Source organism: Bacillus sp. JHAA (assembly GCF_036961585.1).
GTDB classification, from domain to species: Bacteria; Bacillota; Bacilli; order Bacillales; family Bacillaceae; genus Bacillus; species Bacillus velezensis.
Map to the genome: position 1 here is coordinate 626,321 of NZ_JBAMDE010000002.1, position 52,678 is coordinate 678,998.

The window sequence follows — 52,678 nt, forward strand, 5'->3', positions numbered from 1 at the left end:
ACAAAATCAGAACCGCTGATGCCGCCGGAAAATGGAAAGATGCTTTTAAAGGTGTCAGAATTCCGCTTTTGTCAGATGTGCTGCGTTTTGCGGAACGTGCTGATTTTCTGATAAACATTGAGCTGAAAAACAGTGTATTCCGTTACGAAGGAATGGAAGAAGAAGTGATTAAAAAAGTCAGATATTACGGACTGGAAAAGCGCGTTATTTTTTCTTCATTTAATCATGAGAGTCTCGCGGTTTGCTATGCCCTGGCGCCTGAAATTGAGCGGGCGGTGCTGACAATGGATGTGCTGTACCGGCCTGAACGGTATCTTGCCGCCATTCCCGCTTCGGGTTATCATCCGAAGCTCGGTACGCCGGCGGTGAGCGCTGAAGTGATCAAACATCTTGCAAAACACCAAGCGGCGCTCCGTCCGTTCACCGTCAATCGTCCTGAGGATATGAAGCAGCTGATGAAAGCGGGAGCAGACGCAATTTTTACCGATTATCCAAAGCTGGCTGTTTCTATAAAAGAAGAATGCCGCAGCTGAGAAGACTGTTCAGACAGTCTTCTTTTTTTATGGGCGGGAAAAAGGCGGTGCACTCATAACTCGGTCAGCCGGTTCATATATTGTAACAGTTTTGTGTAAGCGTTATCTTTTATCTTATTGAAAGTGAGGCAAAATTGTGGGAAAAACGGTTATCGTCAGTGCGGCAAGAACGCCGTTCGGAAAATTTGGCGGCACATTAAAAGAGGTAAAGGCGGCCGAGCTTGGCGGCATCGCCATAAAAGAAGCAATCAAGCGCGCCGCTATCAGTGAAAGCGAAGCGGAAGGAACGGTGATGGGAATGGTCGTCCAGGCGGGTGCCGGGCAGATTCCGGCACGGCAGGCTGCAAGATATGCCGGGCTTCCGTGGTCCGTTCCGGCTGAAACCATTAATAAGGTCTGTGCATCAGGGCTCAGGGCCGTTACCATCTGTGATCAAATGATCCGGGCGAAAGATGCGGACGTGCTGATTGCAGGCGGAATGGAAAGCATGAGCAACATTCCGTACGCCATTCCGGCCGGCCGCTGGGGTGTGAGGATGGGGGACGGGGTGTTTCAGGATTTAATGGTTCATGACGGGCTGACCTGTGCGTTCGACCAGGTGCATATGGCTGTCCACGGAAGCACTGCGGCCAAAAAGTACGGCATTTCCCGGGATGAACAGGATCATTACGCTCTTTTGAGTCAGAAACGCGCGGCTGAGGCGGCCGAGGCGGGCAAATTGCGTGAAGAAATTGTCCCCGTCACCTGGACCGGCAAAAAGGGCAAACAGCATACCGTTGAAGCGGATGAGGGGCTGCGCCCTGATACGAGCCTTGAGCAGCTTGCAGCGCTCAAGCCAATTTTTACAGCCGACGGAACGGTTACAGCCGGAAACGCTCCCGGTGTAAATGACGGGGCAGGAGCATTTGTGCTGATGTCAGAGGAAAAAGCCGCGAAGCAGCATGTCAGGCCGCTCGCAGCGATACTTGGCTTTGCGTCAGTCGGACTGGAAGCGTCCGAGCTGGCCAGCGCGCCGGGAGAGGCCATCAGCCGGCTCTTGACAAAAACCGGACTGTCCGTTGACGATATTGATTTGTTTGAGGTAAATGAGGCATTTGCGTCTGTCGTGCTGGTGAGTGAAAAAATAGCCGGGTTCAGCCGGGAAAAAGTGAATGTAAACGGAGGGGCAATCGCGTTCGGCCACCCGATCGGCGCAAGCGGAGCGAGAATCATCATGAGTTTAATATACGAATTAAAGCGTCGCGGAGGAGGTTTAGGCATAGCGGCTATATGCAGCGGAGCGGCTCAAGGAGATGCCGTCCTGCTTGAGGTGTACTGATCAAAGGAGGGAGCGCCGGATGAAGATGAAAACAATCATGGTCGCAGGTGCGGGTCAGATGGGAGCAGGCATCGCGCAGACGGCTGCAGAAGCCGGGTTTGCCGTCAAGTTATACGATTGGGAGCCGGAAACGGTAACAAAAGGTCTTCACCGCATAAAGACAAACCTGGAGAAAGAGCAGGCAAAAGGACGGAAGACACAGCAGGAGACAGATGCCGTTTTCAGCCGTATTTCCCCGGCAGAGCTCACAGAAGCGGGAGATGCTGATTTTGTAATTGAAGCCATTGCAGAAAACAAAAAAGCAAAAGCAGAATTGTTTGACACACTAGATAAAATCTGTCCCCCTCATGCCGTATTGGCAAGCAATACGTCTTCTCTTCCCATTACGGAGCTTGCCGCGGCCACAAAAAGGCCTGAAAAAGTAATCGGCATGCATTTTATGAATCCGGTTCCTGTCATGGAGCTTGTCGAAGTCATCAGAGGACTCGCCACATCGGAAGAAACGGCGGAAACAGTAAAGAAGCTTGCCGTCCGGATGAATAAAACCCCTGTCGAAGTCAATGACTTCCCGGGCTTTATATCTAATCGCATATTAATGCCGATGATTAACGAAGCCGTTTATTGCCTTTACGAAGGAGCAGCTTCAAAGGAAGCCATTGATGAGGTGATGAAGCTCGGCATGCGGCATCCGATGGGTCCTTTAACATTAGCTGACTTCATCGGGCTGGATACGTGCCTTTCCATTATGGAGGTTCTCTATGCGGGGCTCGGAGATTCGAAATACCGCCCATGCCCTCTGCTCAGAAAATATGTCAGCGCCGGCTGGCTCGGCAAAAAAAGCGGGCGCGGTTTTTATGAGTACGGCAGATGACGTAAAGATCATGAGGGGAGACGGCAGCCATGCATTTTACAGAAGAGCACATCATGATGAGAAAAATGGTGCGTGATTTTGCCCGCAAGGAAATCGCGCCGGTGGTTGAGCTCATGGAATCAACAGATGAATTTCCGGAGCGGCTGATTAAAAAAATGGGCGAAGCGGGATTGATGGGTATTCCCGTCCCGGAAACTTACGGCGGGGCGGGTGCTGATACAACATCTTACATTTTAGCGATTCATGAAATATCAAAAGTCAGCGCGGCCGTCGGCGTTATTTTGTCCGTCCACACATCGGTAGGGACAATCCCGATTTTGCATTTCGGGACAGAAGCCCAAAAACAAACGTATATTCCGAAGCTGGCAGCGGGCGAATATATTGGGGCTTTTGCGCTTACTGAGCCTCAATCCGGATCTGATGCGGGAAGCCTGAAAACAACGGCTGTGCGAAAAGGCGGTTCATATATTCTGAACGGTTCAAAAATCTTTATTACAAACGGCGGAGCGGCAGATCTGTATCTGACATTCGCCATAACCGATCCAGGTAAGGGAAGAAAGGGAATTTCCGCGTTTATCGTTGAAAAAAACACACCCGGTTTTTCTGTCGGAAAAAAAGAAAAAAAGCTCGGACTGTTAGGTTCCAATACTGTCGAATTGCAGTTTGACCAAGCGGAAATTCCGATTGAAAACCGGCTCGGCGAAGAGGGCGAGGGCTTTTCAATCGCCATGAAAAACCTTGACGTCGGACGGATCGGCATAGCGGCTCAGGCGCTCGGGATTATCGAAGCGGCGCTCGGCTGCTCGGTGGAGTACGCCAAAACCCGCAGCCAGTTCGGCAGACCCATCGCTTCGAATCAGGCCGTTTCATTTAAATTATCTGACATGGCGACGAATGCGGAAGCTGCCAAATTATTGGTCTATCATGCTGCTGATCTGTATCAGCGAGGGCTTCCGTGCGGAAAAGAAGCATCTATGGCGAAGCAATTCGCGTCCGATGCGGCGATGAAAGCGGCGGTGGAGGCTGTGCAGATTCACGGCGGCTACGGCTATATGAAAGAGTATCCCGCGGAGCGTTTATTTCGGGATGCGAAAGTCACGCAAATTTATGAAGGAACCAATGAGATTCAAAGGCTGATTATTTCTAAGTATCTTCTTCAATAAAAAGTGCGCAAAGGAGCGAAACCATGGAATCTTATTCTCCCGGTTTAGATGGCGTCATTGCGGTGGAAACGGGGATTTCTTTCCTGGATACACAGCAGGGCAGTATTTTAATCAAAGGCCACGATCTGATTGAGCTTTCTAAAACGGCCGGCTATATGGACATTGTTCATCTCTTATTGGAAGACAGACTTCCTGATGCGAAAGAGAAGGCGGCGCTTGAAGAAGACGTTCGGCGCGGCGGGCACCTTCCCGAGGAAATCTTGCACATATGCCGTCTGCTGCCCGAACATACTCACCCGATGGACGGACTGAGGACGGGTTTGTCCGCGCTTGGAGGCTTTGACAAGGACATCGATGACCGTTCATCTTCCGTAAATCAGCACCGCGTACGCGGACTGATAGGCAAAATGCCGAATCTGACGGTCAACAGCTATCGAGTCATCAACGGGCTGGAGCCTTTGGCGCCGGTTGGAACCTTATCATACAGCGCAAACTTTTTATATATGATTACCGGAAAAACGCCGTCATCTTTGGAAGAAGAAATCTTCGACAGGTCGCTTCTTTTATACAGTGAGCATGAATTGCCGAACTCAACGTTTACGGCCCGTGTCATCGCTTCGACGCAATCGGATATTTACGGCGCGCTGACCGGAGCCGTCGCCTCGCTTAAGGGAAATCTTCACGGCGGAGCGAACGAAGCGGTTATGTACATGCTTGAGGAAGCGAAGGATACAGACGGGTTTACACAATTATTAACTCAAAAACTCGCAAACAAAGAAAAAATCATGGGCTTCGGCCACCGTGTCTACATGAAAAAAATGGACCCGAGGGCGCTTATGATGAAAGAAGCGTTAAAAAAGCTGTCTGATCTTTCAGGTGATTTCCGTCTTTATCATATGTGTGAAGCCGGCGAAACCGTCATGAGGGAGAAAAAAGGCCTTTATCCGAACTTAGATTACTACGCAGCGCCGGTCTATTACATGCTCGGCATCCCGATACCGCTGTACACGCCTATATTCTTCAGCGCACGGACGGTCGGACTGTGCGCCCACGTCATTGAACAGCACAGCCGAAACCGGCTTTTCCGCCCGCGTGTCCGCTATACCGGAGCGCGCCTGTAAACAGATGAGAAAGGAAGATGAAAACATGACAGAACCCCGCCGAATGGACGCTGTAATCGAAGAGATTTCTGACTACGTGCTCCATCAGGAGATTGACAGTTCAGAAGCTTTTACTACGGCAGGACATGTGCTTCTTGATACGATAGGCTGCGGAATTTTGGCGCTCAGCTATCCCGAATGTACAAAGCTGCTCGGCCCGATTGTCCCGGGAACCTCCGTCCCCAACGGCAGCAGAGTCCCGGGCACGCCTTTTGTTTTAGACCCGGTCACGGCAGCTTTTAATATCGGCTGTATCAACAGGTGGCTCGATTATAATGATACGTGGCTTGCGGCGGAATGGGGTCATCCGTCTGACAATCTCGGAGGCATATTGGCTTGTGCGGATTATATATCCAGAGTGCGGATTTCAGAAGGGAAAGAACCGCTTACCGTGCGCGATGTGCTTTGCGCAATGATCAAAGCGCACGAAATTCAAGGAATTCTCGCTTTGGAAAACAGCTTAAACAGAGTGGGGCTTGACCATGTGCTGTTTGTGAAAGTGGCGACTGCGGCTGTTTGCGCACAAATGCTGGGCGGCTCAAGAGAGGAAATCAATAACGCCGTATCTCACGCTTGGATTGATAATTCAAGCCTCAGAACGTATCGTCATGCGCCGAACACCGGATCACGCAAATCATGGGCGGCCGGCGACGCGACGAGCAGAGGCGTATATTTGGCCCTTATGGCGCAAAAAGGTGAAATGGGGTACCCGACGGCTCTGACCGCATCTGGGTGGGGATTTCAAGACGTATTGTTTAACCGGCAGGAAATGAAGCTTGCCCGCCCGCTTGGGTCCTATGTGATGGAGAATGTTTTGTTTAAAGTATCCTACCCGGCTGAATTTCACGCCCAGACAGCGGCGGAATGCGCGGTCCGGCTTCATCCTGAGGTGAAAGACCGCATCGAAGACATTGACAGGATCACGATTATGACCCATGAGTCGGCTATCCGGATTATCGATAAAAAAGGGCCGCTTCACAATCCGGCTGACCGGGATCACTGCCTCCAGTATATTACGGCAATCGGGCTGCTTTTCGGAGATATCACGGCGGATCATTATGAAGAGGAAACGGCGTCTGACCCGCGAATTGATACATTGCGGAGCAAAATGGAGGTGACGGAACACAAAGCGTACTCAAAAGATTACTTAGACCCGAATAAGCGATCCATATCAAATGCCGTACAGGTGCATTTTACAGACGGCACGGCTACGGGACGGATTGAATGTGAATACCCGCTCGGGCACCGGTTCCGCAGAAAAGAAGCCGTTCCGAAGATTCTTGCCAAGTTTTCAGCAAACATCAGCACTCATTTTTCATTGAAGCAGCAGCGTAAAATCAAAGAGGCCTGCGAACATAGCGGCCGAATGCAGAAGCTCAGCGTCAGTGAATTTATGGACTTATTTCTCGTATAAAATAGGAGGGTGACAAACATGACGTGGATCGTCAGCAAGCAGTCGTCTCAAGAGGAGCTTGCAGAGCGGTTCCGTACGCTGATGACAGCGCCGGATCTATTGCAGATCCCCGGCGCTCACGATGCGATGGCCGCTCTTATCGCCAAGAAAACGGGGTTTTCGGCTCTTTATTTATCAGGCGCGGCTTACACGGCGAGCAGAGGGCTTCCCGATTTAGGGATCATCACGTCGGCGGAAATGGCTGAACGGGTTAAAGATCTGGTCCGCTCGTCTGATCTGCCCGTCCTTGTCGATATTGACACGGGTTTCGGAGGAGTGCTGAATGCCGCCCGGACGGCGAAAGAAATGTATGAAGCGCGCGCGGCCGCCGTCCAGATGGAGGATCAGCGCCTGCCGAAAAAATGCGGACATCTGAATGGGAAGCAGCTCGTGCCGATTGAAGAAATGGCGCAAAAAATCCAAGCGGTCAAGCGGGCCGCGCCGACTCTTCTTGTTGTTGCGAGAACAGACGCCAGACAGCAGGAAGGATTGGAGGGGGCATTAAAAAGGGCGTCCGCTTATATAAAAGCGGGTGCTGACGCTGTTTTTCCGGAAGCGCTCCAATCCGAAAGTGAATTCAGAGCGTTTTCCAAACAAATCAGTGTGCCGATTCTCGCAAACATGACTGAATTCGGAAAAACGCCGTATTACAGTGCTGATGAATTTTCCGATATGGGCTGTCAGATGGTCATTTACCCGGTCACGTCACTCAGAACGGCGGCCAAGGCTTTTGAGCGCATTTTCCGCCTTCTGAAAGAAGAAGGCTCGCAAAAAGAGGGGCTTTCGGATATGCAGACGAGAAAAGAATTATATGAAACGATCGCTTACGATGACTATGAAGAACTGGATCAATCCATTGCCAAAACGATACTGCCGGACGACTGAAAAAGCCCTTTTTTTGCAAGGGCTTTTTTTACAGCTTTTTTTTCCTGAACCGCGGACTGACTTGATTGCGTTTCCGATCTCTGTACAGAATAAACCCGGCCAGAACATAAAGGCCGAACAAAAAAAACGCCAATCCGGCCGCCCCCTGAAGAAAAAGGGACGGAAACGGGGAAAACGCATGCCCGAATAATGCATCTCTCATCAGCTTAATGCCGAGCGCCGCGACAGCGCCGGGGAGGACCAGAATCAAAAGCGCAACAAGCCGGCTCATATTCAGAAAACCCCTTTACGATATGTTTTCCTTTATTGTCCAATCGAAAAAATATTTTGTCAAGAGATCAAAACGTGGTAACATAGGGGTTGTGCAAATTATTGCAACGGGAAATACAGGTGTGCAAATTTTTTCATATAAAGGGGTATCGGGATGCAGAAGGTGCTGATTATAGGTGCTGGTAAAGGAGGCACGGCGCTCCTACAGATTTTGATGAAAACAAAGCTGATCCGGATTATTGCGGTGGTTGATCAAGATCCGGAGGCGCAAGGGCTGCAAGAAGCCCGGAAATATGGAATTGCAACCTCATCAGATTGGAAACCCTACATAACTGAAGATATAGATATTATCATCCATACAACAGGCGATAAAGCGGTCATGGATGAGCTGCTCCATGAGAAAAAAGAACAAACCATCGTCATGCCGGGAAAATTGGCGTACATGGTGTTTCAGCTGATGGAGGAAAAACAGCAGCTTATCCAAATGCTGAAGTCGCAGACGTATAAGCATGACCGGATTTTTAATTCAACGCACGACGGCATGATTTTTATAGACGTCAACGAAACGATCATTTTATTTAATCAGATGGCAGAAAAAATGGTCGGCCAAAAACGGGAGGATGTCATCGGCCGCCAAATTAAAGATGTAGTGCCGAACACAAAGCTGCCGCGGATTCTGGAAACGAGAGAGCCGGAATATAACCAGAAGCAGCTTCTCGGAAAGCACCTGCAGATTGTCACGACAAGACTGCCGATCATTGATGAAGGCGGAAAACTTCTTGGCGCGTTATGCGTGTTTAAAGATATCACCGACGCAGTTGAACTGGCGGAAGAGGTCACGAACTTAAAACAAATCCGCACCATGCTTGAAGCGATTATACAATCATCCGACGAGGCCATTTCTGTCGTTGATGAAAACGGCATCGGAATGTTAATCAACAAAGCGTATACAAAAATGACCGGGCTGTCAGAAAGCGAAGTCATCGGAAAACCCGCTTCCACCGATATCTCAGAAGGGGAGAGCATGCACCTGAAAGTATTGGGGACAAGGCGGCCCGTGCGGGGTGTGAGAATGAAGGTCGGCCCCAATAAAAAGGATGTTATCGTAAATGTTGCCCCCGTTATTGTGGACGGTATTTTAAAAGGCAGCGTCGGCGTCATCCACGACGTGTCAGAAATTAAAACGCTGACTGCTGAGCTGAATCGGGCGCGCCAGATCATCCGCACGCTTGAAGCGAAATACACGTTTGACGACATTATCGGCACGAGTGAGCAAATGCTGGTCGCCCTTGAACAGGCGAAGCTCGGGGCGAAAACGCCGGCGACGATTCTGCTGCGGGGAGAATCCGGCACAGGAAAAGAACTTTTCGCCCACGCCATCCATAATGAAAGCGACCGAAAATACAATAAGTTCATTCGGGTCAATTGTGCGGCCTTGTCTGAATCACTGCTAGAATCCGAGCTTTTCGGCTATGAGGAAGGCGCGTTTACGGGCGCGAGGCGCGGGGGCAAAAAAGGACTATTTGAGGAAGCGAATAACGGCAGCATTTTCTTAGATGAAATCGGAGAGCTGACCCAAAGCACCCAGGCAAAGCTGCTCAGAGTTCTGCAGGAAAAAGAAATTATCAGAGTCGGCGGCGCTAAAGCGATTTCTGTCAATGTCAGAATTATCGCAGCGACAAACGTCAACATCGAAAAGGCCATGGCGGAAGGCGCGTTCCGTGAAGACCTGTATTACCGGATTAACCGCTATCCGATCTCAATCCCGCCGCTTCGGCAGCGCAAAGAAGATATTGAAGCGCTGAGCATTCGGCTCATTGAAAAAATCAATCAGGATTACGGCCGCAATGTAAAGGGGCTCACGCCGAACGCGCTGCGAGCTTTATCAGCCTACAGCTGGCCGGGAAACGTCCGGGAGCTTGAAAATGTTCTCGGACGGGCAATGATATTTTTAGAGCCGCACATGGAACGGATCGAACAGCAGCATCTGCCTGTTTTTGAATCAGAGCTGAATGAAAAAAACGGCACCCAAAGTGATTTTCCGGATGTGGAAGGGGAAAAGCTGTCTCAGGCTGTTGAAAAATTTGAAGCGCACGTCATTCAAAAAACGCTTGAAAAGCATAAATTCAACCGAACCAAAACGGCAAAAGCGCTTGGTGTCAGTATTCGGAATCTGTACTACAAAATGGATAAGTACGGCCTTGCAAATGACGGCATGCAATAAATTGCAGAGAAAGCGCAAACAGCTGCATGTTTTCTTGAAGAAAGCCGGAATAAACCCTCCCGCACATTTGGCACGGAACTTGCATTGTTAAAAGCGGATTCGCACAAGGAAGGTGGTACAAAATGAAGCTGAGAGACCTAGTTGAAAAAGCCGCGGCAAAAAACGCAAAAACCATTGCAGTGGCCCACGCAGCAGATAAAGAAGTGATCCAGGCCGTCAAAATGGCGGCAGAACACTTGTCGGCACGATTTTTACTGACGGGTGACAGCGGAAGGCTGAAAGAGCTTCTCGCAAATGAGCCGAAGTTCAATGCTGAAATCATCCACGCCGATTCACCCGAAGAATCTGCGGCAAAAGCAGTGCGCGCAGTGCGTGAACAAGAGGCGGACGTTTTAATGAAAGGGAATCTCCCAAGCTCAACTCTTCTGAAATCGGTTTTAAACCGCCATGAAGGGCTTCGTTCAAAAAGGGTGTTATCACATGTAGCCGTTTTTGAGGTGCCGGACTATGACCGGCTGATGTATGTGACTGATTCAGCGCTGAACATTGCCCCGTCTCTTGAAGAGCTCGGGCATATTCTGCAAAATGCGGTTCATGTCGCACATTCAGTAGGGAACCCTATGCCGAAAGCCGCAGTCCTTGCCGCTATTGAAACGGTTAATCCGAAAATGGAGGCGACCCTTAACGCGGCTGCGATCGTCCAGATGTGCAACAGAGGACAGATTACCGGCTGCATTGCGGACGGACCGCTTGCTTTGGATAATGCCGTATCCCAAGCGGCTGCGCTGCAAAAAGGGATTTCCGGAAGCGTAGCGGGCCAGGCGGATATTCTCTTGGTTCCTTCAATCGAGGCCGGAAATATGCTTTATAAGTCAATGATTTATTTTGCGAAAGCAAATGTTGCTGCCGTCATCGCCGGTGCAAAAGCGCCGATCGCATTAACGAGCAGAGCGGATACCGCAGAAAATAAACTGTATTCAATTGCGCTTGCGATTTGCGCATCACAAGAACAGTAGGAGGAACGAACCTATGGAAATTTTTAAATATATGGAGACTTATGATTACGAACAATTGGTATTCTGCCAAGATGAACAATCCGGATTAAAAGCGATCATCGCGATTCATGATACGACGCTCGGCCCTGCACTCGGCGGAACAAGAATGTGGACATATGACAGTGAAGAAGCGGCGATTGAAGATGCACTAAGACTCGCAAAAGGCATGACTTATAAAAATGCGGCTGCCGGTTTAAACTTAGGCGGCGGGAAAACCGTTATTATCGGAGACCCGCGCAAAGATAAAAATGAAGAAATGTTCCGCGCGTTCGGCCGCTACATCCAAGGCTTAAACGGAAGGTATATTACGGCGGAAGACGTCGGCACCACCGTTGAAGATATGGACATCATTCATGATGAAACAGACTATGTAACCGGAATTTCTCCGGCATTCGGTTCATCAGGAAATCCGTCTCCCGTTACGGCGTACGGCGTCTACAAAGGGATGAAAGCCGCAGCGAAAGCGGCGTTTGGCACTGATTCCCTGGAAGGTAAAACAATTGCCGTGCAAGGCGTGGGAAATGTGGCTTACAATCTATGCCGCCACCTTCACGAAGAAGGCGCTTCTTTAATCGTAACGGATATCAATAAAGAATCTGTTAAACGTGCCGTTGAGGACTTCGGCGCCCGCGCAGTTGATCCCGGCGACATTTACTCACAGGCGTGCGATATTTATGCCCCATGTGCTCTCGGCGCCGTCATTAACGATGACACGATTAAACACCTGAAGGCGAAAGTCATTGCGGGAGCGGCCAATAACCAGCTGAAAGAAACACGCCACGGCGATACCATTCATGAAATGGGAATCGTGTACGCTCCGGATTATGTCATCAATGCAGGCGGGGTCATCAATGTGGCCGATGAGCTTTACGGCTACAATGCTGAGCGGGCTTTGAAAAAGGTTGAAGGCATCTATGCAAACATTGAGCGGGTGCTCGATATTTCCGCGCGTGACGGCATTCCGACATACTTAGCGGCCGACCGTCTGGCTGAGGAACGAATTGAGCGCATGCGCCGTTCAAGAAGCCAGTTTCTGCAAAACGGCCAAAGTATATTAAGCAGACGATAGGAATTTGATCTGGAGGTATGAAAATGTTCGAAAAGGAAAAACGCATTCTCATTCTGAATCCAGGCTCAACATCAACGAAAATCGGTGTCTTTCACAATGAACGCTGTATCTTTGAAAAGACGCTGCGGCATCCCGAAGAAGAGCTGAAAACATTTAACAGCATCATCGACCAATACGAATTTCGAAAAATAAGCATTCTTGAGTCTTTGCACGAACAGGGCATCAACATTTCAAAGTTCGATGCCGTTTGTGCCAGAGGCGGCCTGCTCAGACCGATTGAGGGCGGCACATATGAAGTGAATGACGCCATGATCACTGATTTGAAAAATGGCTACAACGGCCAGCATGCTTCTAATCTGGGCGGAATTATTGCCAGGGAAATAGCTGACGGATTAAATATCCCCGCGTATATCGTCGATCCGGTCGTGGTGGATGAGATGACTCCGCTCGCTAAAGTATCAGGAATGCCTGAAATCAAGCGGAAAAGCATTTTCCATGCTTTGAACCAAAAAGCTGTTGCCCGTCAGGCGGCGGCGTCCCTCGGCAAACGGTATGAACAGATGAAGATGATCGTCACTCATATGGGAGGCGGCACCACAGTCGGTGTCCATGATTGCGGACGGGTGACGGATGTCAACAACGGGCTTCACGGAGAAGGACCCTTCAGCCCGGAGCGCGCGGGAACTGTTCCGGCGGGTGATTTGGTAGAAATGTGTTTTTCCGGCAAGTATTCAAAAGCCGATATGATGAAAAAACTTGTCGGCACGGGCGGACTCTCCGGCTACCTGGGGACAACGGACGCGGTGAAGGTGGAAAAACGCATTCAGGCCGGCGATGAAAACGCGCGTCTCATTTATGACGCCATGGCTTATCAAGTAGCAAAAGAAATCGGGGCGGCAAGCGCCGTTTTAAAAGGAAAAGTAGACATTATCGTCCTGACGGGCGGATTGGCGTACGGGAAAAGTTTCGTATCCGCCATCAAATCGTACATAGATTGGATTTCGGATGTACTGGTGTACCCGGGAGAAAATGAACTGCAATCTCTCGCGCAAGGCGCGCTTCGGGTTTTAGCCGGTGAGGAGCAGTCAAAGCAATATCAGATCGGCGAAGGAGTGAAAACAAATGGCGACTGAGTATGATGTGGTCATTCTGGGCGGCGGCACGGGCGGCTATGTAGCCGCCATCAGAGCGGTCCAGCTCGGCTTAAAAACGGCCGTTGTAGAAAAAGAAAAGCTTGGCGGAACATGCTTGCATAAAGGATGTATCCCGAGTAAAGCGCTGTTAAGAAGCGCGGAAGTGTACCGAACCGCAAAGGAAGCGGCAGCATTCGGCATTGAAACGGAAGGTGTCTCCCTCCGCTTTGACAGCGTGCAAAAACGAAAGCAGGGAATCGTTGACCGGCTGGCCGGCGGTGTCGCCCACTTGATGAAAAAGGGGAAGATTGATGTATTCAACGGGTACGGACGTATGCTCGGCCCTTCCATCTTCTCACCTCTTCCCGGTACGGTTTCAGTCGAATACGCAAATGGTGAAGAAAATGACATGCTGATACCGAAACAATTGATTATCGCAACCGGTTCAAGGCCGAAAATGCTGCCGGGTTTAGAAGCAGACGGTACATATATTCTGACATCAGATGAAGCGTTAGAGCTTGAACGTCTGCCCCACTCCATGATGATCGTCGGCGGCGGTGTCATCGGAATTGAATGGGCATCCATGCTGAAGGATTTCGGCGTCAATATCACTGTGATTGAATATGCGGACCGCATTTTGCCGACGGAAGACCGTGATATTTCAAGCGAGATGGAAAAACTGTTAACGAAAAAAGGAATTAAGATCGTGACGGGTGCGAAAGTGCTTCCGGATACATTGGAAAAAGCGGACGGCGTTTCAATTGCCGCTGAAAAGAATGGAAAAAAAGAAACGTATCACGCGGAACAAATGCTTGTTTCCATCGGCCGCCAGCCGAACATTGAAGGGATCGGGCTTGAAAACACGGATATTGAAGCGGAAAACGGTTCTATCATCGTGAACGAAGCCGGGCAGACGAAGGAATCGCACATTTATGCGATCGGTGATGTTGTCGGCGGGCTGCAGCTTGCGCATGTGGCCTCCCGTGAGGGCATCATTGCCGTTGAGCATATGGCGGGTCTTAATCCGGCTCCGCTTGATGCCGCTCTTGTGCCGAAATGTATTTATTCAAATCCGGAAGCGGCGAGCGTCGGTCTGACAGAAGAGGAAGCTCTTCGAAAAGGGCATGAACTGAAGATCGGGAAGTTTCCGTTCATGGCGATCGGAAAGGCTCTTGTATACGGAGAAAGCGACGGCTTTGTCAAAATCGTCGCCGATCGGAATACAGATGATATTCTCGGTGTTCATATGATCGGCCCGCACGTCACCGATATGATCTCTGAAGCGGGGCTTGCCAAGGTGCTCGACGCGACGCCTTGGGAAATCGGCCAGTCCATACATCCGCATCCGTCGCTGTCAGAAGCGATTGGAGAAGCTGCGTTAGCCGCAGACGGAAACGCGATTCATTTTTAAAAGGAAAGAAGGAGGGGTTTGAATGACTACAAACCGCCATCAAGCATTAGGGCTCTCTGACGAAGAAGCCGTTGAAATGTATAGAACCATGCTGTTAGCCAGAAAAATCGACGAAAGAATGTGGCTCTTAAACCGCTCGGGCAAAATTCCGTTCGTTGTTTCATGTCAAGGACAGGAAGCGGCGCAAGTAGGCGCGGCCTATGCCTTAAACCGTGATACCGACTATGTGCTTCCGTACTACAGAGATATAGGGGTTGTGCTTGCATTCGGTATGACTGCAAAGGATTTGATGATGTCGGGTTTTGCGAAAGCAGCTGACCCGAACTCAGGCGGAAGGCAGATGCCGGGCCACTTCGGGCAAAAGGAAAACAGAATCGTAACGGGCTCATCCCCTGTTACGACGCAGGTTCCTCATGCAGTCGGAATCGCGCTTGCGGGACGCATGGATAAAAAGGATATCGTCTCTTTCGTTACCTTTGGAGAAGGATCTTCCAACCAGGGGGATTTTCACGAAGGGGCAAACTTTGCCGCCGTGTATAAACTGCCGGTCATTTTCATGTGTGAAAACAATAAGTATGCTATTTCTGTCCCGTATGACAGACAGGTGGCGTGCGAGAAAATATCCGACCGGGCGGCAGGCTACGGCATGCCGGGAGTCACTGTTGACGGAAACGACCTGCTGGAAGTTTACCGGGTCGTAAAAGAAGCGCGCGAACGGGCGTCTAAAGGCGAAGGCCCTACATTAATAGAAACGGTTTCCTACCGTTTGACGCCGCATTCCAGTGATGACGACGACAGCAGCTACAGAGAACGCGAAGAAGTAGAAGAAGCAAAGAAACAAGATCCGCTTCTTTTATACAAAGCATACTTGCAAGAAGCCGGGCTTCTAGGTGAAGAAGAAGAAAAGACCATGCTGGATGACATCATGGCTATCGTAAACGAAGCGACAGACGAAGCGGAGAAAGCGCCATACGCATCTCCTGAATCAACGCTTGATCACGTTTATGCGAAGTAGGGAGGAATACTTATGTCTGTAATGTCTTATATTGACAGTATTAATGCAGCAATGAAAGAAGAAATGGAAAGAGATCCGCGCGTGTTTGTTCTCGGGGAAGACGTCGGGAGAAAAGGCGGCGTGTTTAAAGCCACGGCGGGTCTCTATGAACAGTTCGGAGAAGAGCGGGTGATGGATACGCCGCTTGCTGAATCAGCGATTGCCGGTGTCGGCATCGGCGCCGCGATGTACGGCATGCGCCCGATTGCCGAGATGCAGTTTGCCGATTTCATTCTGCCTGCGGTCAACCAAATCATTTCAGAAGCGGCAAAAATACGCTACCGTTCAAACAATGATTGGAGCTGTCCGATGGTCATCAGAGCGCCTTATGGCGGCGGCGTGCACGGCGCGTTGTATCATTCCCAATCTGTGGAGGCTATTTTTGCCAACCAGCCGGGCCTTAAAATTGTCATGCCTTCAACTCCTTATGACGCAAAAGGGCTGTTGAAAGCTGCAGTCCGTGACGAAGATCCGGTGCTGTTTTTCGAACATAAGAGGGCGTACCGTCTGATTAAAGGCGAAGTCCCTGCGGATGATTACGTCCTTCCGATCGGAAAGGCGGATGTAAAACGCGAAGGCAGCGACATTACTGTTATTACGTACGGATTATGCGTCCATTTTGCTCTGCAGGCTGCCGAGCGCCTTGAAAAAGACGGAATTTCCGCACACGTATTAGACTTGCGTACGGTTTATCCGTTAGATAAAGAAGCCATCATTGAAGCCGCGTCTAAAACGGGAAAAGTATTGCTGATCACAGAAGATACGAAAGAAGGCGGTATTATGAGCGAGGTCGCCGCCATTATTTCTGAAAACTGCTTATTTGATTTAGACGCGCCGATCAAGCGGCTTGCAGGTCCTGACGTTCCGGCAATGCCTTATGCGCCGACAATGGAAAAATACTTCATGATGAATCCTGACAAAGCAGAAGCCGCGATGAGAGAATTAGCGGAGTTTTAAAGACGTAAGGAGGTTTTTGACATGGCGATTGAACAAATGGCTATGCCTCAGCTCGGAGAGAGCGTGACGGAAGGGACGATCAGCAAATGGCTGGTATCCCCCGGTGATCAAGTGAATAAATATGACCCCATCGCGGAGGTCATGACAGATAAAGTGAACGCGGAGGTGCCGTCTTCTTTTACCGGTACGATTACAGAACTTGTAGGAGAAGAAGGCCAGACTCTTGCAGTCGGCGAGATCATCTGCAAAATTGAAACAGAAGAAACGGAAACCGAAGCGGCGCCGAAGCGGGAAGAAGAGCAGAATACCCCTTCAGACACAGATGCAAACCGTCAAGGTAAAGATCAGTCAAATAAAGCGCGTTATTCGCCGGCCGTGCTCAGGTTAGCGGGAGAACACGGCATTCAGCTTGAAGAAGTTGAAGGAACGGGTGCAGGCGGAAGAATTACGCGAAAAGACATTCAAAAGATCATTGATTCGGGAATGAAGCAGAAGTCGGAAGCACCGGTGCCGGCTGCCGTTCAAACAACGCAACAAGCGCCGAAACAACAGCAAAAACAAGCGCCGGCACCCGCTCTGTCAGCCGGTGATATTGAAATTCCGGTTACAGGCGTCAGAAAAGCCATCGCCGCCAATATGCATAAAAGCAAAACAGAAATTCCGCATGCCTGGACGATGATGGAAGTGGACGTCACGAACATGACGGCGTACAGAAACAGCATTAAAGACTCATTTAAACAGAAAGAAGGCTTCAATTTAACGTTTTTCGCTTTCTTTGTAAAAGCGGCGGCGCAGGCTCTCAAGGAGTTCCCGCAGATGAACAGCATGTGGGCGGGAGACAAAATCGTCCAAAAGAAAGACATCAACATCTCCATTGCCGTTGCCACGGAAGATTCGCTGTTTGTTCCGGTTATTAAGCATGCTGATGAAAAAACGATTAAAGGCATAGCCAGAGAAATAACAGACCTTGCGAAAAAAGTGAGAAACGGAAAACTTACCGCGGAAGATATGCAGGGCGGCACATTTACCGTCAATAACACGGGATCTTTCGGCTCAGTTCAATCTATGGGCATTATCAACCATCCGCAGGCGGCGATTCTTCAGGTAGAATCTATCGTCAAACGTCCGGTTGTCATGAATAACGGGATGATCGCCGTTCGTGATATGGTTAATATTTGCCTGTCTTTAGATCACAGAGTGCTCGACGGGCTCGTGTGCGGCCGATTCCTCGGACGCGTCAAAGAGATCTTAGAAAACATTGATGAACATACTTCCGTCTATTAAAAAAACTCCTTTTGCCCGGGCGGCAAAAGGAGCTTTTTTATTTTCATTGTGAATCCTCGGGAACAATCATAGTGAGATGATGTTTTTTCACTTCGATCGTACAAGGTGTTGTTCCGTATACCTCGCCATCTGTATCCGCGTCCATCTCACGTCCGGTTTCGATTTCAATCCTGGAGGCCTGAATATAGGACAGCTCCCCTTTGAAATCATCAAACGAACCCTGTTCCATCGTCATCAGCTCCCGCAACGCGGCAAGGCTTGTGTTGCGGCAGATTAACACATCGGCTAAGCCGTCCTGGAGGCTGGCATCAGGCAGGGGAACTCTGTTTGTCCCGATATAATGCCCGTTCATGACAAGCACCATTACGGCTTCGTCTTCTTTCACTTCACCGTCAATCGTCAATTTGACAGGAAACGGGTTCGCGCTTGTCATCGTCCGCAAGGCGCTCGTGAAGTAGCTGATTTTACCAAGCCATGCTTTTTCAGTTTCATTAATATGGCTTGATGCTTCGGTGATCAGTCCGATGCCCCAGAAGTTCAGAAAATAGCCGTCATCCGTTTTACAGACGTCAATCATCCGTTTATGTCCGGCCGCGAGCGCTTCAGCGGCCTTTTGAAGGTTTTGCGGGATGCCGAGCGCCCGGGAGAAATCGTTGCACGTTCCTCCCGGCAAAATGCCGACAGCGGGTCTGTGATCAAGCTTGCTGATGCTGTTGATGCATTGATGCACAGTGCCGTCTCCGCCTAAAATATATAAATGGTCAACTGAACTGTCGAGATTTTCACAAAACTGACGGGCATCATCCTGATGTTTGGTCGGTTTAATCAAAAGTTCGTCAGCTGACTGGGCCAAAATGGGGACGACCGTGCCGAGCGTTTTATCAATCTGTTTTTGACCGGCGTTTCCGTTATAAATTAAAACTGCTTTCCGTTGGCTCATATGACTGCTCCTTTATTTCAGACAATCTCCTTAACAAGTTTCCCGTTTTTAAAGGGTCATAAACTTACATCGGGAACATAAAAGGGACAAAAAACAATTGGATATGAGCGGTGTCATTTGCCGATAGGGAGGTTCCTTGCTATCATAAGAAGAGATGATCAAAAAGGAGAGGTCCCAGTTGAATATGGATTTTAATTTATTTATGAATGATGTCGTGCGTCAAGCCCGCCAGGAAATCACGGCCGCCGGGTATACAGAGCTGAAAACCGCTGAGGAAGTGGACGAAGCGCTTTCGAAAAAAGGAACGACACTCGTCATGGTCAACTCTGTGTGCGGATGCGCAGGCGGTATTGCACGGCCTGCCGCGTACCATTCCGTACATTACGATAAACGCCCGGATCAGCTTGTGACGGTATTTGCCGGACAGGATAAAGAAGCGACAGCCAAAGCGAGAGAATACTTTGAAGGCTATCCGCCGTCCTCTCCGTCATTTGCCATTTTAAAAGACGGGAAAATCATGAAAATGGTGGAACGCCATGAAATTGAAGGCCATGAGCCGATGGCCGTCGTCACAAAACTGCAGGAAGCATTTGAAGAATATTGTGAAGAAGTATAAGTGAAAGAAAAACCCCGGAGCCAAGCGCTTGCGGGGTTTTTTTATATGGCATCTGTATAAATATAAATATTTATACATCGGCGTTCAGCTGTCACTAACCTGAAAAACAATGACTATAATAAACACAGAAAGGAAAATATATTTTTCAAAAATAGTATTGCATCACAATTAAAAAGTGTTTAAAATACAAGTTAACGAATAAATATTCAAATTTAAGAGATCAGTAGATATGGGGGAAATGAATCATGAAGAAATGGCTGTTGGTATTAGCTGCCGCATGTATCACCTTTGCGCTGTCCGCCTGCGGATCAGGCAATTCAGGCTCAGAAGGCGGAAAGAACAAGCTGATTATGGGTACATCGGCTGACTATAAACCATTTGAATATAAAGACGGCGATCAGATCACCGGGTTTGACGTTGATCTGGCAAAAGCTCTGGGCAAAAAGACCGGCTATGACGTTGAGGTGCAGGACATGGACTTCAACAGCCTGATTACAGCCTTGAAGTCCAAGCAGGTAGATATGATATTATCTGGAATGACACCTACGCCGGAACGGAAAAAGCAAGTTGATTTTTCTGATATTTATTATACTGCTAACAATATGATCGTTACGAAAAAGGGAAGCAGCATTAAATCCTTGAATGATCTGAAAGGCAAAACCGTCGGTGTTCAGCTCGGCTCCATTCAAGAGGAAAAAGGCAAGAAGCTCGCTTCGAAATACGGTTTTCAGCTCGAAGACCGCAACCGGATCTCAGACTTAACCGAAGAGATCAAATCCGGGCGTTTTGATGCCGCGATTATCGAAGACATCGTAGCACAAGGCTATTTCAGTTCAAATCAAGATCTGCAGGGCTTTGCGTCAGCAGATGCGAAATCAGACGAATCGGGTTCCGCGATTGCGTTCCGCAAAGACAGTGATCTGACAGCGAAGTTCAACAAAGCGCTGAAAGAAATGGAGAAAAACGGAGAAATCGAAAAACTGAAGAAAAAATGGTTCACCAACGAGAAATAAAAGAAAGCTCAACTTTTCGTTGAGCTTTTTATCTTGAATAAAGACAAAGGAGATCACACGTATGAATTTGGATTTCTCAGCGACAATCCCCCAAATTCCTTTTATATTGGAAGGCCTTGCGGTCACATTGAAAATTGTGCTCGTTTCGGCGGTCATCGGTCTTGTATTAGGCATCGTGCTCAGCTTATTTAAAATCAGCACGATCAGTCCGCTGAAATGGATTGCGGATTTTTATACTTCGATATTCCGCGGCACGCCGCTCGTGCTGCAGCTGATGATCATTTATTTCGGTATGCCGCAGCTCCTCGGCTTTCAGATCGATCAATTTTGGGCGGCGGTCACTGCATTATCGCTCAATTCAGCCGCTTACGTCTCTGAAATTATCAGAGCGGGAATCAACGCAATTGACAAAGGACAAAAAGAGGCTGCCGTCGCTCTCGGCGTGCCGTACGGAAAAATGATGAAAGATCTGCTGCTGCCGCAGGCGTTTAAAAACATTTCTCCGGCTATTATTAACGAATTAATCACCTTAACGAAAGAATCGGCGATCGTCACAGTTATCGGTCTTGGCGACATTATGAGACGGGCCTACCAGTCCGGCGCCGCAACATACAACTATTTAGAACCTCTTATTGTGGCGGGCTTAATCTATTACGTGCTCGTTTTGATCTTAGCATTCATCGGAAAAGGCGTAGAAAGGAAGCTGAAAGCCAATGATTAAGGTCGACAACCTGTCAAAATCATTCGGGAAACATGAAGTACTGAAAAACATTTCAACACAGATCGAAGAAGGGGAAGTCGTCGCTGTCATCGGCCCTTCCGGTTCCGGCAAATCAACGTTTCTGCGCTGCTTAAATCTGCTGGAAACCCCGAGCGGCGGAACGATTGCCATTAAAGAAAATGAAATTACCGCAGCTAAAACGAATAAACTGAAAGTGCGGGAAAATATCGGCATGGTATTTCAGCATTTTCATTTGTTTCCTCATAAAACGGTGCTTGAAAATATCACATACGCGCCGGTCAGCGTGAAGAAAGAGTCTAAAAACGAGGCGGAGGAAAAGGCGTGCGCCCTCCTTGAAAAAGTCGGACTGCTTGACAAACGGAACGACTATCCGAACCGTTTGTCAGGCGGACAGAAGCAGCGGGTCGCCATCGCGCGTGCGCTTGCCATGAATCCTGACATCATGCTGTTTGATGAACCGACCTCGGCTCTTGACCCGGAAATGGTCAAAGAAGTTCTTGAGGTGATGAAAGAGCTCGCGCAGACGGGCATGACGATGGTGATCGTAACGCACGAAATGGGATTTGCCAAAGAAGTGGCAGACCGCGTATTATTCATGGATGAAGGGACGATCGTGGAAGACGGGCAGCCGGAAGAATTTTTTCTTTCTCCGAAGTCAAAAAGAGCACAGGACTTTTTAGAAAAAATATTATAAAATATAACTGTAAGAAAAGAAGAAGAATGCTCTTCTTCTTTTTTTTGAGAAAGAAACAAACAGAATGGAGCAAGCAATGTTTAAAATCGGTTACCGCACACTAAAGACCGCACTTGGAACGGCGCTGGCCATTTATTTAGCCCAGCTGTTGCATCTGCAAAACTTCGCATCCGCAGGAATCATCACCATATTGTGCATTCAGATTACGCAAAAGCGGTCGCTTCAGGCCTCGTGGGCCCGATTTGCCGCCTGTTTATTGGCGATCGTCTTCTCATATGTCTTTTTCGGGCTGATCGGCTATTATCCGTTTGCGATCGGAATATTGCTGGTGCTGTTCATTCCGACTACAGTCGTTTTAAAAATAAACGAAGGAATTGTCACCAGCTCAGTAATCATTCTTCATTTATATATGTCCGGCGGCATTACGATGGCGTTTATCTGGAATGAGTTCCAGCTGATCACCGTAGGTATCGGCGTCGCGCTGTTAATGAATCTGTATATGCCGAGCCTCGACAGAAAACTCGCGGCATACCGGAAAAAAATTGAGGACAACTTTTCCGTCATCTTCGCCGAAATCGAACGGTATTTGTTAACTGGTGAGCAAGATTGGTCGGGGAAGGAAATACCGGAGACGCATCAGATGATTCAAGAGGCGAAAAACCTCGCCTATCGGGACGTGCAGAATCATATTTTGCGCCATGAAAATCTTTACTATCATTATTTTAAGATGAGACAGAAACAATTTGAAATCATTGAACGGCTGCTGCCGAAGATTACCTCTATTTCAATAACGGTGGAGCAGGGCAAAATAATCGCCCATTTCATCCATGAATTAAGGGAAGCCATTCATCCCGGCAATACCGCTCATAAATTTTTAAAAAGACTTGCAGAAATGAGAACGGAATTTGAAGAAATGCCGCTCCCGGCAACGCGCGAGGAGTTTGAAGCGCGGGCGGCTTTGTTCCACCTCCTCGGTGAGATGGAACAATATCTCGTGATTAAAAGTTATTTCAAAGGCATCAAGCTGTAAAAAACATATGGATCAATCGCATGAGTCCTCCTTTCATTGGTCATTCTAATGAAAAAAGGAGGGGAGCCCATGCGATTTTTTTTATTGTCAGCCGCCCTGCTGATGTCTCCGCTTTGGCCGCTTGGCGCAAACCCTTTGCCGGGTGACCCTTATATTATCGTCAATAAAGCCACAAATGCGCTTGCTGTTGTGAAGGATAACCGAATACAAGGCATTTATCAGGTGGCGACGGGAAAAACGGATGATTTGACGCCTGAAGGAGAATTTACGGTAACGGTCAAAGCCGTCAATCCGTATTACCGGAAGAAAAATGTAGAGGGAGGCGCGCCGGAAAACCCGCTCGGCGTCCGCTGGATCGGCTTTGACGCGAAAGGAACCGACGGCAGGATATACGGCATTCACGGAACAAACAGAGAAGAGCTGATCGGGGGGTTTGTGTCAAACGGCTGCATCCGTATGAAAAACCGGGATGTCATCCGTATTTTCCGGATTATCCCTCCCGGAACGAAAGTATTGATTACAAAAGAAAACCGCTCATTCGAGGACATTGCAATAGAGCGGAAAGCCCTCATAAAAAAGCAGGAACCCCCCTTGCAATGAGGCGCCTGCTTTTTTACCGCAAATACATCATAATGCCTGAGAGGAGGGTTGAAAGAATAAATACGCCCAAAATGACGATGACGGCGCTTTTCATAAATTTTTGAGACATTGTTTCACTCCTTAAGATTACTGTCTATCATTTTAACGTGTTTTGCTTGTATGAACAAGCCATATCCTATGGCGGAAAGCAGGTGGCCGCGCTATGAAAAAACTTGATCATGTCGGCATTGCCGTCAGCTCTATTGAAGCCGCGAGAGGATTTTACGAACGGATGCTCGGGCTTACGTATATGGGAGACGAGCTGGTAAGCGGCCAAAATGTGAGAGTTGCTTTTTTAGAAGCGGGAGGCACAAAGCTTGAGCTGATTGAGCCGCTGTCGGACGCGTCTCCCGTCAGCTCTTTTTTACAGAAAAGAGGCGAAGGGCTGCATCATTTGGCATTCCGCTGCGCCGATATGAAGGAAACGATCAAGGAGCTTGAAGCATGCCGCATGACTCTGATCCATCATGAACCGCAAAACGGAGCGGGCGGGAAGAAGATCGCATTTCTCTCTCCAAAAGAGGCGAACGGGGTCCTGATTGAGCTTTGTGAAACAATTGAAAAAGGAGAAACTCAAGATGAGCATGAGTGATCATATCAGACACTTAAATGAAAGACGTTCCTTTTTAACAAACGGCGGCGGAGCGGAAAAAAATGAAAAACAGCACAAAAAAGGCAAGCTGACGGCAAGAGAAAGAATTGACTATTTATTGGACGAAGACAGTTTTTCAGAGCTGCAGCCGTTTGCCAAAAGCCGCATGCCCGGGTCCCGAAATGCTCCGGGAGACGGCGTTGTTACCGGATACGGCACAATTGACGGACGGCCCGTGTATTTGTTTGCCCATGACTTTACCGTACTCGGCGGGACGCTCGGCGAGACACATGCGGAAAAAATCGCGGCGGTAATGGATCTGGCGGCGAAAAATAAAACTCCGATCATCGGGCTGAACGACTCAGGTGGTGCGAGAATTCAAGAGGGTGTGGTATCATTAAATGGATACGGTCATATCTTTAGGCGCAACGTCCTTTACTCGGGAGTGATTCCGCAAATCTCTGTCATCCTTGGGCCGTGTGCCGGCGGTGCTGTTTATTCACCCGCATTGACGGATTTTGTGATTATGGCGGAACATACGTCGCACATGTTTATTACAGGCCCGAAAGTCATTGAACAGGTGACGGGTGAACAGATTGACGCGGAAAGTTTAGGCGGTGCGGGAATACATAATGTGATAAGCGGAAATGCCCACTATTCCGCACGAACGGAAAAAGAGGCTCTTTCCGCTGTGAAAACCCTGCTTTCTTATCTCCCGCACGGCGGACAGACGGCATTGCCCGTTAAAAAGGAAGACGCCAGACCGTTATTAAACACCCTCGTTCCCGCGGACAGTTCGAAACCTTACGATATGTTACAGGTAATAAAAGAGCTGGCGGATGACGGAACGTTTTTTGACATTCAGCCGTATTTTGCCAAAAACATTGCTGTCGGTTTTCTGAAACTCGGACGGCGTACAGTCGGTGTTGTCGCAAACCAGCCGAAACACTTGGCGGGGAGCCTCACGATTGATGCCGCTGACAAAGCGTCGAGATTCATCCGTTTTTGTGACGCGTTTCATATTCCGCTATTGACGATCGCTGATGTTCCGGGATTTCTTCCGGGCTTTCAGCAGGAACATGCGGGAATCATCCGTCACGGAGCAAAATTGCTGTATGCTTTTGCCGAAGCGACGGTGCCGAAAGTGACGCTCATCATCAGAAAAGCTTACGGAGGCGCCTATGTCGCCATGAATTCGAAAGGGCTCGGGGCAGATCTTGTATTCGCCTGGCCCAATGCGGAAATCGCCGTGATGGGAGCGGAAGGCGCGGCGTCGATTTTATACAGCAGAGACATACAGGCTTCTGACGACCCGGAGAAAACGAAGCGCGAAAAAAAAGCCATATACGAAAAGGAAAACGCCGGTCCGTATAAAGCAGCGGCCTGCGGAATGGTGGATGATATCATCCGGCCGGAAGACTCGAGGAAAAAATTGATTCAGGCATTTGACATGCTTGCGCATAAGGAAGAGGAAAGACCGAAAAAAAAGCACGGTAATATACCGCTTTAAACGGAGGGAACTGAAAATGGTAAACGAAAAACGTCTGCTTGAAGAATTTCTTGAACTCGTTCAAATTGATTCAGAGACAAAACATGAAGCGGAAATCAGCAAGGTGCTCAAACAAAAATTCACTGATTTAGGATTGAGCGTAAAAGAAGATGATACAAAAGAAGTGACGGGGCATGGAGCCGGCAACTTAATCTGTACGTTAAAGGGCACAAAAGATGCGGATACGATTTATTTCACATCGCACATGGACACGGTTGTCCCGGGCAAAGGCGTTAAGCCGATTGTGGAAGACGGCTATGTAAAATCCGACGGCACGACGATTCTCGGCGCTGATGATAAGACGGGACTTGCCGCAATGTTTGAAGCCATTAAAGTGCTGAAAGAACAAAACATCGAGCACGGCACCATTGAATTCATTATCACGGCCGGAGAAGAATCGGGATTAGTCGGGGCAAAAGCAATGGATCGTTCAGACATTACCGCGAAATACGGTTTTGCGCTTGATTCAGACGGAAAAGTCGGCAACATTATTGTAGCCGCACCGACACAAGCGAAAGTGAGAGCAACCATTTTCGGGAAAACGGCTCATGCGGGGGTAGAACCGGAAAAAGGCATCTCCGCGATTACAATCGCATCAAAAGCAATCTCTAAAATGCCGCTCGGCCGTATTGATAAAGAAACAACGGCTAATATCGGACGTTTCGAAGGCGGCACGCAAACCAATATCGTCTGCGACCAGGTTGATATTCTGGCTGAAGCGCGTTCATTAGTGCCTGAAAAAATGGAAGCGCAAGTGCAGAAAATGAAAGAAGCTTTCGAATCTGCTGCAGCTGAGATGGGAGGCCGCGCGGAAGTGGACATCGCGGTCATGTATCCGGGTTTCAAATATCAGGACGGCGATCAGGTTGTGGAAGTCGCGAAAAAAGCGGCGGCAAAAATCGGCCGGCCGAGCGAACTTCAGACAAGCGGCGGCGGAAGTGACGCAAACGTCATTGCCGGCCACGGCATTCCGACAGTCAACCTGTCAGTAGGCTATGAACAAATCCATACGAAAAATGAAAAAATGCCGATTGAAGAGCTCGTCAAAACGGCGGAAATGGTCGTTGCCATTATCGAAACAGCGGCCAACTAAAAACGAAGCACCCAGTTGTTTGGGTGCTTTTTTCATTCTTCATGATAATTGGTTTAAAGCCTTGCAGATACAAGAAAAAACCCTGCCGGATAGGTTCCGGCAGGGTTTCAGTATTATGATTTGGCGGGCTCCGCCTGAGCCGCAGCTTGTTTCTTTTTATGATGCGTCTGCTGTAAAAGTACATTCTGCACTGTCAAAAACAGTCCGCTTGTAAACCAGTAAAGCGGCAGCGCAGCCGGTACGTTAAGTGAAAAAACGGTCATCATGACAGGGAAAATAAAGACCATGATTTTTGCTGACTGCATCGCGGCCGGATTTTGAGCAGCCGGTGAATATTTCTCGTTTAATTTTTGGGAAATATAAGCCTGTAAGAAATACATGGCCCCCGCGCACAGTGATACAAGAATATCAGAATGCCCTAAGCTGAACCACAGAAATGAGTGTGAAGCGATTTCCGGCGTTGAGCGGATGGCGTAATAAAAACCGATCAAAATCGGGAATTGCACCAGCATCGGAAGACATCCCATTGCCATCGGATTCAGATTGTGCTCACGGTAAAGCTTCATCATTTCCATTTGCAGTTCTTTTTGTTTCTCCGCATCTTTCGTTTGTTTCATTTTAGCCTGAATGCTGTCGACCTGCGGTTTGATCACAGCCATTTTTTCCTGGAACACCCGCTGTTTCTTAAATTGGTTCACAAACAAAGGCAATACAACGATCCGGACGATAATCGTCACCAGAATAATCGACAGTCCGTACTCACCGTGGAACAGGCCCGCCACACCTTTTAAAAGTGCCGAAAACGGCTCGATCAGGTAATCGTGGAAAAACCCGATATTCCCGAGGCCTCCCGTCTGAGTCTGAGATGTCGCCGCAAAAGCCGAGCGGCCTGTGCACAGTACGATAAAAAACAATCCGAATGCGATCCATTTTTGATATGTTTTAGACAATTATGTCTCCTCCTTTTTATCTTCACTTGCCGTTATAAAAGGAGGAAGCTGACATCTTCATCATCATTCGCCGGTGAATTCATGCGGATGACTTTACGTATCCAAGTTGTAATGCGATGATATATAATAATAAGAAAGTCTGTTCGGTTCAGCTGAACGACTGCTTGATGTTCATCTATTCGTTTCGTTCTCCAATGCTCGCCTGCGCGGCGCTCACGCAAAAGAAAAGCGATGCCGATCGCGGTCAGAGCGGGAAGAATAATTGTGAAAAAATCGACTAAAAATAAAAAGTCATTCATTGACTCAAGAATCATTTTATCACATCCATTCAGCTCTTATTTTACTACATATATATAAGGTTGTCTATGAAAGGAAAGGAGGCGCCGGGAGTGGCCGGAAAAGGGAGAATTATATTTCATATCGATATGAACAGTTTTTATGCCTCCGTAGAAATGGCGTATGATCCGTCTTTAAGAGGAAAACCTATCGCCGTTGCCGGAAACGTGAAGGAACGGAAAGGAATCATCGTCACCTGCAGCTATGAAGCGAGAGCGCGGGGCGTAAAGACCACCATGCCGGTGTGGCGGGCAAAACGCCTCTGTCCGGAACTCATCGTCGTGCCTCCGAATTTTGACCGCTACCGGAGTTCATCAAAAGAAATGTTCAGCATTCTGAGGGAGTATACGGATTTAGTCGAGCCTGTTTCTATTGATGAAGGATACATGGATATTACGGACACACCGCACAGACACAGGGCGTATGAGACAGCCGAAGACATTCAGGCGAGACTGCAAAAAGAGCTTTTGCTTCCGTCAAGCATCGGCATCGCCCCGAATAAATTTCTCGCCAAAATGGCGTCTGACATGAAAAAACCGCTCGGCATCACCATTTTAAGAAAAAGAGAGCTGCCGGACGTCTTATGGCCTCTTCCGATTGAAGAGATGCACGGTATAGGAACGAAAACTGCGGAAAAAATAAAAACGCTCGGCATCAAAACGATCGGTGATTTGGCAAAAGGAGATGAACATGCGCTGAAAACGCTTCTCGGCATAAACGGCCCGAGGCTGAAGGATAAAGCGAACGGCATCCATCCTGCAGAAGTCAATCCCGAGCGGATATATGAATTTAAAAGTGTCGGCAACTCATCCACCCTGTCGCATGATTCGGCTGACTGGGATGAATTAACGGGCGTGTTTGACCGGCTCGCGCTGTCTGTGAGCGAACGGCTCCAGCGTAAGGAGGTCATGGCCTGCCGGCTGTTCATCATGATTCGGTATGCGGATTGGAAAACGGTCACAAGAAGCATGACCCTCAGCAATCCGGCTGATCAGAAAAAAGACATCATGGAAGCGGCGATGGAACTGTTTGACAAGCACTGGAACCAAAATCCGGTAAGGCTTCTCGGCATCACCGGAACGGAACTGGTTGAAAAACAGCAGGCGTATAAACAGCTTGATCTGTTTTCATTCAAGGAGGACGCAAAGGATGAGCCGATTTTTCAGATGATGAACGAGCTGAATGAAAAGTACGGCCAAAACCTGATCAGAAAAGGCGCCGTTATAAAAAAAGAAGAAAGCAAAACAAGGGGAACGAGCTTTAACAGAGACTTTTTTCAGGATGAAAAGAAAAGGTGAATAACTTGAAAAAAGGGGTTATGTATGATAATTTCTTTAGTATAAATATCATTTTATTTTAATTTAAATTTTAAAATGGTTAAACGTTTGAAGAAGGGACGTTAGAATATGTCAAAACAACAAATCGGAGTTATCGGTCTTGCGGTAATGGGTAAAAATCTGGCTCTTAACATCGAAAGCCGGGGATTTTCTGTGTCTGTATACAACAGATCAAGCAGCAAAACGGAAGAGTTTTTAGAAGAGGCAAAAGGCAAAAATGTTGTCGGTACATACAGCATTGAGGAGTTTGTCCAGTCTCTTGAAACACCCCGTAAAATTTTATTAATGGTTAAAGCGGGAACTGCAACGGATGCGACGATTCAATCTCTTCTTCCTCATCTGGAAAAAGACGATATTTTGATTGACGGCGGAAATACATACTATAAAGATACACAGCGCCGGAACAAAGAGCTTGCCGAAAGCGGCATTCACTTTATCGGAACGGGTGTATCAGGCGGTGAAGAGGGAGCGCTGAAAGGGCCTTCTATTATGCCGGGCGGCCAAAAGGAAGCGCATGAACTCGTGAAACCGATTTTAGAAGCCATTTCTGCTAAAGTGGACGGAGAAGCTTGTACGACATACATCGGCCCGGACGGAGCGGGGCACTATGTAAAAATGGTGCACAACGGTATCGAATACGGTGACATGCAGCTGATCTCTGAGTCATATTTCATTTTGAAACAGGTGCTCGGATTGTCTGCCGAAGAGCTTCACGAAGTATTCGCTGAGTGGAACAAAGGAGAGCTTGACAGCTATCTGATCGAAATCACGGCTGACATTTTCACTAAAAAAGATGAAGAAACGGGCAAACCGCTTGTTGACGTGATCCTTGATAAAGCAGGCCAAAAAGGAACGGGTAAATGGACAAGCCAAAGCGCTCTTGACTTAGGCGTGCCGCTTCCGATTATCACTGAATCTGTTTTTGCGCGTTTCATTTCCGCAATGAAAGAAGAGCGTGTGAAAGCAAGCAGCCTTCTGTCCGGACCAGACGTTAAGCCGGTCACTGAAAATAAAGAAGAGCTGATTGAAGCGGTCAGAAAAGCGCTCTTCATGAGTAAAATCTGTTCTTACGCACAAGGCTTCGCCCAAATGAAAGCCGCGTCTGAAGAGTATAACTGGGATCTGAAATACGGTGAAATCGCGATGATCTTCCGCGGCGGCTGTATCATCCGCGCGGCGTTCCTGCAAAAGATCAAAGACGCATATGACCGTGAACCGGAGCTTGACAACCTGCTGTTAGACAGCTACTTCAAAAACATTGCAGAAAGCTACCAAGGCGCCCTTCGCCAAGTGATTTCACTTGCCGTAGCCCAAGGCGTGCCGGTACCTTCGTTCTCAAGCGCACTTGCGTATTACGACAGCTACCGTACGGCAGTGCTTCCTGCAAACTTGATTCAAGCGCAGCGTGATTACTTCGGCGCGCATACGTATGAACGCACAGATAAAGAAGGCATTTTCCATACTGAATGGATGAAGTAATGAAGAAGCCCCCGCAGTTATTGCGGGGGCTTTTCTAATATTAAAAACCGCGGGCCGTCATGAACGGCGCCGCGGTTTTTGATGTTTTCTTATATATTCCACCAGTGGAGACCGTCTTTTTCAAGAAGATCGTCCGAAGCTTTCGGTCCCATTGACCCGGCTTCATAATTCGGAGAAAGGGTTTTGTCGGCTGCCCACGTTTCGGAAATCGCATCGACGAAATTCCATGAAAGCGCCACTTCGTCCCAATGGGCAAAGTTTGTCGCATCACCGAGCAGACAGTCATGGATTAATTTTTCATAGGCTTCCGGTGTGTTCATTTCATCACTGCAGTTGCTGCAGTAGTCCAGCTTAATCGGCTGAGCATGTGCGGCTCCGCCTAATTTTTTAGCGTTCAGATATAGTGTGATGCCTTCATCCGGCTGAATATGGATGACAAGCAGGTTCGGATTTACATTCGTTTCATTGCCGTAATAAAGGTTCATCGGAATGTCTTTAAATTGAACGACGATTTTCGTTGATTTTTCTTTCATCCGTTTCCCTGTGCGGATATAAAACGGAACGCCGGCCCAGCGGAAGTTATCGATTAACAGCTTTCCGGACACGAATGTTTCCGTATTGGAATCCGGTGCTACATTTTGCTCATCTGTATAGCTCGGTACAGCGTTTCCGTCAATCGTTCCCGCTTGGTATTGTCCGCGGACGAAGAAGTCACTTACTTCGTTTGGAGCGACAGGGCGGAGGGCTCTCAGCACCTTCACTTTTTCGCTGCGGATTTCTTCCGTGTTCAGTTTAATCGGCGGTTCCATCGCCAAGAGAGCGACCATTTGTAAAATATGGTTTTGAACCATATCACGGAGTGCGCCTGATTTCTCATAATATCTCGCACGATCCTCAACGCCGAGATCCTCACTTGACGTAATCTGGATGTTTGAGATGTAGCGGTTATTCCACAGCGGCTCAAACAGCGCATTCGCAAACCGGATGACTTCGATATTTTGAACCATTTGTTTGCCTAAGTAATGGTCGATCCGGTAAATTTGATCTTCCGTGAAAGCTTCGCGTATTTCTTTGTTAAGCTCTTTCGCACTCGGCAGGTCATGGCCGAACGGTTTTTCAATGACGAGACGTGACCAGCCATTTGTCGCTGTGACACCTTCGTTTTTAAGTGATTTTGCGATAGTGCCGAAAAACTCAGGAGCCATCGCCAAGTAAAACATTCTGTTGTTCGGGATTTCATATGTATGTTCAAGCTGATCAAGCAGGACATTCAGCTCCTGATAGGAACCCGGATTCGTTACATCAAACGGATGGTAATAAAAATGAGATGTGAAATCGTCTATGTCTTTTTGCCCGGCAGAAGAAACAGACGTTTTAACGGTTTCCCGGAGGTCCTCGTTTGACCAAGGTCTTCTTCCAACACCTACAACTGCAAACTCTTCACCAATTTGACCATTTTTATATAAACGGTGAATGGATGGGTAAAGTTTTCGTTTTGCCAAATCCCCTGTGGCACCAAATATTACAATTACTGCTTTTGGTTTGTCGTTTGTTTTCACTTAGAGTACCTCACTTTATCTGAAGCATGGTTTAAAACCCCGCATATTTCCTTCATTTTAAATCTAAAATTCGTTGAAAGCAAACATTTCAGCCTGTTTTTTGCGGTTTGCGGAAAAAAATTAATCAGGCCGGAGAAGGCCCGGGTGAATTCACATTTTCAGCCTGATCCTGTATCCTTAGTAGTACAAAGATCTAGGAGGAAGCATTGTGGAATTATTATTTTTAGGGACGGGGGCCGGCATGCCGGCAAAGACGAGAAACGTAACGTCCGTCGCGCTGAAGCTTCTTGAAGAAAGGCGTTCCGTATGGCTGTTTGATTGTGGAGAAGCCACTCAGCATCAGATATTACATACAACAATCAAACCGAGGAAAATTGAGAAGATTTTCATCACCCACCTTCACGGCGACCATGTTTACGGTCTTCCGGGTCTGTTGGGGAGCCGTTCATTTCAGGGCGGTGAAGAAGAGCTGACGATTTACGGGCCAAAAGGCATTAAAGCCTTTATCGAAACAAGCCTGAACGTGACGGCGACTCATCTGACGTATCCTCTTACCGTACTTGAAATCGAAGAGGGGACGGTTTTTGAAGATGAGCAATTCATTGTTACCGCAGCATCCGTCATTCACGGCGTGGAAGCGTTCGGCTACCGGGTTCAGGAAAAGGATATTCCCGGCGCATTGCAGGCCGGCAGATTAAAAGAAATGAATATCCCGCCCGGACCCGTCTATCAGAAAATCAAAAACGGCGAAACGGTCACACTTGACGATGGCAGAATCATTAACGGGCGGGATTTTTTGGAACCCCCGAAAAAAGGGAGAATCGTCGCTTTTTCCGGGGATACGAGGGTATCAGAGCGGGTAACGGAGCTGGCGCGCAATGCGGATGTGCTTGTTCATGAAGCGACATTTGCCAAGGAAGATGCAAAGCTCGCACATAATTATTATCACGCGACGACAGAACAGGCTGCGCAAACGGCAAAAAAAGCAGGCGCCAAACAGCTGATCTTAACTCATATCAGCGCAAGGTATCAGGGTGAATCGCCGATAGAGCGTCTCGAACATGAGGCGAAAGCGGTATTTGAAAACAGTAAGATCGCATTTGACTTCATGGAGGTCACTGTGGAGCGGTCTTAAAAAATGGACGCTTGACATTTTTTTCTGGTGAGATATAATAAAACGTAATAATTACGATTTGCACAAGGGGTGAAAATGATGCGTGTGAATGTTACATTGGCCTGTACAGAGACAGGGGACAGAAATTATATTACGACGAAGAACAAACGGACGAATCCGGACCGGTTAGAAATGAAAAAGTATTCCCCCCGGTTGAAAAAGTATACGTTGCATCGTGAGACAAAATAGATCACGATAACAAAAGCCATTGTGCCGTTGCACAATGGCTTTTGTTTTATCAGTTTACCGCCTGATAGGCAGGAGCATTCATTTGCTGGCGCACCGCGCACCAAACATCATAAATGGCAAGGTGGACGATGTGCGGTTCATCGTGGTGAATGGCATGAGAACTGTTTTTGGCCTGAATCCATCCGCTTTGATAAGAGACATCAAGCATGCTTCTGTGCAGTTTCACCCATTGTTCATGAGCGTGCTTTAAACGCTCATCCCGCTCTCCCGATGATAAAATCAACAGCGGCATATCGCCGAAATGAATCTGCTGATGCTTGATCTGACGAAGGCTCGTCAAAAATTCCGCGTGTGATCCTTCCAATATGAACTGTTTCAAATAGGCGGCTTTCATTTCTTCGGGAAGAAGCGGAAGCACTTTCGTCTCCTGATCCTCAGAAACCGGATCAAGCATCACCATCCCGAGAATATCCCGGCGGTTCCGGCTCGCCCAAAGTCTGCTGATAATCGCGCCGTATGAATGCGAGACGACAAGATAAGGAGGCTTGACGCCGGCCTTCAGAAGAAGAGCGTTTAATTCCTGTACCATGTGGTCCGCCGTTCTCTTGTTTCGGCTTTGTCCGCTTTTGCCGATTCCGGCTCTGTCATATGTGAAAACCCCAAATTCTTCATCTATGTCAGCGAGTAATGATGTCCATGTTTCAGAAGAAGTGCCGTAGCCGGCTTCAAAGACGATCGTCACTTCGCCGGCGCCTTTACGGTGTTTCGTATAAAACGGACACCCGTCAATCAGATATGTCCTTTCCATCCATGCTGCTTTCATTGGAGTCATCCCCTCTAATTGGTTCTATAGGGAAGACGGAGAAGCTTCGGCAATCGTTTCTCAAAAAATAAAAAAAGAGACAGCCGGATCGAAAAACTCCGGCTGTCATTTCATCACCATGCTCTGTCGTATTGAACCGGTGACGGTATTTCAGTATTCAGCTGCTTCGCTGCACTCCTTGCAAAGTGCGGATCGCGCAGAAGTTCTCTTGCGACAAAAATAAGGTCAGCGCGGTTGTTTTGCAGAATTTCTTCCGCCATTGTTCCCGTCGTTATCAAACCGACGGCGCCTGTTGCGATTTCGGCCTGTTCACGGATTTTCTCTGCGAAGCTCACTTGGTAGCCTGGGAAGACATTAATATCAGCTTGAACGAGTGCGCCTGAGCTGCAATCAATGAGGTCGACTCCCTGTTCTTTCATCCACTTCGCAAAACCGATATGATCCGCAATGTCCAGCCCTTTGTCTGTATAATCCGATGCAGAAATACGGACAAATAACGGGCCGTCCCAGACTTCCTTGACGGCTTCAATGGTCTCGCCTAAGAAGCGGTAGCGATTTTCATGTGAGCCTCCGTATTCGTCTGTACGGTGATTGGACAGAGGGGACAAAAATTCGTGCATTAAGTAGCCGTGTGCCGCATGAAGTTCAATAATGTCAAAGCCGGCTTCTTTCGCGCGCGCCGCTGCCTGTTTGAATTCCTGAATGGTTTCTTTAATTTGTTCTGTCGTCATTTCAGCCGGTGTTTTGGACTGCTCATCGAACGGAATGGCTGACGGAGCGTAAATGTCTCCCTCAAGCTCAGCTTTACGTCCGGCGTGCGCAAGCTGAATGCCGATTTTAGATCCTTGCGCTTTCACTTGTTCCGTCAGTTTGGCAAAACCTTCGATATGATCATCGCTCCAAATGCCCAAATCCTGATCGGAAATGCGCCCCTGAGGATTAACGGCTGTCGCTTCCACGATAATCAGGCCGACCTGTCCGATTGCACGCGATATGTAGTGCGCCATATGAAAAGGCTGCAGTTTTCCGTCCTTCTCATGTGAGGAATACATGCACATCGGTGCCATAACAATACGGTTTTTGATCGTTACATCTTTAACGGTCCATGGTGTGAATAATTTTCTGGCCATTTATTTCGCCTCCCGGAATGTTTTTAGACATTGATTATAACAACTCATGATCATTCAGTCATATAAACTGCTCACGACTGAGCGCATTGTTATTATTGTTCTGGACGGGCATTTTTTTATACACAGCGTAGCCGTATCTTCATAACAGGCATTTACAGCCGATCATATAGCAAATATAGATGAGAAACGCACCGATGACTGCGTGGCCACCTTTGAACCAGTTTGTCAGGATGAAAATACTGCTGATGAAGATCACTGCGCCGAAGGCACCGAATATTCCGTTTTTTTGAGCGGCTCTGAAATCGTCGGGGCTCATATTTTTCAGCTGCAAGTGAATATTCAGTAACGTCATGATCGGCAGCAATGTAATAACGCCTGATAAGAATAAGTATTTCGATTTGCTTAAATACGCGGCGGCCACCATAACGGTGCCGCCGATAAAAAATTGAATGAGAAAACCCATGCTGAAACGCTCACCTTCTGTTTGTTATCAAGTATAATGATGGAGACATTGCCATTTTATTTTTGATTGATGTATAAGTAAACTAAATATAACTAATGCATTGGATAATAAAGAATGATATCTGGGAGATGAAGCCGGTTGGATTTAAAGAAGCATTTAGCCTTTATTAAAACGGTTGAAAGCGGCAGCCTGACCCAAGCCGCTGCCATATTGAATTACACACAGCCGAACATCAGCCAAATGATCAGTAAATTAGAGGAAGAGTACGGTTTTCCGCTTTTGATCAGACAGCGGCATGGAGTGAGGCCCACCGCAAATGGCTTGAAAGTGTTACATATTATGAAGGAAATTCAAAAAAACTATGAAAAACTGTCTGAAACCGTTGATAATATTAATGGGTTAGAAAGAGGGGAAGTCCGGCTCGGCACTGTTACGAGCGTGGCGGTAAAATGGCTGCCGAAAATTTTGAGGGAATTTAATGAGCTGTATCCTTCCATTAAGGTGCATTTGTTTGAAGGAAATTCTACTGAACTGGAAGAATGGCTGAAAGATGACCGGATTGATGCGGCGATCGGCACATCCCACAGCGAGAGGTGGCATTTTTACCCGTTGGCCGAGGATCAGATTGTAGCGGTGATGAGCCCGCAGCATGAATTGGCGCAATGTGAAACGGTTCCGTTACATGTCATGGAGTCCGTCAAATGTATCGTGCCTTATCCGGAGACACATTTTGATGTGCTGAAAGTGCTGAAGGAAGAAAAGATTACGCCGCGGGTCGCTTATCAAATCAGAGGGGATGAAGCGATTATTGCAATGGTGCGGAACAATCTGGGGATCAGCATCTTGCCGCAGCTTTTGGTGAATGATTGTGATGTGCTCATCAAACGGTTCGACCGGTATGTCTCCAGGCAGCTCGGCATTTTGACAGCTCATGCAAAGGAGACGCAGACACCTTCTGTCCAGAAACTGATTCAATGCATACAAGAATGGGTTGCGGTCCGTCAGGCTTCTGTCTGAAGAAGCCTGATATGCGTTTAAGCCGGTTCAGCATAATAGACCAGCATAAAATATGTCACCGGTTCATCCGAGGAATTAAAATAACTGTGCGGCATCGCCCGAAGTCAGCACATGCTTTTCGTCATGAAGCTCAACCGTCAATTCACCGCTCTTGATTAAAATGTATCTTCCCCTAAATGTGATTTTGCCTCATGGGCGCAGCCCGGCTTTAGGTCAACTATGTCAAAAAGTCTGACCGTGACGGTGGTGAGCGGGGTTATTTTGATGTCGGGCTTTCGTCTGTTTATATAAAAAAAGCATCAACGGCACATGCTGTTGATGCTTTTTTTGATATGCTAGGGTTTGGAGAGCACTTCAATTCCGACGTTGACCATTTTGTCCAGTCCCATAAAAGACAGGCAGATTTTGGCGCGTCTTTTTCTTTTATCGATCTTTTTAATAATGCCTTCCATTCCTTTAAGAGGCCCTGAGGCAACGGTTACTTTTGAATTTTCAATATAGACTTTTGAATAATCTACAGTGTCTCCTTCTCCGATCAGCCTGATAATAGGGAGGATTTCTTCATCCTTAATTGTCGTGAAATAGGTTTTACGCTCTTTGGAATAATATGCGCCGTTATTCACGATTCTGCATGAAATGGGGAGTTCTTTGATTTTATGAAATGTCCGCTCTGTCATCTTCGTTTTAAACAGAACATATCCCGGAAACATCTTTTTGAGTGCCTCGTATTTGATTCCGGCTTTTCGTTCTGTGACTTTTTTCTTGGGTATGATTGAGTAGAGAGCCTGCTCATCAAACTGCAGACGCAGAAATTTTTGAACTGTTTCTTCTTTTCCGGACTCTACAAAAAGTGCGTACCATTTCATGACTGGGTCCTCCTTAGAATAATAAGAAATTATTATACAAAGAAAGTATTTAATGGATAGTATTTAAAGTGATTAAAAATTTTTCTAATTCGTCTTTTTTTTACATAATATATGAAAATGAAAAATAAGTATAGACCCAATTGACAGAGAAGCGATGAATTTTCTTTGACATGAATAGGGTTCAGGGAATTATCTGACATTTATCCCGAAACAATTATGCCGACTGTCCACCGAACATAAAACTGTGAAATAAATGTCAGAAAATAATGAAATAATTCCTTGACATTATTATCTATAAATTGATATTATTCTCTTTAAATAGCAACTATTTGTTAAATTTATTAAATTGATGTAAAGCACCTATTAAATTTCAATCGCTGTTTCGGCACGTTGAAGAGGAAATAGGGATTATAAAAATGATTGTAGTGTATATATCTACATATACATGATAAGGGAGAAGTGTGCCGTCATGGCTGTTTTCGGGCATATTGGCACTGCAGCTTGTCATGCGAAACATTCAGTAAACAAGCAAGATGTCTTTATATAAATTATGTTAGAAAAGGAAAACACAATGCGTTTGCGATTTTTAAACCTGTGCTGAATCGCAAACGCGTTTGTGTTTTTATTTTTATGCCGGTGTTTACACCAGTCAATATATGAAATAAGAGACGTTTTTGTATGGAGAACCACATGTGATGTACAAAATTGGCGATGCGGAAAGGATGAGGATAAGATGCTTACGTTTGTGTTCCCGGGGCAGGGTTCTCAATTTAAAGGAATGGGAGCCGGACTGTTTGATGAATTTCAAGATCTGACACGTCAGGCTGATGACATATTAGGCTACTCTATAGAAGAATTGTGTCTGGAGGATCCGAATCACCAGCTGGGGAAAACGCAATTTACCCAGCCGGCGTTATATACGGTGAGTGCACTCAGTTATTTAAAGAAAATGAAAGAGTCCGGCAGAGAGCCTGATTACGCCGCAGGGCACAGTTTAGGAGAATATAATGCGTTATTTGCGGCCGGCTGCTTTGATTTTGAGACCGGTTTGCAGCTTGTGAAAAAAAGAGGGGAGCTCATGAGCAAGGCAGCTCCCGGAGGCATGGCGGCGGTTTTGGGGTTTACCGCTGAACAAGTAAAAGAGGTTCTATCCGATTATCATCTGACCGGCATTGATATCGCTAACCACAATTCACCTTCGCAAATTGTGATCGCCGGAACGAAACAAGACATTGAAAAAGCGGGCCCCGTCTTTGAAAAAGCCGGCGTGAGAATGTACCTTCCTTTAAATGTGAGCGGCGCCTTCCATTCCCGCTATATGAAAGATGCTGAAAAAGAGTTCGCGGATTATTTAGAAGAAACGGTGTTTTTGCCTCTTCGTTTTCCGGTGATCTCAAATCTTCATGCCGCACCTTATAAGAATGATGAAATCAAAACAAATCTGACTTTGCAAATGACCAATCAGGTAAAGTGGACGGACACGATACGCCGTCTGATGGGACTTGAAAATAATGAAATTGCAGAAGTCGGGCCCGGAGAAGTGCTGACAAAACTGACGCGTCAGATTAAAAAAGATGCCGTCCCATTACCTATGCCGAAAGAAGAGTCTGATACTGCTGATGTTAAAGCATCGGCAGCTGATCCGCAAAAAACGGCGGGAATGAGATTAGGGAACGAAGATTTTAAAAAAGATTATAACATCCAATATGCTTACATGACGGGCTCCATGTACAGGGGAATTGCTTCGGAACAGATGGTCATTAAAGCGGCAAAAGCGGGAATGCTGGGCTTTTTCGGAACGGGCGGATTGAGTATCGAACGGATCGGACAGGCCATCGGCACCATCCGGTCTGCACTGCGGCAAGGGGAAACATTCGGAATGAATCTTCTTCATCATATGATGTCACCTGACAAGGAAGTCAGAATGATAGATTTATATTTGAAAAACGGCATTCATCTTATTGAAGCATCGGCATTTATGGGCATAACCCCCGCTCTTGTTATATACAGGGCAAAGGGATTAACCAGGAATCATGACGGGTCGGTGTCAGTTCAAAACAAAATCATCGCGAAAGTATCCCGGCCTGAAGTCGCTGAGGCCTTTCTGAATCCGGCTCCGGCTCATGTGCTGGAAAGACTTGTGTCTGACAATCGGCTGACAGCCGGGGAAGCGGCGCTTGCAAAAGAAATTCCGATGGCTGATGACATTTGCGTTGAAGCGGATTCAGGAGGGCATACCGACCAAGGGATTCCGTATACATTAATGCCTGCTATGATCAGACTCAGAGACCGCATGATGGAGAAGCACGGTTATGCGAAAAAAGTAAGAATCGGCGCAGCGGGCGGCATCGGCACTCCGGAAGCGGCTGCTGCCGCGTTTCTGCTCGGCGCCGAATTTATCGGAACCGGTTCTATTAATCAATGCACGGTCGAAGCCGGGACAAGTGATTCAGTGAAAGATCTGCTTCAGGAAGCGAACGTGCAGGATACGTCATACGCTCCTGCGGGAGATATGTTTGAAGCGGGAGCAAGGGTGCAGGTGCTGAAAAAAGGCCTGTTTTTCCCGGCAAGAGCCAATAAACTCTTTGACTTGTACAGACAATACAATTCTTTAGATGAAATAGATGAAAAAACGAAAACATTAATTGAAGAAAAGTATTTCCAGCGCAGTTTTGAAGAAGTGTATGAGCAGTTGAAACGTGATAAATCTCCTGAGCAGATCGCCAAAGCCGAACAGAATCCGAAACACAAAATGGCGATGGTATTTAAATGGTATTTTTCTCATACGACAAGGCTCGCTCTGGAAGGAAAAAGCGAAAGTAAAATAGATTACCAAATTCATTGCGGTCCTGCGCTCGGCGCGTTTAATCAATGGGTGAAAGGAACCCCGCTTGAAAATTGGAGAAACAGGCATGTCGATCTGATCGGCAAACAGCTCATGGAAGAAACAGCCGGCCTTCTTGCGCAAAGGCTGGTATCGATTACAGGCTGAGTATGACCAGCCATTACATTTTTTCTGCGGAGGACAGACCATGCTGATTGAAAATCATGAATTAACGATGAGCCATGTCGGGTTAGGGAATTTGAATGAGTACGCGCTGCTGCTGTTATTCGGCAACGCACACAGTCACCATTTAACGGACGGAACGGGATTCCGGCCTGATCAGATGGCCGATCACCAAGGGCTGATTTTGTATCCGGCTTATTTTATGACACATCTCAAAGTTCCTTCAGATCAGCCTCTTGATCAGTACCGATTATGGGACGAGGTTTCCGTCGGAGTCGATATCTCCCGGTTTGGAGAAACCATATTAGAATCTGATTATTTGTTCGGGCCGAAAGGAGCGGTCAGCTCTGATAAAAGCGAGTGGGACCGGGGACGGTTTCCTTCTATGAAAGCCAATAGTTTAATTGTCGTCGACGTCACACAAACAGAAGGTTCGACGCGCAAAGTCTCAGCGCCTAAGGCTGAATGCATTGCGGAACTTTCTAAGCTAGCCAAGCCGCCTTACGCCCTGATGCGGTCAAAGAAAATCAGAACGGACGCCTTCGGTATGAAGCCGGGCAATCTCAAAACAGCAGACCCCGTTTCATATCGGGTTCCTGTTGATCAGGATGCTGCGCCCGGACATGCCATGGTGTTTGCGAAATTCAGCAAGATAATGGATGCGGCGGAATTTGAATGGATGACGCGCCGGTCGAAGCCGGGTTTTCCGGTTTCAATCGCGCGGCATTTATTTTTGCTTGAAAGAGAGACGTATTATTACGGAAATTGTTTTGCAGATGAAGAGCTTGATATTTATATGACGGGACACATTGAAGAGTGCGATCCCGACTTTCACGGTGAGTCCCTCGGTATGATCTCAGTGGCGAAAATCAGCTATCAGATTGAAGTCTATATGAAAAGAAATCATACATTGCTGGCCATTTCCAAGGTGGATAAGCTGCTGGCGGTGCCGACCTCTTCACAAGATCATATTCCGGATTATAAACGGGTCATCAGAAGTTTATAAAATGAAGAATGGAGCTGAAAGCAAATGGAACAAACCAAGGAAATGAAGCAGATCATCGCTCAAATCATTCAGGATATTCAAGAACAGCAGTCATATCGGGCCGTCGAAGCGGGGGATGATGTGAGAGTCATAGAGGATCTGGGCTTCTCATCACTGGATATCGCTCAATTAGTCGCACAGATGGAGATGGAAACCGGAGTAGATCCTTTTTCCCAAGGAGAAACGATTTCCAGCATTACAACCGTCGGCAGCATTTGTAATATTTATCAAAAATATATGGACAGTGCTCAATCATGAAAACAGAAAGCAGGGGAGATATCAGCTGGGTGACTGATAAGCTTAGGGAAACGCAAGACAGTGAGTTTCTCATTTTTAAAGGGCAGACTTTTACGTATGATGATTTGCTGACACGAATCAGCTTTTTTCAGAAAGAACTTAAACAAAACGGAATACGTGAAGGAGAATGTGTGGCGCTTATCGGGGATTATTCCCCGAACGCCATTTTTTTGCTGATGGCGCTTTTGTTAAACCGAAATATCGTTGTCCCTCTCAGCAATGAATCAAGGGAAAAGCATCTCGATATGTTTGAAGACGCGAAAGTGAATCAAATCATTGAAATAAATGAAAATGACAGCTGGACGCTTCGTGAAGGTTCTGAAAGCGCCTCTCACCCTCTGCTTGATGACCTGCGCGAGAGAGAGGAGTCAGGCATTATTATTTTCACATCGGGAACTTCCGGCAAAAGCAAAGCATCCGTGTTAAGCGCCGGCCGGCTGCTTGAAAAATATAAAACGGCGAAGAGAAAACCGCTGCGTACGCTCATTTTTCTGAAATTGGATCATATCGGCGGCATTAATACGCTGTTTGCGATTCTGTTTAACGGGGGAACCATCGTCACATCAGACAGCAGAACGCCGGAGTCCGTTTATCAGGCGGTCGACAAGCATGCTGTCCAAGTGCTCCCCGCCACCCCGACCTTTTTAAACATGCTGCTGATGTCCAAGGCGGATGCCGGCTATAACCTCTCTTCACTCCGGCTGATCACTTACGGCACAGAACCGATGCCCCAATCAACGCTGCGCGGCATTCACCGGCTGTTTCCGGATGTACGGCTGAAACAAACATACGGATTAACTGAACTGGGTATATTCTCAACGAAATCAAAAGACAGCCAATCCACTTGGATGAAAGTAGGAGGTGCCGGAACAGAGACCAAAATTACCGGAGGCACGCTTTGGGTCCGTTCTGAGTCCGCGATGCTCGGCTATTTAAACGCACCGTCACCTTTCGATGAAGACGGCTGGTATGACACCGGTGACCAGGTGGAAACAGACGGCGAATATATAAGAATCCTTGGAAGAAAGAGTGAAATCATTAATGTGGGCGGAGAGAAAGTGTTTCCGGCAGAGGTGGAAAGCGTCTTTCTGGAGATACCGAATGTCCGGGATGTTCTCATAACAGGCAGAAAAAATCCGATTACAGGCGAGATTGTCGCGGCAGAGGCCGTGCTCGAAAAAGAAGAAGATATCAAATCTTTCAGAAAGCGGGCCGTAGCTCATTGCAAACAGAAGCTGCAGCCATATCAGATACCGCAGATCATCTCTGTTACAGATCGGAAACTGTCTAATGATCGATTTAAAAAAATAAGAAACGTGTAAAACAGGAGGCAAATATGAATAACGGAAAAGTAGCGGTCGTCAGCGGAGGAAGCCGGGGGCTGGGAAAAGCGATTGTACAGACGCTTTTGGATGAGGATTACATAGTAGCCGCTTTCAGCCGCAGTGAATCTGATTTTATTAACACATTGAGAGAGAGTGAAAAGTACCGCGGCCGCTTTTATTGGGAAGCGGCGGATGCGGCGGATGATGCCGCCATGAAACAGTTTGTTCTTCAAGTATACCGCAAGTTTTCCAGAATAGACGGCTTGGTCAATAACGCCGGTTTGAACCTTGATCAGCTGCTGCCCCTGACCAATGATGAAGACATTGACCGCATCCTCAATCTGAATATCGGCTCAGTCATCAAGCTGACCCGGAACGTTTCCCGTGTCATGCTGAAACAAAATTCCGGATCAATCGTTAACATAAGCTCCATTATCGGCTCAAGAGGATTTAAAGGCACTTCAGTCTACAGTGCATCCAAAGCGGCTCTTGACGGCTTGACGCGAAGCCTGGCCAGGGAGCTCGGGTCTAAAGGAATCCGTGTCAATTCACTTGCGCCCGGTTTTGTGGACACCGATATGACGAAAAATATGCCGGAAAAACAAAAATCGCAGATTATCAGAAGGACGCCGATGGGACGTTTAGGTGAAACAGACGATATGACCGGACTCGTTCGTTTCCTGCTTTCTCCTGAATCGTCCTTTATGACCGGACAGACAATGGCAATAGACGGCGGATTAACTTGTTAAAGCACAGAAAAATTCTTTTGTACAAGGGATGGTATCCTCATGAAATGTATTAACGAATTTTTAAGAACGGTAATAGCGCAAAAGCTGGGTGCCGAGGTGACCGAAGCGGAAGATAAAACCGCTTTTTTTACTCTTGGCGTGACGTCTCTCATCAGTGAAGAAATCATGACCATATTGCATAAAGAATTTACCGGCCTTTCTGAAACGCTGCTGTTTGAATATCCGAACATTGAGAAATTGAGTGAGTTTTTAAGTGCGCAGAAACGAAATCCCGAAAGCGTTCTTGAATTCACAGAAACGGAGCCTGATAAGGGAAGCCGGCAGGAAGAAGAATTGCTTCCCGTACAGGCGGCTGAAAAGGTGCCTGAACCGGCAACGGACGGGAGCTCTGATATTGCGGTTATCGGAATGAGCGGGATGTTTCCGAAAGCGGAAAACCAGCATGATTTTTGGAACAATTTAATGGAAAATAAAGATTGTGTCACTGAAATCCCAGAGGACAGATGGGACAGCTCTTATTACTCGGAAGAGAAAACGGCAGAATACGCTTCATACAGTAAATGGGGAGGTTTTATTGATCATCCGGATCAATTTGACCCGCTGTTTTTTTCTGTTTCCCCGTGGGAAGCTGATTTAATGGATCCTCAGCAAAAATTGTATGTCACGTGCTGCTGGGAAGCGATGGAGGATGCCGGTTACGGGAATCCGGCGGCGAGGCCGACGGATCAAATCGGTGTATTCGCCGGAGTGACCTGGAATGAATATTCATTAATTGCACACGAAGAAGGTTTCCTCAAAGATCAGTACAAAGGCCCCGGCTCCTTATATTGGGGCATTCCGAACCGGGTTTCTTATTTCCTTGATCTCCATGGCCCGAGCATCGCTGTTGATACGGCGTGTTCTTCATCGCTTGTCGCCGTCCATCAGGCTTGTCAGGCCATTATGTCGGGCGACTGTGAAATGGCGCTGGCCGGAGGCGTCAACCTCAGCTTACATCCGCAAAAATACATGTTTTTAAGCCAATCGCATTTTCTGTCTTCTGAAGGAAAATGCCGCAGTTTCGGTGAAGGCGGAGACGGTTACGTGCCCGGCGAAGGCGCGGGAGCCGTTTTGTTAAAACCATTGAAAAAAGCGATTGCGGACAAAGACCACATCTACGGTGTCATTAAGGGGTCCGCCACTAATCACGGCGGCAAAATGACCGGGTATACGGTGCCGAATCCGGAAGCGCACCGGGACCTGATTTTATCCGCTCTAAACAGAGCCGCGGTAAGTCCGGCGGATATCAGCTACATTGAAGCTCACGGAACCGGCACGGCACTCGGCGATCCGATTGAGATACGCGGCCTGTCTATGGCATTTGATAAACAGACCGATGAGAAAAACTACTGCGGAATCGGCTCGGTGAAATCCAATATCGGACATTTGGAAGCGGCTGCAGGGATCGCCGGTTTAATCAAGGTGCTTTTAAGCATGAAACATGAAACGCTTCCCGCCAGTCTGCACTCCGAGGAACTGAACCGCAAGATTTCTTTTTCTGATTCGCCATTTTATGTCGTCCGAAACAACCGGCCGTGGCCGGCTGAAGGAGATAAACCGAGAATCGCCGCAATCAGTTCATTCGGCGCAGGAGGCTCTAATGCCCATCTGATCGTAGGTGCTTATCAGCCAAAACGGCAAGCGGACAAGAATACTGAGCAAAAACCGCATGCCGTCGTATTAAGCGCACATTCCGAACAGCAGCTGAAAGAATATGCCGGGAAATTGAGCTCCTTTCTTGCCCGTTTGGAAAACCTGCCTTCTGCCGGCGGATACAGTCTGGAAAATATCGCTGCCACCTTATTGTCAGGCAGAGAGCCTTTCTCCTTCCGGCTTGCTGTCATTGCATCATCCCTTTCTGAGCTGAAACAGCGATTGGACGGATTTGTAAGCGGTCACAGCGACGGCAGGTATATGTACTTCGGAAAAGCGTCACACGGGCGGCCGGACGTTTCAGGCCAATCCGTTTCAGATCCTGAGAAATTTGCCGCGCTGTGGGTGAAAGGCCTTCAAGGTTGCAAAAAGCCGGAAACGCCGTATCAGAAAGTTCCGCTTCCTACGTATCCGTTTTTAAAGGAAACGTCCTGGCTGACCGATCAAAAAAAGCGGTATACAAAAAAGCCCCAAAATATCAAAAAGCGTGAAGCGCTGCATCCTCTGCTTGATGAGAATATTTCATCCGCCCGGAAAGGGACGTTTCAAAAGATATTTTCCAAGGATGAATATTTCTTTAAAGATCATTTAGTGAACGAAAAATATGTGCTTCCCGGAGTCTGTCATCTGGAAATGGCGGCATACGGCGCGGGATTGTGGGGAGAACGCCCGGTCGTCTCTCTTCAAAGTGTGTGGTACATGGAGCCGATTGTGACAGGGACAGACCCAAGATCCGTCATGATAGAGTTTGAAGCAGAAAAAGAGCGTATAAGCTATGTCATTAAAGAAAAAGGAGCGGACGGCACCCTCTTTTCGCAAGGAGAAGTGATTTGTAAAGAAAAAGGGACGTCTTTAGAGGCCCCGGCCTTTCAGCTCCCGGCGCCATTTGCGCAGAGAACGGAGCCGGAAGACATCTATCACTCGTTCTCTGAGGCGGGAATCGTGCAAAAGGACAGTTTTCAGGTCATCCGCGAATTCTCTTATACAGAAAGGAAAGCACTGGCCAAATTAACGCTCCCGTCACACTTGGAAGCCGATTTTAAACAGTACATCCTACATCCGTCCTTAATGGATGGCGCTGTTCAAACTGCAATGGCGCATGTGCTGCAATTTCAAAAAGAGCCTGCGCTTATCGTACCGTTTTCCTTCGGAGAAATACAGCTGCTTGAACCGTTAGCGAAAACCGTATTTGTGTATGCGGAGGTAAAAGCGGCCTCCGTTCACCAATTTGATCTGCATATTTGTGATGAGCGCGGCGTGCTGTTGGCGGCAGTGAAAGATTTTATCATAAAAGAGGTGCAGGAAAGCGCCGGCTTTAACCAAAAAGCCGGCGTCACGCCGAAGAAAAGCCGTGAAACGGAATTGCTTATGACACCGGTTTGGAACACCGTCACCATTCCGGAAACCGGCATGTCTTTCATGCGTGAAGAAAAAATAATCGTCATCGGGGCCGGGCCGGATTTTCAGCAGACTTTGAAAGAGATGTATTCCGATGTCCGTTTTCCGGTCATCACTTCTTTGGACAGCGCGGAACAAATGGCTGAAACATTGAAAGCGCAAGGCTCTTTTCAACACATGATATGGGCGGCGCCGGATCATCCCATTCCATCCGTTTATGATGCGGATACGGCCGAGGGACAGGAGCACGGGGTCATGCAGCTTTTCCGGCTGGTAAAAGCGCTTCTGCTTCTGAATTTTGACATGGAACAACTATCATTGACAATCTGCACGTTTCAAGCACAGCCGATTCATGAACATGATGAGGTCAATCCGAGTCATGCAAGCATACACGGATTAGCGGGGTCGCTCGCAAAAGAATACACCAATTGGAGCATCCGGCTTCTTGATTTGGAATCTCAAAGGGGAGACCGGCATCTCCCCGATGTCTTCTCTTTACCGGCGGACTCCGAGGGAAATCCGTGGGTATTTCGTGCAGGTCAGTGGCACCGCCAGCAATTGGCCGTCTGCCAGCCTCATGCAGATGAGCCTTCATTATACCGGCACGGCGGGGTTTATGTGATTATCGGCGGAGCAGGCGGAATAGGAGAAGTATGGACTGAATATATGATTCAGACCTATCAGGCGAAAATTGTCTGGATCGGGAGGCGGAAAAAAGATACACAGATTGAAAGAAAGCTGAAAAGACTTGCGGCTTTAGGCCCTGCACCGCAATATTTCAGCGCGGATGCTGCCGATTATGACTCTCTCAAACGGGCGTATGACACCATTGTAAAGGAAAATGGAAAGGTCCGCGGAATCATCCATTCCGCCATCGTGTTATCAGACCGAAGTTTTGCCAATATGGAAGAGGATCAGTTCCGCGCGTCACTTTCTGCAAAAACTGATGTGAGCTTGCAGATTGCCCGGGTAGCTGAAGGGGAACCCCTGGATTTCTTGCTGTTTTTCTCTTCGATGATGTCGTTTCAAAAAGCGCCGGGACAGAGCAATTATGCCGCCGGGTGCACGTTTAAAGACGCTTTTGCTAAGCGGATCTCACAGAAAGCGCCGTATGCCGTAAAAGTTGTCAATTGGGGCTTTTGGGGAAGTGTCGGCGTTGTCGCTTCAGAACAATACCGGAAACGGATGGAGCGGGCCGGAATCGCTTCTATTGAGGCGCCCGAAGCGATGAAAACGCTGGAAACCCTGCTTTCCGGACCTCATGACCAGCTGGCGCTGATCAAAACGACAGATCCGGTTTTTATGAAAGACGATCTGAAAGAACAAGTAACGGTTTATCCGGAAAAGATTCCTTCCGCACTCGGACAATTAACGGTTAACATCACGCAGAATGACGAAGCTGAGCGGTTAAAAGCATCAAGTGTCATGAGCTGCATGAGAGAGATGGAGTCCCTTATTGAAAAAATGCTTGTATCAACCCTTTATGAGATGGGAGCCGGGCTTGGTCAGGCTTTGCCGTTATTTCAATCGGCTGCCGGCATAACGGAACAATACAGCAGATGGCTGAAAGAGAGCTTTGTCCTCCTGAATAAATTAGCGCTTACTCCGGAAAAAACGGATCTAGGGCAGGTGTGGGAGGAATGGGAGCGGAAAAAAGAGACTTGGCTGCGCCAGAAAGACATGAGGGCGCATGTCAGATTGGCAGAAGAGACATTGCGTGTGCTTCCAGACATTTTAACCGGTAAGCTTCCGGCAACGGAAGTGATGTTCCCTGACTCCTCTTTCCGTCTTGTGGAAGGCATTTACCGCAATAATATCATTTCTGATTTTTTCAATGACAAGCTTGCTGACACATTGATTGCAGTTTTGAAGGAACGTCTGGAAAAAGACCCGCAGGCGAAAATCCGCATTTTAGAAATCGGAGCCGGAACGGGCGGGACGAGCGCCGCGGTCATGAGAAAATTGAAACCGTATGAAGCGCATATTGCCGAATATTGTTTCACGGATATTTCTAAAGCATTTCTTTTACATGCAGAAGACATATTCGGTCCGGAATATCCTTATGTCACTTATAAAATATTCAACGCTGAGCAGCCGGTATCAACAGAAGCGCCGGACATCGGCACGTATGACGCAGTGATCGCGACCAATGTGCTTCATGCGACAAAAAATATCCGCTCTACGCTGCGCCATGCGAAAGCAATGCTGCAAAAAAACGGCCAGCTGTTTATAAATGAGATCAACAACCGTACCATATTCAACCATGTGACGTTCGGCCTTCTTGAAGGCTGGTGGCTGTATGAGGATCATGATTTACGGATTCCGGGCTGTCCGGGGGTTAATCCGGCCGGCTGGGCGGAAGCGCTTTCGCTTGAAGGATTCGTCCATCCTCTGTTTCCGGCTGAAGCCGCACACGACTTAGGCCAGCAGATTATAGCGGCTGAAAGTGACGGAACGGTCAGGCTTGCCCTCACGCAGGCGTCAGAAGAGAAGCCGGAGCGCCGTCCGTATGACGCAGAAGGTCTTTCGGATGATACTTTGCATGTCAGCCTGAGAGAAAAAAGCGTTGAACTGATGAAGAAGGTAATCGGTGAAGCGCTTAAAGTGCCGGCGCATCGTCTTTTATCCCATGAACCTTTAACCGCATACGGATTGGATTCCATACTGGTCGTCAGACTGACCAATGCGTTAAAAGACGTCTTCGGTTCTGTCAGCAGCACTTTATTTTTTGAATATCAAACCATTGATGAGCTTGCTGATTACTTTCTGTCTTCCCGTAAAGAAGCGCTCGAGCGGCAATTCGGGAATGGACGGGCTCATCCCGAAAACGCCGGACGGGTGCAGGCTCCCGCAGAAAGCGCCACGCCGATTCCAAACGTAAGAGAACGGGGCATCGCATATCTGACGGAATTAATAGGAAAAACGTTGAAGATTCCGAGCGGGAGAATGGATCCGTCGGTTTCCTTAACCGCATACGGTTTGGATTCTATTCTGGTCGTCAGGCTCACGAATGCTTTTCGTAACGTGTTTGACCAAATGACCAGCACCCTCTTTTTTGAATATCAGACGATAGAAGAAATCGCGGATTACCTGCTTCTTTCTCAGCGGGGAGCATTTATGAAAGCGATGGGTGTGCGTGAAGAGCAGCTGTCTGATCACACAGATAACCTGAATGTAAAACAAAACAAAATTCCTCAAAACGAGGAAGGCAGCAGGACGAACGGAGATCCCTATATCCGGGATATCGCTGTCATCGGTCTGTCAGGCCGGTATCCGGGCGCCGATCACGTTGATGAGCTGTGGGAAAATGTAAAAGCCGGCAGGCATTCTATTACTGAAGTGCCGAAAGATCGCTGGGACTGGAAAACGTTTTATAACGAGGAACGCGGAAAATGGGGGTCCATTTATTCAAAATGGGGCGGTTTTCTCGATGACATTGATAAATTTGATCCGCTGTTTTTCCGTATATCTCCCGCGGAAGCTGAAAGGATGGATCCGCAGGAAAGGTTGTTTCTGCAGACTGCTTATTCAAGCATTGAAGATGCGGGGTACACCCCGGCCACCCTTTGTGACAGCCGGAAAATCGGAGTCTTTGTCGGTGTGATGAACAGCAATTACCCGACAGTTCCCAGCGACTGGTCTATCGCAAACAGAGTATCGTTTTTGTTCAATTTCCAAGGGCCGAGTATGGCTGTGGATACAGCATGCTCTTCTTCTTTAACAGCTGTCCATCTCGCCGCAGAAAGCCTGCGGAGCGGAATGAGTGAAACAGCGATTGCCGGCGGAGTCAATCTTATCGTTGATCCGGCCCACTATGAGCGGCTGTCCGCTTTTTCAATGCTGTCTCCCGGTGATAAATGCAAATCTTTCGGAGACAGTGCGGACGGTTTTGTTGACGGTGAAGGAGTAGGGGCGATTGTGTTAAAGCCGCTTGCTCAAGCGGAGAAAGACGGCGATCATATTTACGGCGTTATTAAAGGAAGCATGCTGAACGCAGCAGGCAGGACAAACGCTTATATGGTGCCGAATCCGAAAGCGCAGTTTGATCTGATCGCAGAGACGTTGAAACGGACAGACATTCACCCGAGAACGGTCAGTTACTTGGAAGCCCACGGAACGGGCACTGCGCTCGGTGATCCGATTGAAATCGACGGGTTAACGAAAGCTTTTCGCCTGACAACAGAAGACCGGCAGTTTTGTTCCATCGGTTCAATTAAATCAAATATCGGACATTTAGAAAGCGCTGCCGGGATTGCGGGGATCACCAAACTGCTTCTGCAATTGAAACATAAGAGGATTGCCCCTTCATTGCATGCGGCGGAATTGAATCCGAATATTGAGTTTGAGCACACTCCGTTTTTCGTACAGCAAAAAGAAACGGAATGGAAGCGACCTGTCTTGAATATCACGGGTGAAATGAAGGAATATCCAAGAATTGCCGGCATTTCCTCGTTTGGAGCAGGAGGTTCAAACGCGCATGTCATCATTCAGGAATTTGTGCCGTCTGACAGCCTGAAACCAATGGAAAACGCGTCTGTTTCTCCGCAAAAACCGGCTGTTATTATTTTATCAGCTCGAAATGAGCAGCAATTGACAGAGCGCGCCCGCCAGCTTCTGGATGATGTCATAGGAAAAAAACGTTCTGACGGGGATTTAGCCAAGATCGCTTACACGCTTCAGACGGGAAGAGAACCGATGGCTGAGCGGCTTGCATTTACGGCCGAGTCGATAGAAGAACTGAAAATGAAGCTTATGAGTTTCTCAAACGATCATAATATCGAACATGCTCATATCTGGCGGGGCAGGACAGCCAAACATCATTCATTGGCGGCTTCACTCACTTCTGATGAAGATATGGCGCTTACCATAAATGCCTGGCTGAGAAAAGGGAAATACGGAAAGCTGCTTGACCTTTGGGTTAAAGGACTTGACGTCGATTGGTCAGCTCTTTATCAGCGCAACCCGGGCCGCATCAGTCTCCCGGCCTACCCTTTTGCCAAAGACCGATATTGGGTCACAAAAGCTGATGTGTCACTTGACACAACAGGCTCAGCGAAAAGTGAGAAAGCAGCCAGACTTCACCCGCTGCTCCAC

Annotated in this window: 45 protein-coding genes (1 of these 45 only partly in view); 35 read left to right on the top strand and 10 right to left on the bottom strand. The window is 47.8% G+C overall.

Features of this window, described 5'->3' with window-relative positions; translation table 11 throughout:
• From V7728_RS07360 to prpB, 7 genes are all read left to right on the top strand, one after another.
• Positions 1–533 carry the 3' portion of a glycerophosphodiester phosphodiesterase gene (locus V7728_RS07360; RefSeq protein WP_099566896.1) on the top strand. Its footprint begins 205 nt before the window's first position, so 533 of the gene's 738 nt are visible here — the last part of the coding sequence; its start codon lies off the left edge, out of view; the stop codon is at positions 531–533.
• 136 nt (positions 534–669) lie between these two features.
• Positions 670–1,851, top strand: coding sequence for an acetyl-CoA C-acetyltransferase (locus tag V7728_RS07365; protein WP_099566895.1), 1,182 nt, complete (start codon positions 670–672; stop codon positions 1,849–1,851).
• A gap of 19 nt (positions 1,852–1,870) precedes the next feature.
• Positions 1,871–2,722, top strand: coding sequence for a 3-hydroxybutyryl-CoA dehydrogenase (locus tag V7728_RS07370; RefSeq protein ID WP_039254529.1), 852 nt, complete (start codon positions 1,871–1,873; stop codon positions 2,720–2,722).
• Positions 2,723–2,751: 29 nt separating this feature from the next.
• Entirely contained in the window at positions 2,752–3,885 is a 1,134-nt protein-coding gene (locus V7728_RS07375) for an acyl-CoA dehydrogenase (protein WP_043020801.1), read from the top strand.
• Between the two features lie 23 nt (positions 3,886–3,908).
• On the top strand, positions 3,909–5,006 hold the full coding sequence (gene mmgD, locus V7728_RS07380; protein ID WP_007408375.1) for a citrate synthase: 1,098 nt from the start codon (positions 3,909–3,911) through the stop codon (positions 5,004–5,006).
• Between the two features lie 25 nt (positions 5,007–5,031).
• Positions 5,032–6,459, top strand: a complete 1,428-nt coding sequence (locus tag V7728_RS07385) for a bifunctional 2-methylcitrate dehydratase/aconitate hydratase (protein WP_174747068.1) — start codon at positions 5,032–5,034, stop codon at positions 6,457–6,459.
• Between the two features lie 18 nt (positions 6,460–6,477).
• Positions 6,478–7,383, top strand: coding sequence for a methylisocitrate lyase (prpB, locus tag V7728_RS07390; RefSeq protein ID WP_012117949.1), 906 nt, complete (start codon positions 6,478–6,480; stop codon positions 7,381–7,383).
• A gap of 28 nt (positions 7,384–7,411) precedes the next feature.
• Here prpB and V7728_RS07395 read toward each other — a convergent pair whose 3' ends face one another.
• Positions 7,412–7,654, bottom strand: a complete 243-nt coding sequence (locus V7728_RS07395; protein ID WP_007408378.1) for a DUF2627 domain-containing protein — start codon at positions 7,652–7,654, stop codon at positions 7,412–7,414.
• A 153-nt stretch (positions 7,655–7,807) separates the two neighbouring features.
• Here V7728_RS07395 and V7728_RS07400 point away from each other — a divergent pair, with 153 nt between their 5' ends.
• The 8 genes from V7728_RS07400 to V7728_RS07435 all read left to right on the top strand — a co-directional run bounded on the left by V7728_RS07400 (position 7,808) and on the right by V7728_RS07435 (position 17,840).
• Positions 7,808–9,877: a sigma-54 interaction domain-containing protein gene (locus V7728_RS07400; protein WP_015240180.1), complete on the top strand. Its 2,070-nt coding sequence runs from the start codon at positions 7,808–7,810 to the stop codon at positions 9,875–9,877.
• Positions 9,878–9,999: 122 nt separating this feature from the next.
• A complete protein-coding gene (gene yqiS / locus V7728_RS07405) occupies positions 10,000–10,893 on the top strand; it encodes a phosphate butyryltransferase (RefSeq protein ID WP_025284980.1) in 894 nt (297 codons plus the stop codon).
• Between the two features lie 13 nt (positions 10,894–10,906).
• Positions 10,907–12,001, top strand: coding sequence for a branched-chain amino acid dehydrogenase (gene bcd, locus V7728_RS07410; RefSeq protein ID WP_043020804.1), 1,095 nt, complete (start codon positions 10,907–10,909; stop codon positions 11,999–12,001).
• Positions 12,002–12,018: 17 nt separating this feature from the next.
• The gene (gene buk, locus V7728_RS07415) at positions 12,019–13,134 is read left to right on the top strand and encodes a butyrate kinase (RefSeq protein ID WP_095532169.1); all 1,116 of its coding nucleotides are present in this window, start codon (positions 12,019–12,021) and stop codon (positions 13,132–13,134) included.
• The gene (gene lpdA / locus V7728_RS07420) at positions 13,124–14,545 is read left to right on the top strand and encodes a dihydrolipoyl dehydrogenase (RefSeq protein WP_059368138.1); all 1,422 of its coding nucleotides are present in this window, start codon (positions 13,124–13,126) and stop codon (positions 14,543–14,545) included. The genes buk and lpdA overlap by 11 nt, the downstream gene beginning before the upstream one ends.
• 22 nt (positions 14,546–14,567) lie before the next feature.
• Positions 14,568–15,560 (top strand): thiamine pyrophosphate-dependent dehydrogenase E1 component subunit alpha, encoded by a 993-nt coding sequence (locus V7728_RS07425; RefSeq protein ID WP_015240177.1) that lies wholly within the window; start codon positions 14,568–14,570, stop codon positions 15,558–15,560.
• 12 nt (positions 15,561–15,572) lie between these two features.
• On the top strand, positions 15,573–16,556 hold the full coding sequence (bfmBAB, locus tag V7728_RS07430; RefSeq protein ID WP_003153216.1) for a 3-methyl-2-oxobutanoate dehydrogenase subunit beta: 984 nt from the start codon (positions 15,573–15,575) through the stop codon (positions 16,554–16,556).
• A 21-nt stretch (positions 16,557–16,577) separates the two neighbouring features.
• Entirely contained in the window at positions 16,578–17,840 is a 1,263-nt protein-coding gene (locus V7728_RS07435; RefSeq protein ID WP_099566894.1) for a dihydrolipoamide acetyltransferase family protein, read from the top strand.
• 43 nt (positions 17,841–17,883) lie between these two features.
• Here the strand turns inward: V7728_RS07435 and V7728_RS07440 are convergent, their stop codons facing one another.
• Positions 17,884–18,780, bottom strand: coding sequence for a YegS/Rv2252/BmrU family lipid kinase (locus tag V7728_RS07440; RefSeq protein WP_099566893.1), 897 nt, complete (start codon positions 18,778–18,780; stop codon positions 17,884–17,886).
• Between the two features lie 178 nt (positions 18,781–18,958).
• On the opposite strand from V7728_RS07440, the gene brxB reads away from it, so the two are divergent.
• From brxB to V7728_RS07470, 6 genes are all read left to right on the top strand, one after another.
• Entirely contained in the window at positions 18,959–19,396 is a 438-nt protein-coding gene (gene brxB / locus V7728_RS07445; protein WP_003153223.1) for a bacilliredoxin BrxB, read from the top strand.
• 245 nt (positions 19,397–19,641) lie between these two features.
• Positions 19,642–20,409, top strand: coding sequence for a transporter substrate-binding domain-containing protein (locus V7728_RS07450; protein WP_015240174.1), 768 nt, complete (start codon positions 19,642–19,644; stop codon positions 20,407–20,409).
• 61 nt (positions 20,410–20,470) lie between these two features.
• The gene (locus tag V7728_RS07455) at positions 20,471–21,130 is read left to right on the top strand and encodes an amino acid ABC transporter permease (RefSeq protein WP_003153227.1); all 660 of its coding nucleotides are present in this window, start codon (positions 20,471–20,473) and stop codon (positions 21,128–21,130) included.
• Positions 21,123–21,845, top strand: a complete 723-nt coding sequence (locus V7728_RS07460; protein WP_012117941.1) for an amino acid ABC transporter ATP-binding protein — start codon at positions 21,123–21,125, stop codon at positions 21,843–21,845. The genes V7728_RS07455 and V7728_RS07460 overlap by 8 nt, the downstream gene beginning before the upstream one ends.
• Before the next feature lie 76 nt (positions 21,846–21,921).
• Entirely contained in the window at positions 21,922–22,875 is a 954-nt protein-coding gene (locus V7728_RS07465) for an aromatic acid exporter family protein (protein ID WP_007408388.1), read from the top strand.
• Positions 22,876–22,944: 69 nt separating this feature from the next.
• Positions 22,945–23,475 (top strand): L,D-transpeptidase, encoded by a 531-nt coding sequence (locus V7728_RS07470; protein WP_099566892.1) that lies wholly within the window; start codon positions 22,945–22,947, stop codon positions 23,473–23,475.
• A gap of 13 nt (positions 23,476–23,488) precedes the next feature.
• On the opposite strand, the gene prli42 is transcribed toward V7728_RS07470, so the two are convergent.
• Positions 23,489–23,584, bottom strand: a complete 96-nt coding sequence (prli42, locus tag V7728_RS07475) for a stressosome-associated protein Prli42 (protein ID WP_007408390.1) — start codon at positions 23,582–23,584, stop codon at positions 23,489–23,491.
• 93 nt (positions 23,585–23,677) lie between these two features.
• On the opposite strand from prli42, the gene mce reads away from it, so the two are divergent.
• From mce to V7728_RS07490, 3 genes are read left to right on the top strand one after another with little or no spacing between them, the layout of a single operon-like run.
• Positions 23,678–24,106, top strand: a complete 429-nt coding sequence (mce, locus tag V7728_RS07480) for a methylmalonyl-CoA epimerase (protein ID WP_015240172.1) — start codon at positions 23,678–23,680, stop codon at positions 24,104–24,106.
• Entirely contained in the window at positions 24,093–25,616 is a 1,524-nt protein-coding gene (locus tag V7728_RS07485; protein ID WP_373467135.1) for an acyl-CoA carboxylase subunit beta, read from the top strand. The genes mce and V7728_RS07485 overlap by 14 nt, the downstream gene beginning before the upstream one ends.
• A gap of 16 nt (positions 25,617–25,632) precedes the next feature.
• Positions 25,633–26,748 (top strand): tripeptidase T, encoded by a 1,116-nt coding sequence (locus tag V7728_RS07490; protein WP_003153237.1) that lies wholly within the window; start codon positions 25,633–25,635, stop codon positions 26,746–26,748.
• Between the two features lie 113 nt (positions 26,749–26,861).
• On the opposite strand, the gene V7728_RS07495 is transcribed toward V7728_RS07490, so the two are convergent.
• Together V7728_RS07495 and V7728_RS07500 are read right to left on the bottom strand one after the other, a co-directional pair.
• A complete protein-coding gene (locus tag V7728_RS07495; protein WP_007408393.1) occupies positions 26,862–27,698 on the bottom strand; it encodes a membrane protein insertase YidC in 837 nt (278 codons plus the stop codon).
• Between the two features lie 32 nt (positions 27,699–27,730).
• Positions 27,731–28,012 carry a hypothetical protein gene (locus V7728_RS07500; protein WP_003153239.1) on the bottom strand — a complete coding sequence of 94 codons (282 nt, stop codon included), beginning with the start codon at positions 28,010–28,012 and terminating at the stop codon, positions 27,731–27,733.
• A gap of 75 nt (positions 28,013–28,087) precedes the next feature.
• Between V7728_RS07500 and V7728_RS07505 the strand changes: the two genes are divergently transcribed.
• Positions 28,088–29,332 (top strand): DNA polymerase IV, encoded by a 1,245-nt coding sequence (locus tag V7728_RS07505; RefSeq protein WP_029973901.1) that lies wholly within the window; start codon positions 28,088–28,090, stop codon positions 29,330–29,332.
• 108 nt (positions 29,333–29,440) lie between these two features.
• Positions 29,441–30,850, top strand: a complete 1,410-nt coding sequence (gene gndA / locus V7728_RS07510; RefSeq protein WP_007408395.1) for an NADP-dependent phosphogluconate dehydrogenase — start codon at positions 29,441–29,443, stop codon at positions 30,848–30,850.
• A gap of 89 nt (positions 30,851–30,939) precedes the next feature.
• Here the strand turns inward: gndA and zwf are convergent, their stop codons facing one another.
• Positions 30,940–32,409 (bottom strand): glucose-6-phosphate dehydrogenase, encoded by a 1,470-nt coding sequence (gene zwf / locus V7728_RS07515; RefSeq protein ID WP_012117935.1) that lies wholly within the window; start codon positions 32,407–32,409, stop codon positions 30,940–30,942.
• A 208-nt stretch (positions 32,410–32,617) separates the two neighbouring features.
• Between zwf and rnz the strand changes: the two genes are divergently transcribed.
• Entirely contained in the window at positions 32,618–33,544 is a 927-nt protein-coding gene (rnz, locus tag V7728_RS07520) for a ribonuclease Z (protein ID WP_099566891.1), read from the top strand.
• Between the two features lie 78 nt (positions 33,545–33,622).
• The gene (rpmG, locus tag V7728_RS07525) at positions 33,623–33,772 is read left to right on the top strand and encodes a 50S ribosomal protein L33 (protein WP_003153246.1); all 150 of its coding nucleotides are present in this window, start codon (positions 33,623–33,625) and stop codon (positions 33,770–33,772) included.
• Positions 33,773–33,821: 49 nt separating this feature from the next.
• On the opposite strand, the gene V7728_RS07530 is transcribed toward rpmG, so the two are convergent.
• From V7728_RS07530 to V7728_RS07540, 3 genes are all read right to left on the bottom strand, one after another.
• Positions 33,822–34,595: an alpha/beta fold hydrolase gene (locus V7728_RS07530; protein WP_012117933.1), complete on the bottom strand. Its 774-nt coding sequence runs from the start codon at positions 34,593–34,595 to the stop codon at positions 33,822–33,824.
• Between the two features lie 113 nt (positions 34,596–34,708).
• Entirely contained in the window at positions 34,709–35,725 is a 1,017-nt protein-coding gene (gene namA / locus V7728_RS07535) for an NADPH dehydrogenase NamA (protein WP_003153250.1), read from the bottom strand.
• A 139-nt stretch (positions 35,726–35,864) separates the two neighbouring features.
• Positions 35,865–36,188, bottom strand: a complete 324-nt coding sequence (locus V7728_RS07540; protein ID WP_032866384.1) for a GlpM family protein — start codon at positions 36,186–36,188, stop codon at positions 35,865–35,867.
• Positions 36,189–36,326: 138 nt separating this feature from the next.
• Between V7728_RS07540 and V7728_RS07545 the strand changes: the two genes are divergently transcribed.
• Positions 36,327–37,205, top strand: a complete 879-nt coding sequence (locus V7728_RS07545) for a LysR family transcriptional regulator (RefSeq protein ID WP_032866381.1) — start codon at positions 36,327–36,329, stop codon at positions 37,203–37,205.
• Between the two features lie 335 nt (positions 37,206–37,540).
• Here V7728_RS07545 and loaP read toward each other — a convergent pair whose 3' ends face one another.
• Positions 37,541–38,071 (bottom strand): antiterminator LoaP, encoded by a 531-nt coding sequence (gene loaP / locus V7728_RS07550; RefSeq protein ID WP_007408401.1) that lies wholly within the window; start codon positions 38,069–38,071, stop codon positions 37,541–37,543.
• 733 nt (positions 38,072–38,804) lie between these two features.
• Between loaP and fabD the strand changes: the two genes are divergently transcribed.
• The 6 genes from fabD to V7728_RS07580 form a co-directional block, all read left to right on the top strand.
• A complete protein-coding gene (gene fabD, locus V7728_RS07555) occupies positions 38,805–41,063 on the top strand; it encodes an ACP S-malonyltransferase (protein WP_032866379.1) in 2,259 nt (752 codons plus the stop codon).
• Between the two features lie 40 nt (positions 41,064–41,103).
• Positions 41,104–42,084, top strand: coding sequence for an LnmK family bifunctional acyltransferase/decarboxylase (locus V7728_RS07560; RefSeq protein WP_015240163.1), 981 nt, complete (start codon positions 41,104–41,106; stop codon positions 42,082–42,084).
• Positions 42,085–42,108: 24 nt separating this feature from the next.
• Positions 42,109–42,381, top strand: coding sequence for an acyl carrier protein (locus tag V7728_RS07565; RefSeq protein WP_032866377.1), 273 nt, complete (start codon positions 42,109–42,111; stop codon positions 42,379–42,381).
• Entirely contained in the window at positions 42,378–43,742 is a 1,365-nt protein-coding gene (locus V7728_RS07570) for a long-chain fatty acid--CoA ligase (protein ID WP_032866374.1), read from the top strand. Before V7728_RS07565 ends, V7728_RS07570 begins: the two co-directional genes overlap by 4 nt.
• Before the next feature lie 14 nt (positions 43,743–43,756).
• Positions 43,757–44,494, top strand: coding sequence for an SDR family oxidoreductase (locus V7728_RS07575; RefSeq protein WP_025284970.1), 738 nt, complete (start codon positions 43,757–43,759; stop codon positions 44,492–44,494).
• A gap of 39 nt (positions 44,495–44,533) precedes the next feature.
• On the top strand, positions 44,534–52,678 hold an 8,145-nt coding region (locus V7728_RS07580), incomplete at its 3' end, for an SDR family NAD(P)-dependent oxidoreductase (RefSeq protein WP_335371361.1).

Coding starts and splice junctions, on each gene's coding strand:
- V7728_RS07370 (WP_039254529.1), top strand. CDS start 1,871: ATGAAGATGAAAACAATCATGGTCGCAGGTGCGGGTCAGATGGGAGCA.
- V7728_RS07375 (WP_043020801.1), top strand. CDS start 2,752: ATGCATTTTACAGAAGAGCACATCATGATGAGAAAAATGGTGCGTGAT.
- mmgD (WP_007408375.1), top strand. CDS start 3,909: ATGGAATCTTATTCTCCCGGTTTAGATGGCGTCATTGCGGTGGAAACG.
- V7728_RS07385 (WP_174747068.1), top strand. CDS start 5,032: ATGACAGAACCCCGCCGAATGGACGCTGTAATCGAAGAGATTTCTGAC.
- prpB (WP_012117949.1), top strand. CDS start 6,478: ATGACGTGGATCGTCAGCAAGCAGTCGTCTCAAGAGGAGCTTGCAGAG.
- V7728_RS07395 (WP_007408378.1), bottom strand. CDS start 7,654: ATGAGCCGGCTTGTTGCGCTTTTGATTCTGGTCCTCCCCGGCGCTGTC.
- V7728_RS07400 (WP_015240180.1), top strand. CDS start 7,808: ATGCAGAAGGTGCTGATTATAGGTGCTGGTAAAGGAGGCACGGCGCTC.
- yqiS (WP_025284980.1), top strand. CDS start 10,000: ATGAAGCTGAGAGACCTAGTTGAAAAAGCCGCGGCAAAAAACGCAAAA.
- bcd (WP_043020804.1), top strand. CDS start 10,907: ATGGAAATTTTTAAATATATGGAGACTTATGATTACGAACAATTGGTA.
- buk (WP_095532169.1), top strand. CDS start 12,019: ATGAAAATGTTCGAAAAGGAAAAACGCATTCTCATTCTGAATCCAGGC.
- lpdA (WP_059368138.1), top strand. CDS start 13,124: ATGGCGACTGAGTATGATGTGGTCATTCTGGGCGGCGGCACGGGCGGC.
- V7728_RS07425 (WP_015240177.1), top strand. CDS start 14,568: ATGACTACAAACCGCCATCAAGCATTAGGGCTCTCTGACGAAGAAGCC.
- bfmBAB (WP_003153216.1), top strand. CDS start 15,573: ATGTCTGTAATGTCTTATATTGACAGTATTAATGCAGCAATGAAAGAA.
- V7728_RS07435 (WP_099566894.1), top strand. CDS start 16,578: ATGGCGATTGAACAAATGGCTATGCCTCAGCTCGGAGAGAGCGTGACG.
- V7728_RS07440 (WP_099566893.1), bottom strand. CDS start 18,780: ATGAGCCAACGGAAAGCAGTTTTAATTTATAACGGAAACGCCGGTCAA.
- V7728_RS07450 (WP_015240174.1), top strand. CDS start 19,642: ATGAAGAAATGGCTGTTGGTATTAGCTGCCGCATGTATCACCTTTGCG.
- V7728_RS07455 (WP_003153227.1), top strand. CDS start 20,471: ATGAATTTGGATTTCTCAGCGACAATCCCCCAAATTCCTTTTATATTG.
- V7728_RS07460 (WP_012117941.1), top strand. CDS start 21,123: ATGATTAAGGTCGACAACCTGTCAAAATCATTCGGGAAACATGAAGTA.
- V7728_RS07465 (WP_007408388.1), top strand. CDS start 21,922: ATGTTTAAAATCGGTTACCGCACACTAAAGACCGCACTTGGAACGGCG.
- V7728_RS07470 (WP_099566892.1), top strand. CDS start 22,945: ATGCGATTTTTTTTATTGTCAGCCGCCCTGCTGATGTCTCCGCTTTGG.
- prli42 (WP_007408390.1), bottom strand. CDS start 23,584: ATGTCTCAAAAATTTATGAAAAGCGCCGTCATCGTCATTTTGGGCGTA.
- mce (WP_015240172.1), top strand. CDS start 23,678: ATGAAAAAACTTGATCATGTCGGCATTGCCGTCAGCTCTATTGAAGCC.
- V7728_RS07485 (WP_373467135.1), top strand. CDS start 24,093: ATGAGCATGAGTGATCATATCAGACACTTAAATGAAAGACGTTCCTTT.
- V7728_RS07490 (WP_003153237.1), top strand. CDS start 25,633: ATGGTAAACGAAAAACGTCTGCTTGAAGAATTTCTTGAACTCGTTCAA.
- V7728_RS07500 (WP_003153239.1), bottom strand. CDS start 28,012: ATGATTCTTGAGTCAATGAATGACTTTTTATTTTTAGTCGATTTTTTC.
- gndA (WP_007408395.1), top strand. CDS start 29,441: ATGTCAAAACAACAAATCGGAGTTATCGGTCTTGCGGTAATGGGTAAA.
- rpmG (WP_003153246.1), top strand. CDS start 33,623: ATGCGTGTGAATGTTACATTGGCCTGTACAGAGACAGGGGACAGAAAT.
- V7728_RS07530 (WP_012117933.1), bottom strand. CDS start 34,595: ATGAAAGCAGCATGGATGGAAAGGACATATCTGATTGACGGGTGTCCG.
- namA (WP_003153250.1), bottom strand. CDS start 35,725: ATGGCCAGAAAATTATTCACACCATGGACCGTTAAAGATGTAACGATC.
- V7728_RS07540 (WP_032866384.1), bottom strand. CDS start 36,188: ATGGGTTTTCTCATTCAATTTTTTATCGGCGGCACCGTTATGGTGGCC.
- loaP (WP_007408401.1), bottom strand. CDS start 38,071: ATGAAATGGTACGCACTTTTTGTAGAGTCCGGAAAAGAAGAAACAGTT.
- fabD (WP_032866379.1), top strand. CDS start 38,805: ATGCTTACGTTTGTGTTCCCGGGGCAGGGTTCTCAATTTAAAGGAATG.
- V7728_RS07560 (WP_015240163.1), top strand. CDS start 41,104: ATGCTGATTGAAAATCATGAATTAACGATGAGCCATGTCGGGTTAGGG.
- V7728_RS07565 (WP_032866377.1), top strand. CDS start 42,109: ATGGAACAAACCAAGGAAATGAAGCAGATCATCGCTCAAATCATTCAG.
- V7728_RS07570 (WP_032866374.1), top strand. CDS start 42,378: ATGAAAACAGAAAGCAGGGGAGATATCAGCTGGGTGACTGATAAGCTT.
- V7728_RS07575 (WP_025284970.1), top strand. CDS start 43,757: ATGAATAACGGAAAAGTAGCGGTCGTCAGCGGAGGAAGCCGGGGGCTG.